Below are 40,589 nucleotides of genomic sequence, written 5' to 3' on the forward strand. Positions count from 1 at the left end.
TTCATAAGGTAGCGCGAACAAATCATCCATCAGCATGTCGATCCGCACGCCGTATCCAATAACACCAATATTCAACATAAAAAATCCTCCTGCTATTTTTTCAATTCAAATGGTATCCGTTGTCCGGCTGAAAGAGGAACAGTTTTCATTTTTTCAAAATAATTGTGCGTCACATACTTGGTGTTTGTACGTTCGTCCGCAAGCAGCGTTACCATCGTGCTGTACGCTGTAGGATTATACATTTCCAGGTGTACGGAATCCTGATTCCACTGTGTAACAAAGCATTCCACATGATCGAATACCTGGAGTGTGCGGCTGCTAAAATCCACATAAATACTGGGTACTTCCACAAACGTAAGCATCATGGAAACTTCTGGCCAGTTGGAGCCATAGAGGAATTCACCCACGGTTTCCTTGCCTTCCCAATCACTTGTTTGCACACGTTCATTCATATAGCCTGGAGGTAAATATTTCTTTTCGAGCGTAAACTCCGGATCTTCTTCCAGAGATACATACTGCGGTAAACTGTGTGCAATGGCATGTAGATCCTGCAGATATTTTGCATTTCCAGTAAAACGAAACAGCTTGAGTAGACTGTTGCCCGAAAGTGTACAAATCCCAGGAGCAGAATGCTTGTTCTGCGCGTTGGCAAATACCGTGCCGCTACTATGCACACTACGCTTTGCAGCTGTACTGTGTGCAGGGAACACAAAGTCATAGCTCATGACCCATGTCATGGCAATTTCACAGGAATATTCTGCATAGGATAGCCAGATGCTCTTTCGGGTCGTTTCATACAGCTGGACATAGCTTTCCAGCATGGCGAAGGCCGCTTCGCTATCCGGTGCTTGACAGATTTCTCCTGGACAGCCGTTCAGCATGCCTTTTTCTAAATAGTTATTGTAATAATACTCACCAAGCCGTTCGGCCACATTGAGGTATTCCGCAGACTGGAAATATTCGCTTGCCAGTGCCAACGCTCCTACAGCCATACACGCTCCGGCAGAATTGCCTATCACTATTTCTTCTGTAGCCATATCAATGAACTGTCCGAGCTGTCCGTATTTTCGGAACAACCGTACAAATGCATCGCAAAGAGCCTTTACGGGTTGCTTAAACTCGATTGTGGATTGGTGATTCTCCGAAAGCCACAATAGCTGCTTCATAACGAAATAGAGCAAGTCGGCATTTTTTCGGACGAGCAAAATGGTTTCAGAGTTACTGTCGAAGCCGTCACCATAAAATTTTCCGTTTCCATACATGCCGAACACCCATCCGCTGGGATGCTGCAACCGTGAAAAAATAAAGCGAAGGGTAGACAGTGCGCGCTGCCGTGCTTCGGATGTATCTTCCAGTAAGAACGGATAGCTGTTCATGCCTCCACCAATCCAGCCTGCCTGCCAACACTGTTGAGGTATATTCCAGTCGGTCCCTACGGAGTAATATCCTTCTTCTATAAAGTTTTCTCTTTGGTATTTTTCTTTGATACTTATATAGGCCTTATAAAATGGAACGTTATAAAAATGCTCCGGAATCTCCAACGTTGTTTTAGAACCATTCACCTGTTTGAAAAAGTCAGGCAAAGATATTTGCTGCCAATGAAAGACACAAGCAGTAAGAGTCAATGTTTCACCTTGCTTGAACAAAGCTCCAGTATCCTGAGATGGAGCTGAGACATCTGGACAAAAGCCTTGTCCGTCGTTTTGATCTCCAAAAAAATATTGCGTATTTTCACGTACGCCCGGAACGGAGAGTACAAAAGAGGCTTGGCGATCGACTTGATTTTCATCGACGGTAAAGCCAGTATAATAACCCCCGCATTGGTGCTCACTGAGCAGGACAGAACCCGATTGATCGTTGAGATCATAAAATCCACATAAAGAAGATGCCATATCACCAGAAAGCAAAGAAATTCGCGATTTTGTTTTCTTAATATCGAGATGAGGAATGCTGGTTATGACTTCGGCATCTGTAAGTGGGCCATTTTGGGGAGGTGCATAATAAGGCGGATAGGGAAGAGGCAAGCTTGTAAAGCGGTTACCATTATAAACCGCACCCGGCATCAACACATAGTTGCCTTTTTCCCATTGCCCGGCCTCCATCGAAAATGAAAAATTCATCGGAACTCTAGTATCTTCATGAAAAGACAAGGTAATATCCACACGCTGACCATGCGGCAGGGTATGCGTTGTAATCGAAGCACTGCAAGGATAGCAGGAAAAAGTATATTGACTGTTTTCCAGATTCACTGAAAATTTCTCACAGTCTAGTACTTCACTGCCATTAAAAGATTTACACATAATAGAATAGCGCATATCGGATTCCTCTCTATTAGGCTATTAAATAAAAATCCGGTGTAAGATATTTCAATACACCGGATTTCATAAGGAGTGCGAGATTATTTGTTTGCTTTCCAGGCATCATATTGAGCCTGTTTTTCTTTGATGATGTCGTCCACGCCAGCAGTTTTTAAACGCTTAAGGAAGTCAGGCAATACTTTCTCAGGATCTACTGAACCGGAGCTTAGTGCCGGAACCATCTCGGTTATAACTGCGGAGCAGTTTGCAAGCTGAGTTTTTATAGGTGTCGGATCGAACACGAAGCCCGTAACTGGTGAGATATCTGCTGTTTTGTCCGTTTCATAGACAAATGTTTGGATCTCTTTTTGGGTTTCGCCATCCTTGTTCTTGTCATATTGAGCACGGTTGAAAGTTGGGCTATAAGATTGACCGATCTGCCATTCGTTCCAGTTGAAACTGTATTTGCCTTCAACCGGTGTATACGCGCCATCTTCATTAAATTTGTAGTCAACGCCTTCTTCACCGAGCGTGATGAGTTTGTAAAGGTCATCGTTGGTGTTAAGCAGCTCGATAAGTTCCAAAGCTTTCTCAATGTGCTTCGATTCGGAATTGATTGCAATTGCCGCAGTGGAACCAGCTCCTGCCGGTATCATCGTACGAGTAGTGGATACGGAGACAGCAGGGGCTGTTCCATCCTTTGGCATCATTGACATGGCAAGGTTTTGCTCAGGAACGTCGATACTGTCCGGCCAGCCGTAAGTTTTCTCAGCGACGAATTTACCCGCTTTACGGTCAGGAGTCGTATCTTTTACAGTTGCACCATCCTTGCGAACATAACCTTTGAGGAACCAATCGCGCATAATTCCAGAGAACTTCGCAAAATCTTCTGTCTCATACTGGTTGATGACTTTGTCTGGATTATCAAGGTTAATCCAGCCAGGGATACTCATATCTCCGACAGATTCCATATTCCAGTAGAGCGGGTCATTTGCAAACAAGCTGTAAATAGAGCTGGTTTCAAAACCGATCATCTCAGGGTGTTTTTTGAGCGCATCGCCAAGGAAAGGTCCAATCATTTCGAGGGCTTCAATGGTTGACTTGCCTTTTACAGCTCCCCAATTAAAGCCCATTTCTTCCGCCAGGTCTTTACGGAACTGAAAACCGCTGCGCTTGGAGGTGCCCCACTGCTGATAGTTAACGACTGCATAGATACGGTCTTTTACTTTCACACCTTCCCAAAGGCCTTCAGGGATCCGGGAATAAGTTTCAGGCGCATATTTAGGAAGAAGGTCGGTCAGGTCAGCATAAGCCCCCTTGGCGGCGTTTTCAAAGAAATTAATTCCGCCCCAGCTAGCAGTGAATCCTAGATCCCAGTCATCGCCGGAATTGATCATCAAATTCATTTTGTCAGCATAAGTACTGCTGTCTACCAGAATCAGATTTAGTTTTGCGTTGATTTCTTTGGCAATGATTTCGTTTGCTTTCTTCATGATACGGTCAAATTCATTGACAGGGCTGTTCATCATGTAGAAGTTGAGCTCAACCAATTTTTCATTAGCCGGAGCCGTAGCAGAATCGTCGGTTGAGCCTGCTTCTTTCTGTCCGCAGCCGGTCAGCATCATGGTAAACAGCATCGTTACAGACAACAGAATTGCGGAAAATCTTTTCATTGTCGTTCCCCCTGAGATTTATTTAATTTTCCGGTTGTTAACCGGTAAAATTACTCTTTTACAGCGCCTATTGTCAAGCCTTTTTCAAAGTACTTTTGCAGTAAAGGATACAGCAAAATAATAGGGCCGATGGCGAGTACGCAAGTTGCCATGCGTGCGCCTTCACTAGGCAGCATTCCAATAGCAGACTCCATTGACTGTGAAGCTTGTGCGTTCGACTGCAAATATCCAATGTTGTTCATCAAAGATTGCAGCAGATATTGTAGGGGGCGTAGTTTTTGTGATTCAATGTACAATGATGCTGTCATCCAGTCATTCCAGTATGCAATCGCTATAAAGAGACCGATAGTTGCTAACGATGGTTTAGAAAGAGGAAGTGCAATCCGGAAAAAAGTATGGATTTCACCCGAGCCATCAATACGCGCTGACTCAATTAATGAATCTGGAATCGTACGGAAGAAATTTTTCATAATCAGGATGTTAACCGCCGACACCAGATAGACGATAATCAGCACCCAGATGGTATCCTTCAGATGTAGAATTCGCGTTAGTAAAATATACTGAGGAACAAGACCGCCGTTAAACAGAACCGGAAGGTACACAAAGAATGAGAGCGCCTTGCGATGAGTTACTTCAGGCCGTGTCAGCGAATACGCCAGCATGGAAGTAAACAGCAAATGTAAAAGTGTGCCAACAACAGTCACAAAAACCGTAACCGCATATGCATTCATAATAGAGCCTGCCCCATTGAATACATACTTGTAAGCATTCAGACTGAACTCTTGGGGCCAGAAGCGATATCCATCGAGCATCAACGATCGCTCGTCCGTAAATGATATGGATACAACTAAAAGCAGCGGAAGGATGCAGGCTAGGCTCATGGCAATGAACGTAAGATGAATCACTAATTTTGAAAAATGTAGTTTTCGTAGAAGCATATATTTTCCTCCCAATTAGAAACGGATATAAGTCTTTTTTCAAAGACAGTATTCCGTTTCAGCAGATCGATCAGAAAGTGCAAATTTTATCCTTTCGGATCGATTAAAATAGTGCGCTATCGGGATCCCTCTTTTTAATGATGTAATTCGAGATCAACACAAGGAAGAAACCAACTACCGATTGATATAAACCAATTGCCGACGACATGCCGTAGTCATTGACTTTTTTCAACGAGCGGAATACAAGTGTGTCGATAACGTCTGTTGTTGAGTACAGAGCACCCGCATCATTTGCAAGCGTGTAGAATCCGTTCCAGTCACCCAGACCGCCATTGAACAATTTTCCAACCCACAGCAGAGAAAGAACAATGATGGTCGGTTGTAAAAGCGGCAATGTAATATGTTTAATACGTTGCCACTTCGAAGCACCGTCCAGTTGCGCAGCTTCATAGTAGTCGGTGTTAATCCCTGCAATCGCCGCCACATACAGCACCGAATAGTAACCGACGTTCTTCCATAGATAAGCAATTGGCAAGATGTAACGCCAGTAAGACGGCTCACTGTACCAGTAAATGGCCTCTCCGCCGTTGTTGGTGATCATGTTGTTGACAATACCACGGTCAACACTCAATAGGCTGAAGAGAATGAACTGGATGACAATCCATGAGAGGAAGGTCGGCAGTAAAATCGATCCCTTATAGGTAGCAGATACAAATTTGTTTTTTACTTCATTTAATAGAATAGCAAGTGCCAAAGCGCAAACCGTAACGGCAACTGCTTCTATTAAATTGTAAAAAAGAGTATTGAAGGTAACGCTTTTCGCTAAGTCGGATTTAAAGAAAAACTCAAAGTTTTTGAATAGCGGGTCCTTCCATGGACTTCCGAAAATACCATCGCGTGCATTGTAATCTTTGAAGGCAATGATAACACCGACCATCGGGAAGTATGATAAGATCGCAACAAAAATTAATCCGGGTGCCATCATTAAATAGAAAGGTGTCTGACGGCGTGCGCTGATCAATGTCTTGCGAGGCTTACCCGTGCGATTCGGCATTGCATTTGTAATCGTCTTCATTGTTTCACCCCCTTTCTTTGATCGTTTGTACGTCTGCTATTACTGTAGCTAAGAGGGGGGGGAGGTTCAACAAACAAATATGTTGTTCTTTTTGTTTTTCAACACGGGGCATCTCTAAAAAATAGCGATTTCTACAAAGTGTGATAAATTGTTGAGGTATTATTTATTTATAACTATAATAAAAAAACAATATATACTAGGAAGCTGTCACTAGGAGGTCGTAATGAAGCTCTCAAAAAAAACAAAAAAAGGTAGTACGAGCTTTCTACGTAAATCTTTTTTCTCTTTTTTGATTATCTCGTTCATCATCACTGTTTTACTTACGACTTTTTTGTCATTTACTTATTTACGAACTACAATTTCATTAATTAACGGCTTTAACGAAAAACTGATTGCTCAATCCAATTACAGTATCACCTATCTCGACGAGACCGCCAAAAAATTTGGAAATGCTCTTTACACCGACAAAGATATCATTTCGTATTTAAACATGAAAGAGAATGATGTGCGTGTTGCAATTGCAGCAAGCAGGGTAATTGACAAGCACTTTCTGACACTGAACGACATCGACAGCGTGTATCTTTACAATACGGGGTTGGATTTGTACTACTCCTCACGCAGCGGTGAAATTAAGTCATCGTCTGCATTTTCAGATCAGGCAATTGCAAAGTTGTTAACTGACAAAAAATTTGTGGCCGATTATCGTGGTCGTCCCATTGTGGCATCTGTTGATGAAGCAACACAATCGGCAAATGTGTGTTCATATATAATATTTGAACCAGGGACCACGGAATCTGGCTTAAAAAATGCTATCGTTGTCAACATCCGAACGAAAGCGCTTACGAATTCAATACAAGCGATTAATAGGAGTGATACAGTTCCTGAGACATCTTTTTTTGTGGTTAACTCCAACGGTTCTATTTTAAGCATGGACCTCTCACCGGATTTTGCTCATGACATGAGTGAAGTGCGGACATTAGGCCGGAAGGCGCAGGAACTGGACGGCAACATGAATCAGGTACAAAAAATTGACGGAATCAGTTATCTTGTTTCGAGCAGTAAAAGTAATGCAAACAACTGGTACATCATGGGCATTACACCCTTCAAAAAAATTTTCAAGGATGTAATCACCGCATCAATCGTGTCGGCGGGGATCGTAGCAGCTGTATTTATTTTTTGCGCGCTCATTTGCCTGTTCTTGGCACGCAGACTTAATAATCCTATTCAAGCCATTACGAAAATCATAAAAGGAGAAGTTCCTGAAAAAAGCGATCCACTCGTGTCTGACATGGAAGAATTTCAAGTTATTCTAACGGTATTTGAATCGATGAAGGAGCGAAATTTACAGCTTGATAAATTAATGCGCGAAACTGGCTATGCTGCCAAACAAGATATACTAAATTCCCTGTTAAGTGAAAGTTCAACGTATTCGATGAATACTATTCTGGACAAGCTTCATGATCTGAACTTGGATTATATAACCTCGAATCAACTGTGTATGTGTCTATTCAAAATAGATAATTACAGTGTATTTATGTCAGAAAATACTCAAGAAGAGCGTTGGGCATTGCGTTATGCCATTGTGAATATTGCAGCAGAAATAGCGGAGGGAATTCCGTGTGAAATATTCAGTTGTGAATCCGATAAATTTGTAGTGTTAGTTGATTGTGCAGAAGTAACGCAATTTAAGTTAGTGCAGGAAAAAATAGAGCGATATTTACGCGAAGTACAAAGTAAAACTCAACAATTTATTCGTATATCATTATCTATGACGTACAGCACCTTGTTTAAGGGAATGGAACATTTGCCTAGCATGTATAACAGTATGAAGGGTTCGATTCAACTTAAGATCCGTTATGGACATGGATGCATTATTTCTCCTTATATGATGGATGAAATCAATTTGGATGATTTCCATGTACCTGTGAAGAAGGAAGAACAGCTGATCGAAAAAGTACTTGAAGGAGATATTGAAGGTGCTGTTGTCATCTATCAATCTATTAATAAGCAGTTGTATAAATCTTCTTATAATGAAATCATATCGTGCATTATACATTTGATTTATTGTCTTTATTCCGGTGTATATAGCAAAATGCCTGCCATAAAGGATAATCAAGATCTATTTCTGCAGGAGCTGTTGTACAATCTGCAAGATGCAGAAGTGATCAAGGATATCGATGATGTTATGAATACCTTTTTGACAAAGCTCTGCAGTAAGGTAATAATGTTAAAAAACTCGTCAAACAATAACGATTATTTAATTCAGCGCATTATCGGAATTGTAGAACAGGAATTTTCCGATTCTGGTTTATGTTTAAGTTCAATAGCTGAAAATTTGCGTATGTCTCCGAATTATGTAGGTCGATTGTTTAAAACGTCATGCGGGCAGTCGATTGCGCAATATATCTTTGATTTGCGAATGCAAAAGCTGGATGGATATATGCGCAACTCCAATATGCCTTTGTCTACGATTATCGAGAAGGTTGGTCTTGAGAGGAATAACTATTTTTACACGCGATTCAAGAAGCATTTTGGCATGTCTCTCAGCGAATACAGGTTGCATTTAGGACAGGATATAGATGATGATTGAGTGTGCTGTTTCTACAGCTTAAGCAAGATTATTGAATCCAGCCCATTCCCCTCACTGGGGAGTAGGGCTTTTTTTACGTCTGGCAGATAGCTTTCTTTACTTCAACCATACCTAAGTGAATTCGCAAATTTATTCTTTAAAATATAGTGATTTAATGGATCTGAATATTAATATTACGAATAATGTTAAAAAACATTAAAATCCACAGTTTTTGAAGTTGTTGGTTTGCGAGTAGCCGAACTATACTGTAAGCGTTATCAGTACCCTATTTGACAAGATATAATCTTGTCAAACGTATGCAGCAAAGAGAGGTGAAATAATGAATAAAGTTGGGTGCCGTAATAATGAACTTCAGACAAATAGCAGTTAGTTATTAACAGGCAAAGCAATAACAACATCAGTTTTGGAAGGAGGTAGAAGTTCAAGTTTGGTTTGAGGGAAATGAAAGCGCTAAAAAAGATATATTGATCTCAAATGAATAGTGAAAGGAATGATAAATAAATATGAAAAATAGATTTTTCAAATTTTCTATTCTCGCACTTGTAACAGCCATTATTTTTAGTTCTGGAATGCTTGGTTTAGGAGTATCTAAAGTAGAAGCACAGCAAGTGACGGGTAACGCCCCGTTTATTAACTCATGGTTGGTATCAGGACCATTCGTTTCCCCTGTAGTAGACCAAATTTATGGAACTGAAGTGGGAGAAATCGTAAAATACGCGCCTTCGGCATCAGAAATAACAGCATCATCATCAACTCTTGCAGTAAACCCTGTTTCAAAACTAGTTGATGGACTGACAAATAGTCAGTGGGTGACAGAAAACGATTCTAATCCATGGGTAAGGTTGAAATGGAGTCAGCCTATTGCTATTAATGAAGTCAAAATAGCGCAATGGGGCGATGGCCGTCACGTTAACAATTGGTATCATCTTACTTTCACGCTGAATGATGGTAGCATCGTAGAATCCGGAAAGGTTGATAGTACATCTTCCAGCCCATCATCACCAACCGTGTATGCTATGCAATCCGAGTTGAAGAATGTAGTTGAAGTGAAGGTTGAAATTGATAAAGGACGTACACCTTATCCAAGCATAACCGGGCTATCAGAATTAGAGGTAAATAACAAGCCGGCAGCTGGACCTGATTCTGGCGCTGCTACGATCGCTCCCGCAATCGGCGATCCGTTAAGCTTGAATAACGAAAGTCATAAATGGGAATATTTCGATGATCGCATTTACAACAGAAACTACGATGATTATCAAGATTTAATGGGATATTATTCTGTAAAAAAAGGTATCGATACTAAAAACAAATATGTATACGCTCACACATACGTATACAGCCCAGTTGAACAGCAAGCGTATTTTAATGTAGGCGCCAGCGGTTCATATCGACTTTATGTCAACGATAAGGCTGTAACGACACCGTCCACACCTGTGGAGGTGCAAAAGGATTTGACAAAACAAGCGATCCCGTTAAAGCAAGGTTGGAATAAGCTGATGATTCAAATCAAACATACGTATACGGAAGATGTTAATGAAAATAATGTTCCGTTAGGAAATGATCAAAATGCAGCTTACCTTGGGTTCTATGGAAGAGTCGCAGATCAAAATGGCAATAAAATAAATGGACTTGCTCAGTCGGTTAAAGGCGAAGCTGCAGCTCTAGAAATTGTAACACAAGGCCTATCAACCGAGGAAACCACTAAATCACCACTTCCATCCCAAAATATGCCGTTTGGCTATAAGGAATGGCCTTATGTATGGAATAAATCGAAAGGAAACGATAAATACGGTGTTGCGGCTTCGGCATTTCAATTTATGGCGAGCGGGGGAGCACCTGGTTATACTTGGAGTATCGTAGAGGGCAGGCTGCCTGATGGCTTGGAATTAAATGCCGATGGCACTATCGCAGATGGATTAGTAAATGGAAATGTCAATTTAAATAGCAGCAAAGGTATAATCAGTATTAACTGTGCACCAGGAGACTATAACTTCACTGTGCAAGTAACTGACAAAAATGGAAATACGTCTAGAAAGAATATGACCATTACAGTAAAGGAACGTCCCAATAAATGGTTTGAAGAAGGTCGAGTGGGCGCTTTAACTCATGCTGCCCCAATTTACAGCTACTTTGTTGACCCGAATTTCTCTGCCGATTTATGGGCAGAAAGAGCAAAAGCTCAAGGGCATTCATTAGTTTCGGTTGAATCGATACAACAAGCTTATCTCTGGCCGTCTAAATTTGCGGATCCAACAGATGTGAGGCATCAGTATCTTCCGAAGGATGCAAACGGTAAGGTAGTAGATGGGTTGAAACAGTTTGAACTGGCAGTAAAGCGTCATGGAATGAAGTTTGGCCTCTATTATGGCGGCGGTTTTCCTTACTTCACGACCGACGTCTATGTGCAGAATCAGATTGATTTGCTTGAACGGTATGCGCCTGACTACATTTATTATGATGGGCCGCAAGGGATACCGAATCAAAATTTTGATGTGATATTCAGCGTTGTACGCAATTATAGCGATGAAATTATCGTAAACTCCAATGCATGGGGTGCAGAGTATGGAGACCCTGATTTAAGAACCGAAGAGGCATCTGGTATTTACGCTAATGGCGCTGCAAATCATACTTTAAAACGTACGATTATGGAACCATGGAAAATGATTCACACAAAAAACGGTCAATCTATATATTACGGTAAACGTGATGACTACAGGCAAGTTGTCAAGGAAATGATCATGAATGTCGGCAGAGGCTATGTGGATAATAATGATCAGACGCCTGTAGATAGTCGCGGACCCAATTGGAATTCCCCTGAAGAAATTGCGACAAGGTATCCTAAAGCAGAGCAGGAATACATTGATGTGAGAGAAAGTTTTGTAGATTGGTTTGCACCTGCAGGAAAGCCGGAAAGACATGAGTCTACAACGGGTACAATGCCATATTTCCTCGCGGGCTATGGCTACGCAGATGATGGAAAAGGCAATTATGAAAAATTTGCTTTAGCTAATAGTACGACAGGCCCGCAATGGGGATACGCAACGTATAGAGACAACAATGTTTATCTTCATATTATGAAAGGACCTGACAGCAAAAAAGGGTTTGATGCCATTCCTGGAAAGTCTTTAACGATTCGTCCGGTTCCAGATCATGTGACATCCGTAACCTGGTTGAACGAGGATATTCCTGTCACTTCTTTTGTACAAAATGGAGATAGTCTGACCGTCGATCTTACTAATGTCAAGGAGGATCAGATTGACACAATCATCAAGATTGTAACGGACAATTCTGCACGCAAATATAAGCTTACTAATGTCAAAGCAACGGGTGAACAGTTGACACCTTCATCGCTCAAAATCAACACTGAGGGATATATGACATTCCCAGCGCTTAAAGCCAAGCTTTCAGGTTTAACTTACAATAGCGCGAATCCTGTAATAGCGGCAGTTAATGATAACGGAATCGTAACTCCGGTATCAAACGGAACAACGACGATCACAGTTAACGGTACTTATGAAGGTGTAACGAAACAGGATACATTAAAAGTAACAGCAAGAGACGGCAAAATTTATGTTGGGGAAAACATGATTAGCGCAACTTTACTCGTGGATGGAAAGGAAGCTTACGGCGAGGTTGATACACTAGAAAAACTCAGCTATCAAATCGAGGGCAGATCATCGAAAGGCGGAGCAATAGGGCTTGATGCGGCACAAATTCAATGGCACGGCGGTATCGTTGATTTAAAAGCGGGTGGCAATTTAAAGCCTGTATCGATCAAAGAAACAAATGGATTTATTTTCAAAAAAAATGAAATTATTGCGCCGTTCGTAGAGCAACCCACGCGGGGAGTCGTTTGGGCTGATGTAACGTTAGACGGCAAAACATTTACAACAAATAGAGTATTCATAGACTTACTGCCATACCAAAATCTTGCAGACACTGAAATTACAGCTAGTCATAATCAAGGTGCTGTAAGTCAATTAGTTGATGGAAAAACAATTGAAGGCAATGATTTTGATCTATCCAAATGGTCGGTACCTGCAAATGAGAAAGCATGGATTCAATTTAAGCTGCCGACAAAGTCTCAGATTGCTAATATCAATCTTAACTTCAATTCTTTGGAACAAAAATATATCAATACGCCTAAAACAATAAAAATTCAAACTAGCGCTGATGGCGTGGCATGGAATGATATCAAAACCGTTAACGGTCCGACGGGTACTGCTTATTTTGGATTCTATGACCAATACGCATTAAACACAGATGCTCAATACGTTAAATTACTATTTGAGGGCGGTTCTAACGGGTCAACGATTGATTTGCTTGAAGTGGAAATAAACGGGATTGATAAGTCGAATTTATTTGATCGCTTCGAATATGAGTATAAGCCGATTGATGCGACAACAGGCAAATATGATATCAAAGCTTTTACGGGTGTGGGTGAACCGATTGATATGAAAGATGCGGAGATCACAGTAACCAGTGAAAACCAGGGTGTGATTACGGTAGGCGATTCAAACCTGCTGACCGCTGTTTCAGAAGGCATGGCAAAGATGAAGATTAGAGTGACGATCGGCGGACGTTCGATTGAATATGTTACGTATCTTTTCGTTGACAAGTCAGGAAAAATCTATAAGGGCTCCTACTTAAACAACATTAACATTACTCTAAATAAACCGGCGATTAAACCAAACCAACCAGTCGTTGCTACGATTGAAGGCTTGTTAAATACAGGTGAAACAGCCGATTTATCAAGAGCTACTGTAGAATATCAATTTAGTGATCAAAGGCTGTCGGTTGTTGAGGGCAGCAATACGATCATTGTTAAAGGTGATATCGGTAGTGGATTTAATGCGACTGTTGTTGTAAAGGTTACTTTAGACGGGGTAACCGTTGAAAGTCGTCCTATGCCAATTGCCGCAGTTAGGGATGCTCTCCCTCAGTCCAAAATGACGGCAACGGCGACAAGTCAGGAAATGAATTCTGGCACAGACAACTCTGCTGCCATGACGATTGACGGAAACCCAGGAACGATCTGGCATACAAAGTGGAATGGATCCGACGCACTCCCCCAATCGATTACGTTAAACCTTGGAGGAACCTACAATATTGATTCAATCGCCTATTTGCCAAGGCAATCAGGCGGCACCAATGGAATTATTACAAGCTATAATGTATATGTAAGTACGGATGGAGTGGAGTTTGCCAAGGTTGCAAGCGGAAGTTGGGCAAACGACAGTAAAGAGAAAGTCGCAACTTTTAATCCGACAGAAGCATCGTATGTGAAGCTCGAAGCAACGGCGGGCAACAGTGGGTTTGCATCGGCTGCAGAGATTAATGTCTTCGACGTGAAAGAATTTGTAAAGGAAATCGTGGATTACAAAACCGTTCCTGTAATCGATACTGAGCTGAGTCAAATCCCGACACTTCCAGAGCAGGTTGAGGCCGTATATAACGACGGAACGACAGGGCTGGTGGACGTTGATTGGGATGATATTACCCCAGACATGGTAGCTAAAGAGGGTGTGTTTACCGTAAAGGGATCTGTAGAAGGAACCCCAGTCATGGCAAAAGCAACCTACAAAGTCCACAGTCAGACGACGCTTATGAGCATCACACCACCAGCAGCAATCACGGGGTTGGCCAACGGAACAGCGAAGACGTCAGCTGCCCTCGGATTACCTTCAACAGTAGAAATAGTAACGGATGCAGAAAGCATGAATGCCAATGTGACATGGAATGTCGAGGCTTCAAGCTATGATGCAGTTGTTAAGGCAGAACAGACCTTCACGGTTGATGGAACCGTAACCTTGCCGGAAGGGGTGAACAATCCGAACAACATAGCATTGACGACAAAAATCAGTGTTACAGTAAATGCTGAGACAGATCAGGGCAAAACGCTTGTGAGCATAACAACACCAACACCAATCACAGGACTAGCTAACGGAGCAGTCAAGACAGCAGAAGCGCTTGGATTGCCAGTTACCGTAACACTGGCTACTTATGGGGGCATAGTGAATGGAAGTGTGACATGGGAAGTAGATGCATCAAGCTATGATCCGTCGGTCAAGATAGCCCAGACCTTCACAGTAGATGGAAATGTAACACTGCCTGAAGGTGTGGAAAATCCCAATAACGTAGACCTGAAGACAAGCATTAGTGTTTCTGTAGATGCTGTAGCGGTTCAGGATAAGACGCTTCAAAGCATTACACCACCCGCAGCAATTACAGGTGTAGCTAACGGTACAGCGAAGACAGCAGCAGCTCTTGGATTGCCTTCAACAGTAGAATTAGTTACTTATGAAGAAAATGTAAATGTAAATGTAAATGCGAATGTAGCATGGAATGTAGATGCTTCAAGTTATAATCCATCTAGCATTAATGCGCAAACCTTCACAGTAGATGGAACTATTACCTTACCAGAGGGTGTAGCGAATCCGAATGGTTTACCATTGACGACTCAGATTAGTATATCGGTGAAGGCATCAGCATCAAGACCAGATCCAACACCAAATCCAACACCAAATCCAACGCCAACGCCTAAGCCAATTGAACCAACAGAACCAGTAAAACCAACGGAGCCAGAAACTCCTAAAGTAGATCTGTCTGATATTGCGGAACACTGGGCTAAGGCTTCTATTGAAAAATCAGTTAAACTTGGTTTTGTAAGAGGTTACGAAGATGGAACTTTCAGACCGAATGGTACTATAACACGTGGTGAATTTGCAACCATGTTAGCTAGAGCACTGAAATTGGATTCTGTTGATTCTGAGTTTAGTTTTACTGATCAAAGTAACACACCAGTATGGGCTCAGCCTTTCATTCAAGCACTTGTAAAAGTTGGTTTCATTTCTGGATACGAAGATGGTACATTCCGTGCAAATAAAGAAATAACTAGAAGCGAATTAGTCGTTATTGTTATTCGTGCTCTGGGTCTTGAAGTAAATCCAAATGCAAAACTAGCGTTTGATGATGCAGATCAAGTTCCAGTATGGGCAAAACCATATGTGGCAACAGCTGCAGAAGCAGGCTTAATTAAAGGGAATGGAGATGGAAAATTTAATCCTAATGCTTCTTCAACTAGAGCAGAAGCAGTTACTTTGATATTAGCTATGCTGAGCAATATGAAATAAGCTATGACTTAGAGTGAAAATAAGATTCATTAATCTAACCTGTGGGACGTGGCATATTTAGGTCATGATTCACAGGTTAGATTGTTAATTTGGGCAGGATTTTCCCTCTATAACATAGATAGAGAGAATGGTTTGATCTATGATCAATGGCTAAATAAACGGTGCGAATGAAGAATCAGATTTATTAATTCATATCACATAATTGTAAGTACAGCCCTTTTTCCTAATGGAAACGGGGCTGTTTACATTTTAACCTGTGGAGATTTCTACACAAGAGAGAGTATTTTTAGAGAAATTATTAAAAATATGAGTTACAGCACAAAAATTAAAGTTGTACAAAAGGCAAAAAACATCAAATAGTTTAGTTTTTGAGATTGCTGATTTGCGATCAGCAAGGCTACAATGCACGTAACTTAGGATATAGTTCACAAAGGAAGGGATAGAAACCATGAACAAAACAAAGACAGGATATATCATCCCCCATACACACTGGGATAGAGAATGGCGTTACCCTATATGGGAAAATAGATTATACCTTGTAAAGCTAATGGACGAATTAATTGAGACCTTAGAAAATAACCCGGATTACAAAAACTTTCTTCTGGACGGACAAGTTATTCCGATTTTGGACTACTTACAGGTAAGGCCAGACACCAGAGATAAGCTTGTTCAATTTATCAAGGATGGAAGAATCGATGTTGGCCCATGGTATACCTTGCCGGACCTCTATCCGATTAGCGGTGAGTCTATCGTACGTAATCTCTTGAAAGGAAGAAGAGAGGCCAACAAACTCGGAAATTGTTTGGATATCGGCTATGAGTCCTTCGGATGGGGACAGCCATCACAGCTTCCACAGATCTATAAGGGCTTTGGAATAGATACAGTTATCGTATCCAAAAATGTAGACAAGAAACGAGCTCCACACTGTGAGTTCAAGTGGACAGGTAAGGATGGTACAAGTGTCTATGCTACAAGATTAGGAGAAGATGCAAGAGCCAACTTTTTTATGAATGCCTATATCCATATTATGAATGGTGTAGCTTACAAGTCGGATAACTACAATTTTGACATGGGCAATTATGGTCAAGTCTATCATCAGGCGGATAGCGAGAACTATATACAAGACTATTTCAAGATTGAGGATACAGAAAAAATACACCCAGAAGTTATTAAAGAAGCCGTTACCAGAGCATGGAATGGTATGGAAGACACACTGATGCCGGATGACAGAGCCATGATGGATGGTACGGATTCAACGACTGGTCAGCCTCAATTAATGAATCTGATACAGGCAATCAATGAACAATTTGATGATATCGAGTTTAAGAGCTCCTCATTAGGAGAATATGTGGAAATTCTCAAGGAAAAGCTCAACTTGGATGAGTTGATTGAGATTCATGGTGAAATGAGAGATGGTCCAACAACCTCGTTGTCTGGAAATGCTCTAATGACAAGACCACATATCAAAACACTGAATAAAAAGGTTCAAAACACCTTGTTTAATCAAGCGGAGCCTTTATCCGTAGCCAATATGATGGTAGGCGGCAAGTATGATGAGACATTCTTGCAATTAGCATTAGATTACATGTTATTATCCCATGCGCATGACTCCATCAATGGAGTAACCCAGGATAAAACGGTCGATGATGTACTCTATCGATTAAATCAAGCTTTGGAAATATCGAATGCGATATCCAATAAAAACTGTCAGGACCTGATCAGACATATCGATCTGTCACAATATAACAGCAAAGATATTGTACTCGTGGTGTTCAATTCATATGCAAAGCCAAGAAATGAAATGGTAAAGGCCTATATTGATACCCCACAAGCTCAAAATATATGGGAGTTTGATCTTGTTGATAGTGATGGAAATGTATGTGAAATACAGCATATATCGAGAACAGAGGTAACATCGCCAGTTGTCCATCTTCAGGCGAGACCGTTTCCTTATTACTCTGACCGTCATTGTGTAGTATTTGAGACTGGAGAAATACCAGCCGGCGGCTATAAGGTTTATAAATTGTGCAATAAAGTAGAATTTAACCGAAAAACAGAATTTTGGGCGAAGACCAGAACAACGGATGGGAAAGAAATAGCTACATCATCTACATGTATGCAAAATGAATTTATCAAGGTTGAAGTGAATTCGAACGGAACCATATCCATTCTGGATAAAGAAAATGGAAACTGCTTCGATAATCTCAACTACTTTGAAAGTACGGGAGATGTAGGAGATTATTGGATGTACTATCCTCCATATCATAATAAGACATATAACAGCAAAGGCTGTAATGCTAGCATTTTCTTAATCGAGAACGGCAATCTTGCAGCTACTATTGGGGTTAAGCTTACCATGGAATTACCTAAATATTCCTATCGTCCGGACAACTATGTAAGAGGCAAGAGTGAGCGTTCTGAACTAACAGGGCATTTGTCCGTAACGACTTATTATACATTAAAGAAAGATGCTAGAAATGTTGAAGTTAAGGTTGAGATCGATAATAACTGTAAAGACCATCGTATGAGTGTTCTGTTTGATACAGGAATCCAAGCGAGATCTGTTGATGCACAAGGGCATTTTACAGTAGACAACAGAGATGTTACACCGCTTAAGGATGACAGAGGTCACTATTATAATGAATTACTAACCCAGCCATTGCAGAACTTTGTGAGCATAGCAGATGATCATAAGGGCTTCGGAATTGTTACCGATTGCTTAGGAGAGTACCGCGTATCGCCGGATTGTGAACATAAAGATGGTGGAGATGGAACGCTGTCCATGACGCTGTTTAGAGCTGTGAAAAATATTATCTGTACGGAATGGAGAAGTGCAGGGGTATTCCCGAATCAAGAGGGTGGACAATTGCAACAAAAGCTGGTGTACAACTATGCGATACGCCCAATGAATTCAAGTTGGGAAAATAGTGATCTAAGTGAAATGGCGGATTGCTTCAATAGTCCATTAAAGCCTGTACAGACATGTGTTCCAGCGATGCTAGTTGAGAAATCAGAAGGAACACTGCCGCCTAAACATAGCTTCTATCAAGTAACAGGTAAGTTAAGCGTATCCTGTATCAAAAAGGCTGAGGATAGCAACAGCATCATTGTACGTTTATTTAACCCATATCCTACTGAGCAAAGTGGAAGTATTATTTTGGGATGTGATGTACAAAACGTGTGCATGACGAATCTGAATGAGGAAGAAGAAGCTGCTTCCAACTTAACGATGATCGATAACGCTGTTGAACTTAAGATCAAGCCTAATAAGATCGTAACTCTGAAGTTAGATCTAGCGTAAAGTTTAAAATCTGATAGATAGAAAGGAAATTACAATGCTGCATCAATATAATATGAAAGATGAATTAATTGGGTTTATCAATCTTGAAACTGGCGGAGATGGACTATTTCAACTTGGAAAAGACGGAGTTAAAGAAATTTTAACTCCTCTTGACAAAAAAGTAGAATTTATTTTATTTGAAGATAAAACCTTATGTTATGTAAAATCTGCAATGGGCTATCCAGCCATATATCCGGTATATAAACCAAAGTATGAAGGAAATGCAAAAGCTATACTGATGGACTTAGACGGTACAAGTGTGCATAGTGAAAGCTTTTGGATGTGGATTATAGAACAGACTGTATCAAGACTTACCAAAAATACTAAATTTACATTAGAAGCTAGTGATGAACCGCATGTTTCGGGGCATTCTGTATCCGAGCATTTGCAATATTGCATAGACAAATATTGTCCTGACAAGACAGTAGAGGAGGCTAGACAGCACTACTTTGCCATTACCGAATATGAAATGAATGAGATATTGCATGGCAGGGGAAAGACAGATGCATTTACACCTGCTCCAGGACTCAAAGAATTCTTATATGAGTTGAAAGCTAAACAAATTAAGATTGGTTTGGTGACGTCGGGGCTATATAACAAGGCGATGCCTGAAATTATATCGGCCTTCAAAACGTTGGGAATGGGAGATCCGTTAGAATTCTATGATGCTATCATCACAGCCGGACAAGCATTGATCAAGGGTCAATCCGGGACAATGGGCGAGTTAGCACCCAAGCCTCATCCATGGCTGTATTCTGAAACGGCAAGAGTTGGACTTGGGCTGACTGAAGAAGATAAGGGATATGTATTGGGATTTGAAGATTCATCAGCCGGGGTTGTATCGATCAGGCTTGCTGGTTTTTCAGCTATTGGAATCAATGGAGGAAATATCAGTAAGAGCGGAGTGCAGTCATTATGCTTAAAAGAATATGATAATCTTTGCGATGCACTGCCTTTAATTTTATCTTAATAAATATCCCTTTATTAGTAAGCTTCAATAGCCCATACCTTTTCAATAAGGTGTGGGCTAAGCAATGGATGAACGGAGACGTTGAACATGAGCAGCTTTGACTTTTCGATTCGAGGCAGCCAATTCATTTTGAATGGGGAGCCCATTGATATCCGGAGCCATACATTATTTTAGGGTGATATCTAAATATTGGGAGGACCGGCTCCGCAAATTGAAAGAATGCGGATTTAATACCGGAATGGGAGTTTGGCGGCCTTCCTTCCTGGTTGTTGAAAGACAGGAACTTTAGATTGCGCTGCTCTGACCCTGATTTCCTTCAAAAAGTTGATGCCTATTATGATAAGCTGATCCCTAAATTGGTTCCTCACTTATGTACCAACCATGGCCCGATCATCGCCATGCAAATAGAAAATGAATATGGATCATATGCTACAGCGAAATGCATCCGTCAATTTTTATATGTTCCATGGCGGCACGAATTTCGGTTTTAATGGGGCCAATCAAGCCGATAAATATGACCCTACCATAAAGAATGGACTCGTTCTGCAGGATGTACATGACCGTGCATTGATTTTCCTGGATGACCAATATATAGGAACCGTCGATAGATGGAATCCGCAAGATCTGTCCTTCGATATTCCGAGGCAGGGCGCTAGGCTGGGAATTCTGGTTGAAAATATGGGAAGAGTCAATTATGGTCCGTTTTTAAAGGATTATAAAGGAATCACAGAGGGCGTACGGTTAAATGAACAGTTTTTATTCCCAGCCGCTAGCGAAAAACAGGCTTCGGAAACACCGGAAAATTCAGAGCTTTCAAAATATGGTTAATCAGGGGGTTAGTAACGATGAAATATACAAATCTCGGAAGAAACACATTGAATTTTAACAAGGACTGGAAGTTCATTCTTGGGGATACATCGGGGGCCGAGTTGAAGAAGATGACTGATGATGAATGGGAATGTGTTTGTTTGCCGCATACACCCAGACTTGAATCCCTTCATGTTGATCTGCACTATCAAGGTTTTTGCTGGTATCGTAAGTGCTTTATCGCAGACGAAGCGTGGAAAGGAATGAAACTGTTCATTGAATTCGAAGCGGCCATGCACGAAGCTCATGTATGGATCAATGGAACATTCAAGCAGATTCATAAAGGTGGTTATTTACCGTTTATGCTCGACATCACCGAGAATGTTGAATTCGGAGTGGAGAATGTGATTGCCGTCCGGCTTGATAACAGCGACAACGGAGCAATACCGCCAGGCAAGCCGCTGGAGAGTCTGGATTTTTCATATTTCGGCGGATTGTATCGTAACGTGAAGCTCCATATCACAGAGAAACTCCACGTTACTGATGCGGTGTTTGCCGGGAAACAGGCGGGAGGCGGGGTTTTTGTCAAATATTCCAACGTATCGAAAGCAGCTGCCACGGTCGAAGTTCAGACCCATGTGCTGAATGAGCATGATCATGTCAAGGATGTCACAGTCGTGACATCGATCCTGGACAAACAAGGCAGACTCGTAGGGACTACGGAAAGCTTGATCGAAAGCGTTAGCGCTGGCGGGGAGCACACATTTGAACAAATGATTACGCTAACAAGCCCTCAGCTTTGGCATCCCGATCATCCCTATTTGTACACGTTGTTGACAGAAATTATCGATGGTGAGGGTATAATGGCAGATCATCTTCGAACCCGTATCGGAATCCGCACGATTTCATTCAGCAAACTGAACGGCTTCATGATCAACGGGGAAAGAATGGTCATCCGCGGGACTAACCGCCACCAGCAATATCCTTATATCGGTAATGCTGCCTCAAACAACGCCCAATATCGCGATGCGTTGAAGTTGAAAGAAGGCGGATTCAATTTCGTTCGGCTTGGGCATTATCCGCAGGCTCCGGCTTTCCTGGACGCGTGTGATGAGCTCGGATTAATGACAGTTGAGGCGGTACCCGGATGGCAGTACTGCCAGGTAGGCGAGTTCCAGGAGATTGCCAAGCAAAATATCCGGGATATGATCCGCCGGGACCGGAATCATCCCTGCATGATTATGTGGGAGGTCAGCTTGAATGAAACGTACAATAAACGTCAAGGCGCGACGGATGAATTTTTCCACGAATGCCATCTGATTGCCCATGAAGAATATCCCGGAGATCAAATGAATACGTCGGGTGATACGATCGGAAGGGATAACCCTGCTTACGTCAATTTTGATGTGCCTTTTACGATTTGGGAAGATAGTACCATGTCTCGCCCGCTGGAGGATGTTCTGACGGACAAGGGAGGATTTGACAGAGAGTACGGGGATTATGAATTTGGCGGCCATGAAAGTACTAGCCGCGTGCCTCGAGGTGCTGGAGAGAAGAAGCTGCTGCTGCAAGCGTGGAATTATCAATGGTCGCTGAATCGGAACCGCAGCAACAGCTGGTCACTGGGGGACGCCTCGTGGATCGGTATTGATCATAATCGGGGATGCTATCCGTGGCTGGCGGAATGCGGAGCGCTAGATACTTTCCGTTTACCTAAATACGTTTATTATTTCTATCAGAGTCAGAGAAAGCCGGATGTGATTCACGAGCAAATCGATAGCGGACCAATGGCCTTCATCGCGAATGAGTGGACGGAACGCGTCTCACCGGCCAAGATTGTCGTATATTCTAACTGTGATGAAGTCGAACTGTTGGTGAACGGTAAATCGGTAGGCATACGAAAGCCTGACCAAGGTCCCGACACGGAATATGGTGAGCGCATAACAGGTTATGAAGTCGATTATTGGTTGACCGACGAGGAGCAGCATAAGTGGAAAGAAGGTACCATGGAGTCTAGAACCGATTCCGGCAGCCTGATGGTATCTACGTATGATGGCGGGAATTGCCGCAATCTGGAGAGGGCACCGTTTACGTTTGAAGGCGTGGCCTATGAGCCGGGGGAACTGAAGGCGATCGGACGAATCCGTGGGCAGGAAAAGGCGGTGTATGTCGTACGTACGCCACTTGAACCTGAAGTGTTGTCCCTTCGGATGGATATGAGCGGCAAGGCGCTTGCCGCAGACGGATCCGATTTTGTCTTTGCCTATGCGGAGATCCGGGATGCCAACGGGACTATTATAACCTCTGCCAGCCATGAAGTTACTTTTGAAGTTGAAGGTCCCGCCGTCATCGTGGGTGATAATCCGATTCAGGCAGAAGCGGGCATAGCGACGGTATTGCTGCAATCGCGCCTGGTACCTGGAGAAGTGATTGTGACTTCCTATGCCAAAGGGGTACAATCTGCTGTCACCAGGTTCACAATCGTTTAAGAATAACTCTGAGAAATCGAGCAGTTCATTGATATACTGGATTCGCATCTGCATATTCCTTTGTTGTTTGGTAGAACTTACAACATCACAGGAATAGCAGATGTTTTTCTATATCTATCCGTACGAGGTATCATGACGGAGTATTCTACGTTTTATTTAACTCAAACAGGACAGGAGCTTATGTTTACACTGCTACCGATCCAGCGGGGCCGTGGACCCAATTGCCTATAGCCATAGCCGGACTTTTACAGCAAAATGATGTTTAAAAAAATATGATAATCTTTGTGATGCACTGCCACTAATTGTATCTTAAATTAATTTTTATAGAGGTGTTTATGATGAGACTAACTCAGACAACTGTGAATACAAATGGTAGAACAGTTTTGAATTTTAATAACGACTGGGGATTCTACAGAGGTGACATAGTAGGTGCAGAAACAATTGACTATGATGATCAGGTATTCGCCAATATAACAATTCCACACACCATGAGACTGGAGAAGAAACATGCTAATGGTGGACTAGCAGTATATCAAGGAAAAGGTTGGTACAGACGTTATTTTACGGTTGACGAGATGTACAGAGGAAATACAATCAATATTGACTTTGAAGGTGTAATGATTGACAGTGAAATCTATTTGAATGGGGAAAAAGTTTATACGCGCAATGGTGGTTACGTTGGATTTTCTGTAGAAATTACAGATAAAGTGAAATTTGGTGAAACCAATGTTATAGCTGTAAAGGTATCTAGCAATGATAGTCCAGATAGTCCACCAGGAAAGCCAGTAGCAAATCTGGATTTCCATTACTACGGTGGTATTTACCGAGATGTGACGATGAGAATTACGAATAATTTACATATTTCAGATGCATTACAGGCTGACAAAACAGCCAGTGGTGGAGTTTTCGTAACTTATCCGGAAGTGAGCAAAGCCTTTGCAAAGATAAATGTAAAAACGCATGTCGTAAACAAGAATCATACATCAGCAGATACGAAGGTTGTAAGTAAGTTTGTAGACAAGGAAGGAAATACAGTTGCTCAGGGTGAAGCTGATGCTGCAAGTATACCAGCCTGTGAGGATAAACAGTTTAATCAGGATTTAACTGTAACAAATCCGAATTTATGGCATCCGGATTCGCCTTATCTTTATTCTTTAGTGAGTGAAGTTTTTATTGGCTTAACTTTAGTTGATTCCGTTACGACAAAGATAGGTATCAGAACAATAGAGTACAAGGAAGATGGTTTCTATATCAATGGGGAAAGATTATATTTACGCGGAGCAAACCGCCATCAGGCATACCAGAATATTGGAGATGCAGCCCCTAACGCAATGCAGTATCGTGATGCAATGCAAATCAAGGAAAATGGATTTAATGCTGTTCGTGCTACGCATTATCCCAATGATCCAGCCTTTTTAGATGCATGTGATGAATTAGGCTTATTAGTTATTGAATGCCAGCCCGGGTGGCAGAATTTCACAAACAGTGAAAAGTTCTATGATCTAACATTAAGAGATACACGGGAAATGATCCGACGTGATAGAAACAGACCGTCCGTCATCCTATGGGAAACTTCACTGAATGAGACGGGCTACTCAGCAGCATGGGCAAAAGAGGCTACTGAGATTGCTCATGCAGAATATCCTGGCAATCAGATGTATACAGCAGCAGACTATGGACTCCAGGGATCTTTTTATGATGTGAACTACAAAGTCGTTGATACAAATTGGGAAGCTGACCTAAGCAAATGGACTGATTTTGATCCCAACAAGCCATTTTTTACTCGTGAATGGGGTGATTTTGAAGAATCTAGCAAGGCGCTGAGAAAAGAAGGCGAAGACGCTATGATGACTCAGATTTTGACGCGTCAGAGATATTTAAATGGCGATGGGTACTCGGACTGGGGTGGCCTTGATGCATGTGACAGAATAGGTGGATATTTCTTGTGGAGCTGGAATGACTATGCACGCGGATCAACAACGAAGACATTGGGAAGCGGTACAGTAGATATCGATAGATATGAAAAATATGACTACTACTGGTTCCAGTCCATGCAATCGGCTAGAGATACTGTTTATGGACCAATGGTGTTTATAGCAAGCACATATTCTCCAACATCAAGCCTAAATATTAACGTATTCAGTAACTGCGATAGTGTGAAGCTCTATCAGAATCATGAATTGGTTAAAGAGATTACAAGAGAAGAGGCCCTGAAATCTGTTCCGAACATCGCTAAAAAAGGCGGTAGCCCCATATTTACATTTACTTTAGATCAGTTTGCAGCTGGAGAGATTAGAGCAGATGCAATTTTAGATGGGAATGTCGTGAAAATGTACACAGTTAAAACGCCAGTCCAAGCTGCGGGAATAGAAATTGAAGTGCGTGAAAGAGGAATCATGCCCGTAGCAGATGGTTCGGATTTAATACCCGTATACTTCAAAGTCGTTGATAAGAATGGAACTGTCGTACCGAACTACGAGGGTAAGATGAAAATTTCTGTAACAGGAAAAGGGGAACTCGTCGGGAAAAATATTGAAAGAATAGGTGTTGAAGAACAGAGTGTTGAGGGTGGTATAGGTTTTGCATTTGTAAGAACTGCAGACGTTAGTGGAAATATAAACATTCATGCGACAGCAGAAGGATTAAATGCAGGAGTAAAAACCGTAAGTATACAACCCTACGAAGGTCAGTTTGTCCCTGCTGGAGAGCATCGGCCATGGTTTGGCGGCGTTGACAAACTAGAAACCACTGAGCAGACCTATAAAAATATTGCAGTTAGCAAACTTGTTACAAGTTCTTCTGAACCAGGTGACATTATAGCAGATGCGAAAATTGAATCCATTACAACGTCTTCAGTAAGTGAAGCTGACAGAGGAACGGATAAGCTTAGAGATGGTATAACGACGATAGGAACAGGTTGGTTGTCAAAGGAACTAACTTTTCCTCAATCCATTATCGTAAAATTCAACAAACCTCAGTCGGTTGTTGGAAGCCGTATTTTCTGGGAGAAGGACAGTAACTGGTACACGTATGAGTTAGAAGTATCAAGCGATGGTCAAGCATGGCTAAAGGCCCTCGATCGCTATGTCGGCGGACAGCATTTTACACCCGAAAAATTTGCCAAGCCGTATAACAACATCCTTTATGTTCGCGTAACGATTAAGGACATCACTGCTGGCGGTGGGTTCAGAATAGGTATGGCGGAGCTGATATTATACGGAAAGGATTATCATCTGATATAAATTCTGAAGTTGAATCAGTTGTAGTTGGACGTGGGTATACAAGATTTCAAGCCGTGCTAAAGATTCAATTAGAACATGGTTTATGTATCTAGAGAGGGGAAGTATTATGATAAGCTTATCTTGGCCTCAACAGAAACTATTGCTAGAGGGAGAGCCATTTCGCATCATCTCAGGAGCGATGCATTATTTTCGCTGTGTGCCTGAGTATTGGGAAGATCGGTTACGGAAGATTAAAGCGATGGGTTGTAATACGGTTGAGACCTATGTGCCTTGGAACGTTCACGAACCTCATGAAGGTGAGTTTCACTTTGAAGGGATGGCTGACATCGTTAAGTTTATACGAATCGCAGAGCAGGTCGGCTTATACCTGATCGTTCGACCAGCACCTTATATATGCGCCGAGTGGGAATTTGGCGGATTTCCAGCATGGCTGTTAAACCGCGAGCTTCGGTTGCGTACAAGCGATCCAAGCTATTTACAGAAGGTCGCTGCCTATTATGATCAACTCATTCCGCTGCTGGCTCCGTTGCAGAAGAGTAAAGGTGGACCAATTCTCGCCTTCCAGATTGAAAATGAATACGGAAGCTATGGTAATGATCAGGCTTATTTGCAAGCACTGCGACAAATGCTAGTTGAGCGTGGCATTGAGGAGTTGCTTTTTACCTCAGATGGTCCGAATGATCTAATGCTAAGTGGAGGAATAACTAGCGGGATATGGGCTACCGCCAACTTCGGATCTCGTGCGAATGAAGGCTTTGACACGCTATTAAAGCATCAGCCAGATGCACCGTTAATGTGCATGGAATTCTGGAATGGATGGTTTGACCAATGGGGCAAAGAACATCATACGCGTGATGGCAAAGATGCAGCCAATTCTCTTGATGAAATACTGGCTCGAGGAGCTTCCGTTAATTTTTATATGGCACATGGCGGTACGAACTTCGGATTTATGAACGGCGCGAATTACTCTGAGAAGTACGAACCGACCATCACGAGCTATGATTATGACTCGCCGATTAGTGAAGCGGGTGATCTCACATCGAAATATCACTTTTTTCGAGAAGTGATTGGCAAGTATGCTCCAGTTCCTAAAGAACCGCTCCCAGCGAATACAGTTAAGGCAGGTTACGGAACTGTAGACGTGAAGCGAAGAGTAAGCTTGTACCATGCTCTTGACACGCTGTCTATACCGCAGAACAGCATAGTGCCAGAGCCAATGGAATGCTATGGACAAGCATACGGCTTCATCCTCTATACCACACAAATTAGCGATGCGCAGCAAACATATACATTAAATGTCGATGATGTTCGCGATCGGGCATTGGTATTGATCGATAACAAGCCTGTAGGTGTAATTGAGCGTTGGGATACGAGTAAAGAGCCGCTCACGATTCAAGTACCAGAAGGGGGAGCCAAGCTTGATCTGCTAGTCGAGAACATGGGACGCGTTAATTATGGACCGTTGCTGGCATCAGATCGCAAGGGTATTGTGAATGGTGTAAGGCTTGATTACCAATTCCATTCACATTGGGAGGTACGGACACTTCCGCTTCAAGGCGTCCCCGATTTTGAATCGCTAGCTGAAGAGGCACTGATGCTGGGTGAAGAGGGAACAGAACCTTCATTTTATGAAGCAGAGCTTGTCATTGAAGGAGAACCTGCCGACACCTTCCTGTATCTAGACGGCTGGAAGAAGGGAGTCGCATTTGTTAACGGCTTTAATCTGGGCCGATACTGGGAAGTCGGACCACAGCGCTCGCTCTATGTTCCAGCTCCAATTCTAAAGCAAGGAAGCAATTGCATCGTCGTGTTTGAGCTTCATGGTGCAGGAAAGACGCTTCGTTTCGAGTCAACACCTCAACTATAGCAAGACTATACAATGATTGGATAAGTAGGAAGGGATGCTACATGCTTAATTTACGGAATGTGAATCGGGGAAGAGGCATCCTCCTATTCTTTTCGAAGGCACATAGGATGTAGGCTCTATTGATGCTGGCGTTTGGATGGACTACAAAGTCAATGTTGCAACCGCCGGAACCTACAAGGTGAAATATCGTGTTGCTGTTGACTCGGGGTATACCGGCAAAGTTCAGTTGCAGGTGAACGGAGTCAATCTGAAGATGCCTTCATTTCCGACTACAGGCGGCTTAAAAAAATGGGTGATAGTAAGTGATAGTGTTACATTGGAAGAAGGGGAGCAAAAGATACGGCTCTATGCGTCCCAAAACGAGTGGAAGCTGAATTGGTTGAAGTTAAAGCTGATACCGAAAGTTCCTGAAAAATTCTAAGCGGAAGATTACGATGCCATGTTGGGAATACGGACATAACCAAGCTATGAAGGTACCGAAAACGTATCGTATATCGACCCAGGCGATTGGATGGAATATAAAATAAACATAACCACCAGTGGAATCTATAAAGTAAATTATAGAGTAGCTGTAAGTAAAGGTACCGGCGAGGTTCAATTTACGATAGACGGAGTTAATAAGAAAACCACTTCATTCCCGGCAACCGAGGGTTTCCAGAGCTGGAAAACTATCTCTGATACGGTATCATTGGAAGCGGGTACACAGACCTTGAGGCTGGTTGTTACTAAAGGCGGTTGGAACCTAAGCTGGTTTGATTTGGTGAATGAAGCTGACAGAAAATTAAACAGCATTCTTTCGCCCCCTTCGTTTTGAGTGGGTTTCATACTAGTAGAAATATCAGTTATAACATCTGGTGATGATTTATCCCAGATGGACAACCAGTAAGACGGTTAAGTTAAAAGCTCGGATTTGTACCTCAAGAGAAGTGATTCTCTATCCTGAAGGTTGTAGCACACAACAGACTCGAACTGACTGGAAACGGTAGACACCTTAGCTGGCAGAAATGACATAGTATCGTGTCCATAACCTCAAGAAATTCGATAACACTGGTGAAGACATGGAGGATTTAATCTCCATCGGCACCATCGGCCTCATTAAAGCCATCGAGAGCTATCGCCCGAACAAAGGTACAAAGCTGGCCACTTTTGCTGCCCGTTGTATTGAAAACGAAATTCTGATGCACTTAAGATCTTTGAAGAAGACTCGTAAAGATGTATCTTTGCACGATCCAATTGGGACAGACAAGGAAGGTAACGAAATCACGCTGATCGACATTCTCGGCTCAGAAGCGGATGATGTCATTAAAGAGGTGGATCTGAAGATCGAGAAGAGCAAGATTTATCGAAACCTTGATATACTGGATGACCGGGAAAAGGAAGTTGTAGTGGGCAGGTTTGGTTTGGATACTGGTGGAGAAGAGAGAACTCAGCGGGAAATTGCTAAGGAGCTGGGGATCTCGCGGAGTTATGTATCGCGGATAGAGAAAAGGGCGCTCATGAAGCTGTATCATGAGTTTTATAAGGCGAAGCGGTGAGAGTTAGACGATAATTTAGATAATAATTAGAGATTCACAATAAAGTATTTATAAAGTGACTTGCCAACAGGGAAGTTGCTTTTTTGTTCAGTCAGAATAGTAGACGCTAAATGAACATAAAAAAACATATTCTGAAAATCCTATTAAGATATTTATTTTTTTAGTATTCATTATTCCTCCTATTGTGAGAATAACTTAAGGTAAAAACAGGAATATTTTCTATCATTTTAAATAAGACATGAAATTAAATCAATTTCGAGCTCATTCGGCGGTAGCGGCACTGCGGGCGGGGGAGCATTTCTGCCCCAGGTGGGGTAATCTCCATCGGAACCATCGGCTTGATCAAAACCTTGAGAGCTACCGTCCGAACAACGGACAAAACAGGCCACTTTTGTCCGTTGTAATGAAAACGAAATCCTATTGCACCTTAGACATTTGAAGAAGATTCGTAAAGATGTATCTCTGCACGATTCGATTGGTACGGACAAAGCTGCCAAGGGCTGCAGCCGTAGACTTGGGCAAGAGCGGGCGGAAAGATGACGTTCTTAACTGGGAGACCAATATAAGGAGATACGTTCCATTGTGCAGGAAGGATTGTGTTATCGACTTTCATCTCCTGAGCAAACGAACTTTACTTCTCTGCAATACGTTAGTCAAGATGGCAGTGAATCTGTTGTTTTCGTATTCAGGTCTGCACAGCATTTTGGTGCTCCGGCTTTTCCAGTGTTGCTGTGTGGATTGAAATCGACAGTTATGTATCGAAACGCGGAAAAGAGAAGAAGTACGCAGCGGTCAAGGTTGGATGTCGCGAGGCATTCTGCTTCGCTTAAAGGGGAGATTATGACAGCGCATTAATTAGGCTGAGTCAAGTATGAAAAATATAAGGTAGGTTTACTAGAAAAGCACAGAATAAAAACTGCCCTAGTCACTAAATATAGTGCTAGGACAGTAATTAACACTTCCTCAGAACGTAAATTTATTATTTGCTCTCTGAAAAATTATAAACAGTATTCCTATATTCAGAAGGGGAGGTACCGATCCGTGCTTTAAAAATACGACTAAAATAGCGAGGATCTGTATAGCCAACCATTTCAGAAATTAGCTTGATATCTAAATCTTCCCGTTCTCGAATTAATCGAATGGCGTCATTGATTCTTAAATCTATAAGGTATTTCATCGGCGAGTCACCCGTATATTTTTTGAATACTCTAGCAAGATAGGTGCCATTAAAATTAAAGTGCTTTGACAAATCTTCAACTTTAATATCCTCTGAGAAATGTACCTTAAGATATTCGATCAATTGATTAGCTAATTCCTCATTACTGAAATATTCTAAAGTTCGAGATTGTATTAAGTCATGAACAATATTCCATATTTCCTCTTTTATTGATGTTAAACTGTTTGCAGTAAATAATAAAGTATGCAAAACATACTCAACATGAACAGAATTGAGAATAGCGTCAAGTTGATAGTGGTGAGTTAGGAGATTTATGATTTGCATCAAATTTTGTTCGACCGTTTTTTGGGGCAACATTCTATTGTCATATTCCTCTAGTACAGAAAAGAGGTCTTTTTTTAAGATATTTAAGTTATTGGAACACATACTTATTTTAAGTTTATTTTGGACGTTTGGTTCTAAATAGGGTGATATTGGTTTATCTTGTATATTTCCACACGAATATACGACTTTTTTTCCTATAACAAAGTTATTTTCTAATTTCCAACGTATTTTTTGAGAAGTATCAGGAATTTTTTCATAGGAAATAGGTTGGTTATTATGGCATATGCTAATGGCTGTGATGTCGATACAGGACTGCAACTTGTGTAGAAATTTATTCGCTAAATGATGTATTTCTTCGTTTGAACTATTCTTGTCTATAGTGAAAACAATATACTTTTGATTAGGACATAGTTCATTGATAAGCCAAACTTGTTGATCACTTCCAAAAACATGAACAAATAATTGATCCCAGTTTATTTTTTCCCATAAAGAAGAAATGCTAGAAACCATACTACTAGATAGAGAATTATGAAATAAATTACCTAAACCTACAAGAAATAAGACAAAATAATTTTGTTTATAACAAAAAGGCAATGAATGAATATCTTCCATTCCATTCAATGTGGATAATAACATATTAGATTCGTTAGATTTATATATTTGGTTAAGAGACGAATATAATCTTTCTAATAAAACGGTAAGATCCTCTGCATCAAGAGGTTTTAGAAGATATTCTTTTACACCTAATTTAATCGCTTGTTGCGCATATTCAAAATCACTATATCCACTTAATATAACAATGTGTATATCTGGATCTAATTCTTTTAATTCCTTAGTTAATTGCAATCCATTCATAACAGGCATCTGTATATCCGTAAATACAACATCTGGTTTTAATTCTTTATACATATGAAGTGCTTCTAAACCATTCGAGGCAGTTCCTATAACTTGAAAGTTCATTTCTGAATTTGTTATTTCATTTACAGTATCTTGTAGAATAATTGGTTCATCCTCAACGACCAATACAGTGTAAATTCTTGTGTTTGTCATAGTTTACCTCCTATTGTAATAGAAACTCCTCGATCAGGTAATGGTTCAATTTTAAAAATGACATCATCCCCATATAATATTTTTAACCTTGCAAATATGTTAATTAACCCCATACCGTTAATCTGACTATTTGAAATATCACGGTAAATATTGAATTCCGAAAACTTCTTTTGAAGCTCTACTAATTTTTGCTTTGTAATGCCAATGCCATTATCGGAAACTGTAATAAACCAGTTATTATGATCAATTGTGCCTTGTATATCTATTATCCATGGAGGAGAAATTTCGGTAGCAAATTTTATACTATTTTCTACTAGTGGTTGAATAATTAATCTTGGAATTTCAATGTTATATAATTCTTCAGGAATATTTAATTGGTAGATCAAATTATCCTGAAACCTGATCTTCATAAGGTTTAAATAGTTGTAAGTGTAATCGAGCTCATCTTTGATAAGTACAGGGCTACTACTAGAACTCGACACATAGCGTAGCATAGTTGAAAGATTGGTGCATATGTCTACGATCCCTTTATTGGCAGATTCTTTTCCCATAATTTTGATGATAGCTAACGTATTATATATAAAATGAGGATTCATCTGTGATTGCATGGCAGTAAGACGAGATTGTATTTCAAGTGATCTTGCGGCAACAACAGCATCTAACGAATCTTGCAATTGGTCGCACATTTTAACAAATACATGGTGTAAACCTTCAATTTCAACAATACCGCTATTCATATTCTGAGGAAGATGGATGGGTAACTCATCTAATTTTAGTTTCTTCATATTGGTATGTATTTGTCTGATTGGATTTGACAGTTTTCGAGATAACAAATAATTTATTACCATTGTAAGACATACAGCAATAAGACCAATCAAAGATAAAGTGTTACGTAATGCATTAATTGGAGCTAGAAGCTCATCTTCAGGTTCTGTTGCGAGTACCGTCCAACCCGAAAAATCTGACTGAGTTCCAGCAATAATTAGTTTTTCATTATCGATCGTATTTTCATTTTTTAGAATAAATGAGGAATTAGTTGATGGAGTAATTGAAGCAAGGTAATGATCTAAAGACAACTCAGCATTATTTAAAGGATAGATTAATTGCTGATTTGAATCATAGATAATGATTTGTTTAGTATTTTTAGATAATAATTTATTCAAGTTTGTATTAACAATATCAATTATTTCTTGATAGTTGACTTGAGTTTCAATTATTGCAGTAGGTTTAGGATCAGAAACATTCTCAGAAAAAGAGCGATAAAGAGAGACTACTTGTGTATCTTTGCTAGCCCAAGCGGTAACATGTGGAGGAGTAATTAACTTTTTACCGTCCAGCTTAAGGATGTCAGTAATTAGTGATTGATTATCTAATTTACTTGTATCTATTTTTTTTACGAAGTAATTATGACCAAATCCAGCATAATTCCCATTCAGATTTAGAATATTTAGTTGATAATTTTTATAGTGCTGAGGTTCATAAATTAAGGTAGCAAGGTAATTAAATTCTCTTTGTAGCTTATAATCATGCGTCTCAAATAGCTTACTGTCAGTAAAGATAAGACTTTTGGCTTGTTCGGCAAAGAGCACTCTTTTTTGCATAGTGTTCATCTCAGCTAACACCATATCTAATTCCTGAATAGCTGTATTAGATAACTGGGAAAGCGATTCTGTGGCTCTCTCTTCTAATATAGTCGATGTATATTTATAAAATATGACCATGAAAAGAGAAATGGTTACAATCATAATCGTTGTGTAATTTTTAAAAAGTTTAAATTGAATTTTGTTTAGTTTTGACATAAGTTATATTCTCCATAGTTTCATCGGACAAGGACGTTTGTTTTGAGAGTAAAAAAATGTAAACGCTATCAGTTTATTTGAAATATACGATCCAGTTAATATGCTATAACATGTTACAGCTGTATTCTTGCATGTGCCATATAAATGTGTCAAGTTCTAAAAGTCCACCATGTAGGTTTCTTTTATCTATTCTAGAGAATAAATAATTTGTTTATTGTTTATGTAACGACTTATAACTCATAGTCGATGAAAAGCATTCATAAAAGGGGGACTTTCGAAGTGAAGAAAAATCTACGAACAACTTTTTCAAAAGCATTAACAGGGGTTATGCTTACAAGTCTTGGTTTAAGTTTATTAACAGGCTGTGGTGAAAGTTCAAATACGGGAACTTCGACATCAAATGTAAGCGGTGCCAAAAAAACTGATGTTACACTTTCTGTAATGGCTTCTGCAGGCTGGATTAGAGATGTCGATAAAAAGTTGGCAGAGAAATTTAAAGAACAGACGGGTATTAAGATTGATTTTCAAGAAAATCCTGGTGATCAATATGAGAATGTATTAATGACCAGACTTGCAACTGGAGAAGGTCCCGATATATTTATGGCAGAATCAGGATTATCTTTACTAAAAGTTCAACCCAATAAATATGCTGTAGATTTGTCCAATGAGTCATGGGTTAGTAAGTATCCTGACTATGCGAAGGTTCAGGCTAGTTATGATAATAAAGTTGTAGGTTTTACTACATGGGGAAGAGATTTTAGTGCGATGCTCTACAACACTGAAATTTTTGAAAAATATGATCTGAAAGAACCTACAAGCTATGAAGAATTTAAACAGGTTAGTGAAAAATTGCTTGAGAATGGCATTACACCAGTCTATTTCCCAGGTAAAGAGGAATGGTATAATGCGCAAGCATTCGATGCTGCAGTAAATATTGAATCTAAGGCAACTGGATCTTATGAGAAATTAAATAATAACACTATGAAATATGCAGAATCAGAAGAAGCTTTGAAGTATTTAAGAAATCTAAAAGATAGCGCTGATAATGGATATTTTGGAGAAAACTTCTTATCAGATACTTATGATCAAGGTATTGCAGGTTTGGCAAGTGGTAAATATGCGATGTGGCAAGGGTGGTCTACTTATGTAAATGATATTGAAGCAGCTGGTGGTCCATCGGCTGACAAATTTCTAGCCTTCCCTGCCCCATACGGAGATGATTTGAAAACTTTAGCAATGAACGGAACAGGAATGACGCATCTAATTAACAAGGACAGTAAAAATATTGATGCCGCCAAACAATATTTTGAGTTTTTAGCAGAGCCAGAGAATTTGCAGGAATATTATGATGGTAGACCCGATCTTCTGGAACCGACTTTAGAAGGTGCAACAGCCAATCCTCCAGCAAATTACAAGCATGTCTTAAAAACTGTAAATGATAAAACATTGTTAACCTTGCCTCAGTCTATTTTATATAACGGAGCAGATGGAAGTCTTGGGAAAAATGTACAGAGTATGTTTTTTAATATGATGACACCAGAACAGGTGCTTCAATCCCTTGATGCTGCTAGAGCTAAAATGTTTGATGCAACGAAATAGAAGTTTCTGATTAATGCAGAATCCCTTTTGCGAATAAATTTAGATTTATTTTAACAAAAGGGATTTTGACAATAGGATAAGATACACATAGAAAAGGTGATGGATGGAATGAAAACCAATACTTTTATTCATAAGACTTTGTATCCTAGACGAATGGTGTTTCCAGCATTCATCCTATATACAATTCTCTTCATGATTCCTACTGTAATGGGAATATATTATGCCTTTACAAATTGGAATATATATAGTGATGCTATTCATTTTAATGGACTGGATAACTTTAAAGTTCTCTTCATAGATCAGTCGTTTAAGTACGTGAGACCCATTACAAATACGGTTGTATTTGCTTTCTTTACATCTGTGTTGGAAGCAGTCATCGGTTTATCATTAGCTATTATGCTTAATAGAAAAATATTTGCGCGAAATACTCTGCGTTCTATTTTCTTTATGCCACAAGCTATATCGACAATTGTAATCGGTATCATTTTTACGACAATCTTACATCCAACAGGTCTTCTGAATAATTTTCTTGATTTAATCGGACTAGACTTCTTACAGCAAAAATGGTTGACGAATACAGCAACCGCAATGCCTTCTGTTATAGCCGTAGAGGTTTGGCGATATTTTGGACTTAATATGGTTATCTTCTTAGCAGGATTACAAGGCATCGATCAGAGCTATTATGAGGCTGCTCGAATTGACGGAGCGAATAGCTGGAATCTATTTGTAAAGATAACCATTCCATTTATTATGCCGGCAGTTACGATCAATACTGTTCTAAACATCGTACATGGATTTAGAGCTTTTGATATTGTATATGCTCTAACCAACGGAGGACCAGGCAACGCGACAGAGGTTATTGCTACAATGGTGTACCGCGAATACTCTGCAGGAAACTATGGTTTATCTAATGCGATGAATTTAATTCTACTTATTATGACCACTGTTATTTCTGTGTTAGTTAATAGAGCTACCAGTAAGAGAGAGGTGACCCTGTAATGAGGAGGAAAAAAGTATTTTCAATCCTATTGCAAATCGTATGTTGGGCCTTTTCACTCATTGTATTGGTACCTTTTGTTCTCATCTTATTGAATTCACTTAAACCTTCTGCAGAAGCTGCCTTTTTCTCCATGTCGCTTCCTTCAGAATTCAAGTGGGATAATTATGTTAATGCGTTTGTAAAAGGACATGTATTAAGAGGATATTATAACAGTTTGGTTATGTCTTCTGCATCAGCGATAATAGGTGTTGTCTTTGCTGCTCTTGCTTCTTTTATCATAGTAAGATCGACAAATTTCACGAATAAGGTATTATATGGCTATTTCTTCTTCGGAGTGGTTGCAACTGGAAATATGGTAACGACGACGATGATCATGAGTAAGCTGCATTTAATGAATAGTATAACAGGTGCGATATTGCTTCTTGCTACGCAAGGGATATCCTTTGCAATGCTGCTATTTACTGGATTTATTAAGGGTATACCTAGGGAATTAGATGAGGCTGCTGTTATGGATGGAGCAAAGGCAGAAACTCTATTCTTTAGAATCATTTTTCCACTGTTAAAGCCAGTTACAGTTACAGGTATCATGCTGAACTTCTTGGGTGCGTGGAATGGCTTCGAAACTCAGTTATACATATTAACGGATAGTAAGAAATGGGGAGCTATTCTATCCATGTATGGCGTATATGGTGAATTCTCGTCACCTTGGTCTAAAGATTGGGGTCTTATATCTGCGTATATTGTCTTAACCATTATCCCTGTGCTGATCGTTTATTTAATTGGACAGAAATATATTATTGAAGGTATGACAGCTGGTGCTTTGAAAGGTTAGTGCACAGTAAGTTAAGGTTAGTTATAGCGTTCTAGCAAAGGCCTGCGATTTTCGAAAAATACTTATGAATATGAGGGATGTTGGAATGAGTAAGCTTGTTCCTAGAAAAATATTACACTTGATTCTGTGTTTTTCATTGATTATGGGCTCCTTCGTTGGCGCTATAAAAAATGTAAGCAGCTATGCTAAACACTAAATAACTAACGCTTTGATACGACGCACCGTCCTATATTGGCGGTGCGTTGTTATAACTTTAACTTTCATATGGACAATTTCAGGAGGAAAAGATAATGATATTGGGAAATAAACGAACGCGAGAAAGTTTTGACCAGAACTGGATGTTCCATTTAGGCGATCTACCTATCATGCATGCTGTAAAAGGAGGGATGACAGGTGGGTTAACTGACTGCGAGCAGATTGCTGAAGGGGAATGGCTGAAGATCGCTTATTTTGATGAAAGAGAACAGTCTGTCATGAACGATCGGGAGTGGAAGAGTATCGATCTTCCACATGACTGGTGCGTGGAAGGGAATTACGTAAATGACGGGGGGAAAGTCAAACATCATAAGAGCCACGGTTATCTCCCTGTTGGAATTGGATGTTATCGTAAAGTTTTCGAGATTCCTATGGAAGATTTGGGGAAGAAACTATCGATTGAGTTTGATGGTGTCATGCGAAACTGTACCGTATGGGTTAACGGGCATTTATTGGGAACTCATCAAAGTGGGTATACAGGCTTCTGTTATGACATTACGGATATTGCGCGTTACGGCGATGAAGGGAAGAATGTCATTTTCGTAAAAGTTGATGCTCGTGATTATGAGGGCTGGTGGTATGAAGGATGTGGGATTTACCGCCATGTATGGCTAGATAAGACGGACAGACTTCACGTAGGAAGACATGGAACTTATGTGACCACACCCGCAGTAGGCAAAGATGAGGCCACGGTTAACGTATCAACAAACGTACATAACGAACATCCTCATGTCGTGAATTGTATAATCAAGACTTTAATCGAGGACGAAACGGGTCAAGTGGTCGCTACCAGCTCAGAGAACATAACCATTCAAGGAGACAGTCAAACAGATGTTGAAACTGTAATGACATTGATAGAGCCCATGCTCTGGTCGCCTGAGAAGCCTTATCTTTACGAAGTGATTACGGAAATTTATGACGTTAATGAGCGAGATGTAATGGATGTTTATAGAACGCCATTAGGTGTGCGAACCCTAGAGTTTACCGCGGATAAGGGATTTTACTTAAATGGTGAACAGTATTTGATCAAAGGAACTTGCAACCATCAGGATTTTGCTGGCGTAGGGGTTGCACTGCCCGACCAAGTAACCGAATATAAAATCAAACTTCTCAAAGACATGGGATGTAATGCATACAGATGCGCTCATCACGCTCCTTCACCTGAGCTTCTGGATCTATGCGACAAAATGGGTATGCTCGTGATGGACGAGAACAGGAAACTGGATATATCTCCGGACGGGATCGCAGATCTGAAAGAGATTCTCTATCGAGATCGAAACCACCCTTCCATCATTTTGTGGAGCATGGAGAACGAGGAAATATTAGAAGGCACGATTATGGGAGCGAGAATGCTTGAAACGATGTCACGAATTACACGTGCCATTGATCCTACTCGCCTTACTATTGCATGCATGAATCACGGGTGGAATGATGGAGGATACAGTAATTCTGTAGATATAACCGGATATAACTATGGCCAAAGAGAAGATCAATATCTTATCGATCATGAACAATTTCCAGATCGGATCATGATCGGGAGCGAGAGTACTAGCTGTACGACGACACGTGGAATCTATGAGAATGATGATGTTAAAGGATACTGTTCTTCCTATGGAGATCAGATACCGGAGTGGTCATGTTCGCATGAGAAATCATGGCAGGATGTGGTGAATCATCCTCATTTGACGGGCATATTCGTTTGGACTGGATTCGATTACAGAGGAGAACCAACACCTTATGAATGGCCGTGCATCGGGTCTCACTTCGGGATCATGGATTACTGCGGATTACCTAAGGATGCGTATTATTACTATAAAGCCGCTTGGACGGAAGAACCGATGGTACACATTATGCCTCACTGGAACTGGCAGGACAAAATCGGTGAAGAGATTGATGTATGGGCGTATAGCAATTGCGAGACTGTAGAGTTGGTACTTAACGGTCATAGTCTGGGTGAGAAGAGCGTGGATCGAAATTCACGAATGGAGTGGAAAGTCTGCTACGCTCCCGGTGAATTGATAGCGATAGGGAAAATAGCCGGAAAGGAAATCACGAGAAAGGTTGTGGCTACAACAGGAACTCCTGATCGTATTCGTTTGGAGCTGGATAAAACCGAAGTGAAAACGAATGGTACGGATATTGCAATGATTAAAGTATCCATATTGGATTCTTTAGGTGAAGTTGTTCCTACGGCAGATAACGAGATTATGTTTACAATCGAGGGTCCCGGCAAAATTCTCGGTGTTGGAAATGGTGATCCAAGCAGTCACGAACCAGATAAAGCGAATCGTAGACGAGCATTCAATGGACATTGTTTGGCGATTGTTCAGGCTAACAAGGAACAGGGAGATATTGTGATAAGAGCAACTTCAGTTTCTCTTCAAGCTGCCGTGGCAGTAATACGAGTGGAAAAAAATTGATAACCGATTTGTCCCTGGCACCTAGTGCCAGGGAGTCACGATACGATTAGAGATAGAGCGGGTACAAATCGAACGAAAAAATAACAGGAGGTCCTTCTTTTGTTGAATATTGGTGTTATTGGATACGGCGTGCGGATCGACATGCTGATGGATGATTTGTTCGCGCTACCTTATGAA

19 protein-coding genes and 3 pseudogenes are annotated in these 40,589 nt (G+C 40.8%); 16 read left to right on the top strand and 6 right to left on the bottom strand.

The window, feature by feature from the left end; translation table 11 throughout:
- Nucleotides 1–92: 92 nt before the first annotated feature.
- From PAENI_RS07010 to PAENI_RS07025, 4 genes are all read right to left on the bottom strand, one after another.
- Entirely contained in the window at nucleotides 93–2,315 is a 2,223-nt protein-coding gene (locus PAENI_RS07010; RefSeq protein WP_149644787.1) for a hypothetical protein, read from the bottom strand.
- 83 nt (nucleotides 2,316–2,398) lie between these two features.
- Nucleotides 2,399–3,970, bottom strand: coding sequence for an ABC transporter substrate-binding protein (locus tag PAENI_RS07015; RefSeq protein ID WP_149644788.1), 1,572 nt, complete (start codon nucleotides 3,968–3,970; stop codon nucleotides 2,399–2,401).
- 50 nt (nucleotides 3,971–4,020) lie between these two features.
- Entirely contained in the window at nucleotides 4,021–4,908 is an 888-nt protein-coding gene (locus tag PAENI_RS07020) for a carbohydrate ABC transporter permease (protein ID WP_149644789.1), read from the bottom strand.
- A 103-nt stretch (nucleotides 4,909–5,011) separates the two neighbouring features.
- Nucleotides 5,012–5,983: an ABC transporter permease gene (locus tag PAENI_RS07025; RefSeq protein WP_149644790.1), complete on the bottom strand. Its 972-nt coding sequence runs from the start codon at nucleotides 5,981–5,983 to the stop codon at nucleotides 5,012–5,014.
- Nucleotides 5,984–6,206: 223 nt separating this feature from the next.
- Between PAENI_RS07025 and PAENI_RS07030 the strand changes: the two genes are divergently transcribed.
- The 12 genes and pseudogenes from PAENI_RS07030 to PAENI_RS07090 all read left to right on the top strand — a co-directional run bounded on the left by PAENI_RS07030 (nucleotide 6,207) and on the right by PAENI_RS07090 (nucleotide 30,811).
- Nucleotides 6,207–8,573 carry an AraC family transcriptional regulator gene (locus PAENI_RS07030; RefSeq protein ID WP_149644791.1) on the top strand — a complete coding sequence of 789 codons (2,367 nt, stop codon included), beginning with the start codon at nucleotides 6,207–6,209 and terminating at the stop codon, nucleotides 8,571–8,573.
- A gap of 503 nt (nucleotides 8,574–9,076) precedes the next feature.
- The gene (locus PAENI_RS07035) at nucleotides 9,077–15,706 is read left to right on the top strand and encodes an S-layer homology domain-containing protein (RefSeq protein ID WP_149644792.1); all 6,630 of its coding nucleotides are present in this window, start codon (nucleotides 9,077–9,079) and stop codon (nucleotides 15,704–15,706) included.
- Nucleotides 15,707–16,154: 448 nt separating this feature from the next.
- Nucleotides 16,155–19,007, top strand: a complete 2,853-nt coding sequence (locus PAENI_RS07040; protein ID WP_149644793.1) for a glycoside hydrolase family 38 N-terminal domain-containing protein — start codon at nucleotides 16,155–16,157, stop codon at nucleotides 19,005–19,007.
- 52 nt (nucleotides 19,008–19,059) lie between these two features.
- Entirely contained in the window at nucleotides 19,060–20,016 is a 957-nt protein-coding gene (locus PAENI_RS07045) for an HAD family hydrolase (RefSeq protein WP_223178919.1), read from the top strand.
- A 133-nt stretch (nucleotides 20,017–20,149) separates the two neighbouring features.
- Nucleotides 20,150–20,778, top strand: a pseudogene (locus tag PAENI_RS07050) (beta-galactosidase); the annotation flags it as partial.
- A gap of 83 nt (nucleotides 20,779–20,861) precedes the next feature.
- Nucleotides 20,862–23,312 (top strand): glycoside hydrolase family 2 protein, encoded by a 2,451-nt coding sequence (locus PAENI_RS07055; protein ID WP_149644795.1) that lies wholly within the window; start codon nucleotides 20,862–20,864, stop codon nucleotides 23,310–23,312.
- Nucleotides 23,313–23,647: 335 nt separating this feature from the next.
- A complete protein-coding gene (locus PAENI_RS07060) occupies nucleotides 23,648–26,554 on the top strand; it encodes a glycoside hydrolase family 2 TIM barrel-domain containing protein (protein ID WP_149644796.1) in 2,907 nt (968 codons plus the stop codon).
- Between the two features lie 106 nt (nucleotides 26,555–26,660).
- Complete coding sequence (locus PAENI_RS07065) at nucleotides 26,661–28,421, top strand: glycoside hydrolase family 35 protein (RefSeq protein ID WP_149644797.1); 1,761 nt, start codon at nucleotides 26,661–26,663, stop codon at nucleotides 28,419–28,421.
- Nucleotides 28,422–28,539: 118 nt separating this feature from the next.
- On the top strand, nucleotides 28,540–28,842 hold the full coding sequence (locus tag PAENI_RS07070) for a carbohydrate-binding protein (protein WP_262495546.1): 303 nt from the start codon (nucleotides 28,540–28,542) through the stop codon (nucleotides 28,840–28,842).
- Nucleotides 28,843–28,899: 57 nt separating this feature from the next.
- A pseudogene (locus PAENI_RS07075) lies at nucleotides 28,900–29,235 on the top strand (carbohydrate-binding protein); the annotation flags it as partial.
- Nucleotides 29,236–29,443: 208 nt separating this feature from the next.
- A pseudogene (gene sigK, locus PAENI_RS07080) lies at nucleotides 29,444–29,956 on the top strand (RNA polymerase sporulation sigma factor SigK); the annotation flags it as partial.
- A gap of 582 nt (nucleotides 29,957–30,538) precedes the next feature.
- Entirely contained in the window at nucleotides 30,539–30,811 is a 273-nt protein-coding gene (locus PAENI_RS07090; RefSeq protein WP_188114497.1) for a GH36 C-terminal domain-containing protein, read from the top strand.
- Nucleotides 30,812–30,935: 124 nt separating this feature from the next.
- On the opposite strand, the gene PAENI_RS07095 is transcribed toward PAENI_RS07090, so the two are convergent.
- Both PAENI_RS07095 and PAENI_RS07100 read right to left on the bottom strand, forming a co-directional pair.
- Entirely contained in the window at nucleotides 30,936–32,507 is a 1,572-nt protein-coding gene (locus PAENI_RS07095) for a response regulator transcription factor (RefSeq protein WP_149644801.1), read from the bottom strand.
- Complete coding sequence (locus PAENI_RS07100; protein WP_149644802.1) at nucleotides 32,504–34,306, bottom strand: sensor histidine kinase; 1,803 nt, start codon at nucleotides 34,304–34,306, stop codon at nucleotides 32,504–32,506. Before PAENI_RS07100 ends, PAENI_RS07095 begins: the two co-directional genes overlap by 4 nt.
- A 279-nt stretch (nucleotides 34,307–34,585) precedes the next feature.
- On the opposite strand from PAENI_RS07100, the gene PAENI_RS07105 reads away from it, so the two are divergent.
- The 4 genes from PAENI_RS07105 (at nucleotide 34,586) to galA (ending at nucleotide 40,412) form a co-directional block, all read left to right on the top strand.
- Entirely contained in the window at nucleotides 34,586–35,905 is a 1,320-nt protein-coding gene (locus PAENI_RS07105) for an ABC transporter substrate-binding protein (protein WP_188114498.1), read from the top strand.
- Nucleotides 35,906–36,013: 108 nt separating this feature from the next.
- Complete coding sequence (locus PAENI_RS07110) at nucleotides 36,014–36,904, top strand: carbohydrate ABC transporter permease (RefSeq protein ID WP_188114499.1); 891 nt, start codon at nucleotides 36,014–36,016, stop codon at nucleotides 36,902–36,904.
- On the top strand, nucleotides 36,904–37,737 hold the full coding sequence (locus PAENI_RS07115) for a carbohydrate ABC transporter permease (protein WP_149644805.1): 834 nt from the start codon (nucleotides 36,904–36,906) through the stop codon (nucleotides 37,735–37,737). The genes PAENI_RS07110 and PAENI_RS07115 overlap by 1 nt, the downstream gene beginning before the upstream one ends.
- Nucleotides 37,738–38,027: 290 nt before the next feature.
- Nucleotides 38,028–40,412, top strand: a complete 2,385-nt coding sequence (gene galA / locus PAENI_RS07120; RefSeq protein WP_149644806.1) for a beta-galactosidase GalA — start codon at nucleotides 38,028–38,030, stop codon at nucleotides 40,410–40,412.
- Nucleotides 40,413–40,589: the final 177 nt, after the last annotated feature.

The organism is Paenibacillus sp. B2(2019) (genome assembly GCF_008370385.1).
Classification (GTDB): Bacteria; Bacillota; Bacilli; order Paenibacillales; family Paenibacillaceae; genus Paenibacillus_AQ.

Bases quoted from the DNA above. Each gene is read 5' to 3' on its own strand.
- PAENI_RS07010 (WP_149644787.1), bottom strand. From the start codon at position 2,315: ATGCGCTATTCTATTATGTGTAAATCTTTTAATGGCAGTGAAGTACTA.
- PAENI_RS07015 (WP_149644788.1), bottom strand. From the start codon at position 3,970: ATGAAAAGATTTTCCGCAATTCTGTTGTCTGTAACGATGCTGTTTACC.
- PAENI_RS07020 (WP_149644789.1), bottom strand. From the start codon at position 4,908: ATGCTTCTACGAAAACTACATTTTTCAAAATTAGTGATTCATCTTACG.
- PAENI_RS07025 (WP_149644790.1), bottom strand. From the start codon at position 5,983: ATGAAGACGATTACAAATGCAATGCCGAATCGCACGGGTAAGCCTCGC.
- PAENI_RS07030 (WP_149644791.1), top strand. From the start codon at position 6,207: ATGAAGCTCTCAAAAAAAACAAAAAAAGGTAGTACGAGCTTTCTACGT.
- PAENI_RS07035 (WP_149644792.1), top strand. From the start codon at position 9,077: ATGAAAAATAGATTTTTCAAATTTTCTATTCTCGCACTTGTAACAGCC.
- PAENI_RS07040 (WP_149644793.1), top strand. From the start codon at position 16,155: ATGAACAAAACAAAGACAGGATATATCATCCCCCATACACACTGGGAT.
- PAENI_RS07045 (WP_223178919.1), top strand. From the start codon at position 19,060: ATGAAAGATGAATTAATTGGGTTTATCAATCTTGAAACTGGCGGAGAT.
- PAENI_RS07055 (WP_149644795.1), top strand. From the start codon at position 20,862: ATGAAATATACAAATCTCGGAAGAAACACATTGAATTTTAACAAGGAC.
- PAENI_RS07060 (WP_149644796.1), top strand. From the start codon at position 23,648: ATGATGAGACTAACTCAGACAACTGTGAATACAAATGGTAGAACAGTT.
- PAENI_RS07065 (WP_149644797.1), top strand. From the start codon at position 26,661: ATGATAAGCTTATCTTGGCCTCAACAGAAACTATTGCTAGAGGGAGAG.
- PAENI_RS07095 (WP_149644801.1), bottom strand. From the start codon at position 32,507: ATGACAAACACAAGAATTTACACTGTATTGGTCGTTGAGGATGAACCA.
- PAENI_RS07100 (WP_149644802.1), bottom strand. From the start codon at position 34,306: ATGTCAAAACTAAACAAAATTCAATTTAAACTTTTTAAAAATTACACA.
- PAENI_RS07110 (WP_188114499.1), top strand. From the start codon at position 36,014: ATGAAAACCAATACTTTTATTCATAAGACTTTGTATCCTAGACGAATG.
- PAENI_RS07115 (WP_149644805.1), top strand. From the start codon at position 36,904: ATGAGGAGGAAAAAAGTATTTTCAATCCTATTGCAAATCGTATGTTGG.
- galA (WP_149644806.1), top strand. From the start codon at position 38,028: ATGATATTGGGAAATAAACGAACGCGAGAAAGTTTTGACCAGAACTGG.